Source organism: Pontibacter chitinilyticus (assembly GCF_039748935.1).
In the GTDB taxonomy this organism is placed as follows: Bacteria; Bacteroidota; Bacteroidia; order Cytophagales; family Hymenobacteraceae; genus Pontibacter; species Pontibacter chitinilyticus.
The window spans coordinates 57,672-115,342 of record NZ_JBDIZJ010000015.1; the positions used below are offsets into that span (position 1 = coordinate 57,672).

The 57,671-nt window shown below is 51.7% G+C and carries 44 protein-coding genes (2 of these 44 cut by a window edge); 28 read left to right on the forward strand and 16 right to left on the reverse strand.

Translation table 11 applies throughout. From position 1 onward, the window contains the following. The 16 genes from ABDW72_RS18260 to ABDW72_RS18335 form a co-directional block, all read left to right on the forward strand. On the forward strand, positions 1–37 hold the 3' end of the coding sequence (locus tag ABDW72_RS18260; RefSeq protein WP_347160045.1) for a (2Fe-2S)-binding protein. The gene continues 491 nt to the left of window position 1, outside the view; only the last 37 of its 528 coding nucleotides appear in the window; its start codon lies beyond the left edge, outside the window; it ends in the stop codon at positions 35–37. Continuing rightward, positions 30–1,028 carry an FAD binding domain-containing protein gene (locus ABDW72_RS18265; RefSeq protein ID WP_347160046.1) on the forward strand — a complete coding sequence of 333 codons (999 nt, stop codon included), beginning with the start codon at positions 30–32 and terminating at the stop codon, positions 1,026–1,028. The genes ABDW72_RS18260 and ABDW72_RS18265 overlap by 8 nt, the downstream gene beginning before the upstream one ends. 74 nt (positions 1,029–1,102) lie before the next feature. Then, positions 1,103–3,322 carry a xanthine dehydrogenase family protein molybdopterin-binding subunit gene (locus ABDW72_RS18270; protein WP_347160047.1) on the forward strand — a complete coding sequence of 740 codons (2,220 nt, stop codon included), beginning with the start codon at positions 1,103–1,105 and terminating at the stop codon, positions 3,320–3,322. Positions 3,323–3,429: 107 nt separating this feature from the next. Further along, positions 3,430–4,593 (forward strand): NTP transferase domain-containing protein, encoded by a 1,164-nt coding sequence (locus tag ABDW72_RS18275; protein ID WP_347160048.1) that lies wholly within the window; start codon positions 3,430–3,432, stop codon positions 4,591–4,593. A gap of 91 nt (positions 4,594–4,684) precedes the next feature. After that, the gene (locus ABDW72_RS18280; RefSeq protein ID WP_347160049.1) at positions 4,685–5,329 is read left to right on the forward strand and encodes a (2Fe-2S)-binding protein; all 645 of its coding nucleotides are present in this window, start codon (positions 4,685–4,687) and stop codon (positions 5,327–5,329) included. After that, positions 5,326–6,309, forward strand: a complete 984-nt coding sequence (locus ABDW72_RS18285) for an FAD binding domain-containing protein (RefSeq protein ID WP_347160050.1) — start codon at positions 5,326–5,328, stop codon at positions 6,307–6,309. The genes ABDW72_RS18280 and ABDW72_RS18285 overlap by 4 nt, the downstream gene beginning before the upstream one ends. Before the next feature lie 166 nt (positions 6,310–6,475). Next, on the forward strand, positions 6,476–8,737 hold the full coding sequence (locus tag ABDW72_RS18290; RefSeq protein WP_347160051.1) for a xanthine dehydrogenase family protein molybdopterin-binding subunit: 2,262 nt from the start codon (positions 6,476–6,478) through the stop codon (positions 8,735–8,737). Positions 8,738–8,844: 107 nt separating this feature from the next. After that, entirely contained in the window at positions 8,845–9,084 is a 240-nt protein-coding gene (moaD, locus tag ABDW72_RS18295; protein WP_347160052.1) for a molybdopterin converting factor subunit 1, read from the forward strand. A 3-nt stretch (positions 9,085–9,087) separates the two neighbouring features. Next, positions 9,088–9,507, forward strand: coding sequence for a molybdenum cofactor biosynthesis protein MoaE (locus ABDW72_RS18300; protein ID WP_347160053.1), 420 nt, complete (start codon positions 9,088–9,090; stop codon positions 9,505–9,507). 7 nt (positions 9,508–9,514) lie between these two features. Beyond that, positions 9,515–10,501 carry a GTP 3',8-cyclase MoaA gene (moaA, locus tag ABDW72_RS18305; protein WP_347160054.1) on the forward strand — a complete coding sequence of 329 codons (987 nt, stop codon included), beginning with the start codon at positions 9,515–9,517 and terminating at the stop codon, positions 10,499–10,501. Beyond that, positions 10,502–10,981: a cyclic pyranopterin monophosphate synthase MoaC gene (gene moaC / locus ABDW72_RS18310; RefSeq protein ID WP_347160055.1), complete on the forward strand. Its 480-nt coding sequence runs from the start codon at positions 10,502–10,504 to the stop codon at positions 10,979–10,981. Between the two features lie 160 nt (positions 10,982–11,141). Further along, on the forward strand, positions 11,142–11,918 hold the full coding sequence (locus ABDW72_RS18315) for a sulfite exporter TauE/SafE family protein (RefSeq protein WP_347160056.1): 777 nt from the start codon (positions 11,142–11,144) through the stop codon (positions 11,916–11,918). 43 nt (positions 11,919–11,961) lie between these two features. Further along, positions 11,962–13,149: a molybdopterin molybdotransferase MoeA gene (locus ABDW72_RS18320; protein ID WP_347160057.1), complete on the forward strand. Its 1,188-nt coding sequence runs from the start codon at positions 11,962–11,964 to the stop codon at positions 13,147–13,149. A gap of 209 nt (positions 13,150–13,358) precedes the next feature. Continuing rightward, the gene (locus ABDW72_RS18325; protein ID WP_347160058.1) at positions 13,359–14,555 is read left to right on the forward strand and encodes an XdhC family protein; all 1,197 of its coding nucleotides are present in this window, start codon (positions 13,359–13,361) and stop codon (positions 14,553–14,555) included. A gap of 195 nt (positions 14,556–14,750) precedes the next feature. Further along, positions 14,751–15,350, forward strand: a complete 600-nt coding sequence (locus tag ABDW72_RS18330; protein ID WP_347160059.1) for a nucleotidyltransferase family protein — start codon at positions 14,751–14,753, stop codon at positions 15,348–15,350. A gap of 519 nt (positions 15,351–15,869) precedes the next feature. Then, the gene (locus ABDW72_RS18335) at positions 15,870–16,025 is read left to right on the forward strand and encodes a hypothetical protein (RefSeq protein WP_347160060.1); all 156 of its coding nucleotides are present in this window, start codon (positions 15,870–15,872) and stop codon (positions 16,023–16,025) included. A 24-nt stretch (positions 16,026–16,049) separates the two neighbouring features. Here the strand turns inward: ABDW72_RS18335 and ABDW72_RS18340 are convergent, their stop codons facing one another. Further along, positions 16,050–18,668, reverse strand: coding sequence for a M1 family metallopeptidase (locus ABDW72_RS18340; protein WP_347160061.1), 2,619 nt, complete (start codon positions 18,666–18,668; stop codon positions 16,050–16,052). A gap of 210 nt (positions 18,669–18,878) precedes the next feature. Between ABDW72_RS18340 and yjjX the strand changes: the two genes are divergently transcribed. From yjjX to ABDW72_RS18365, 5 genes are read left to right on the forward strand one after another with little or no spacing between them, the layout of a single operon-like run. Then, positions 18,879–19,427: an inosine/xanthosine triphosphatase gene (gene yjjX / locus ABDW72_RS18345; RefSeq protein ID WP_347160062.1), complete on the forward strand. Its 549-nt coding sequence runs from the start codon at positions 18,879–18,881 to the stop codon at positions 19,425–19,427. A gap of 44 nt (positions 19,428–19,471) precedes the next feature. Beyond that, a complete protein-coding gene (gene pxpB, locus ABDW72_RS18350; RefSeq protein ID WP_347160063.1) occupies positions 19,472–20,206 on the forward strand; it encodes a 5-oxoprolinase subunit PxpB in 735 nt (244 codons plus the stop codon). Then, positions 20,196–21,203, forward strand: coding sequence for a 5-oxoprolinase subunit C family protein (locus ABDW72_RS18355; RefSeq protein WP_347160064.1), 1,008 nt, complete (start codon positions 20,196–20,198; stop codon positions 21,201–21,203). The genes pxpB and ABDW72_RS18355 overlap by 11 nt, the downstream gene beginning before the upstream one ends. Positions 21,204–21,205: 2 nt before the next feature. Further along, the gene (locus tag ABDW72_RS18360) at positions 21,206–21,979 is read left to right on the forward strand and encodes a LamB/YcsF family protein (RefSeq protein WP_347160065.1); all 774 of its coding nucleotides are present in this window, start codon (positions 21,206–21,208) and stop codon (positions 21,977–21,979) included. Next, entirely contained in the window at positions 21,976–23,166 is a 1,191-nt protein-coding gene (locus ABDW72_RS18365) for an NRAMP family divalent metal transporter (RefSeq protein ID WP_347160066.1), read from the forward strand. Before ABDW72_RS18360 ends, ABDW72_RS18365 begins: the two co-directional genes overlap by 4 nt. Positions 23,167–23,217: 51 nt before the next feature. Here the strand turns inward: ABDW72_RS18365 and ABDW72_RS18370 are convergent, their stop codons facing one another. From ABDW72_RS18370 to ABDW72_RS18420, 11 genes are all read right to left on the reverse strand, one after another. Further along, positions 23,218–24,003 carry a PhzF family phenazine biosynthesis protein gene (locus ABDW72_RS18370; RefSeq protein WP_347160067.1) on the reverse strand — a complete coding sequence of 262 codons (786 nt, stop codon included), beginning with the start codon at positions 24,001–24,003 and terminating at the stop codon, positions 23,218–23,220. Positions 24,004–24,071: 68 nt separating this feature from the next. Beyond that, the gene (locus ABDW72_RS18375; protein ID WP_347160068.1) at positions 24,072–24,692 is read right to left on the reverse strand and encodes a TlpA family protein disulfide reductase; all 621 of its coding nucleotides are present in this window, start codon (positions 24,690–24,692) and stop codon (positions 24,072–24,074) included. Between the two features lie 40 nt (positions 24,693–24,732). Next, positions 24,733–26,145, reverse strand: coding sequence for an MBL fold metallo-hydrolase (locus ABDW72_RS18380; protein ID WP_347160094.1), 1,413 nt, complete (start codon positions 26,143–26,145; stop codon positions 24,733–24,735). Between the two features lie 309 nt (positions 26,146–26,454). After that, positions 26,455–28,761 (reverse strand): glycoside hydrolase family 3 N-terminal domain-containing protein, encoded by a 2,307-nt coding sequence (locus ABDW72_RS18385; protein WP_347160069.1) that lies wholly within the window; start codon positions 28,759–28,761, stop codon positions 26,455–26,457. A 149-nt stretch (positions 28,762–28,910) separates the two neighbouring features. Further along, entirely contained in the window at positions 28,911–30,308 is a 1,398-nt protein-coding gene (locus tag ABDW72_RS18390; protein WP_347160070.1) for a sialate O-acetylesterase, read from the reverse strand. Positions 30,309–30,397: 89 nt separating this feature from the next. Further along, on the reverse strand, positions 30,398–31,633 hold the full coding sequence (locus ABDW72_RS18395) for a glycoside hydrolase family 27 protein (RefSeq protein ID WP_347160071.1): 1,236 nt from the start codon (positions 31,631–31,633) through the stop codon (positions 30,398–30,400). Between the two features lie 223 nt (positions 31,634–31,856). Further along, positions 31,857–33,032: a glycoside hydrolase family 26 protein gene (locus tag ABDW72_RS18400; protein ID WP_347160072.1), complete on the reverse strand. Its 1,176-nt coding sequence runs from the start codon at positions 33,030–33,032 to the stop codon at positions 31,857–31,859. Positions 33,033–33,113: 81 nt separating this feature from the next. Continuing rightward, a complete protein-coding gene (locus tag ABDW72_RS18405; protein WP_347160073.1) occupies positions 33,114–34,349 on the reverse strand; it encodes an AGE family epimerase/isomerase in 1,236 nt (411 codons plus the stop codon). Continuing rightward, on the reverse strand, positions 34,346–35,566 hold the full coding sequence (locus ABDW72_RS18410) for a glycoside hydrolase family 130 protein (RefSeq protein ID WP_347160074.1): 1,221 nt from the start codon (positions 35,564–35,566) through the stop codon (positions 34,346–34,348). The genes ABDW72_RS18405 and ABDW72_RS18410 overlap by 4 nt, the downstream gene beginning before the upstream one ends. A 41-nt stretch (positions 35,567–35,607) precedes the next feature. Beyond that, positions 35,608–37,485 (reverse strand): sodium:solute symporter family protein, encoded by a 1,878-nt coding sequence (locus ABDW72_RS18415; RefSeq protein WP_347160075.1) that lies wholly within the window; start codon positions 37,483–37,485, stop codon positions 35,608–35,610. 33 nt (positions 37,486–37,518) lie between these two features. Next, positions 37,519–38,667: a glycoside hydrolase family 26 protein gene (locus ABDW72_RS18420; RefSeq protein ID WP_347160076.1), complete on the reverse strand. Its 1,149-nt coding sequence runs from the start codon at positions 38,665–38,667 to the stop codon at positions 37,519–37,521. A 529-nt stretch (positions 38,668–39,196) separates the two neighbouring features. On the opposite strand from ABDW72_RS18420, the gene ABDW72_RS18425 reads away from it, so the two are divergent. Next, complete coding sequence (locus ABDW72_RS18425; protein WP_347160077.1) at positions 39,197–40,069, forward strand: AraC family transcriptional regulator; 873 nt, start codon at positions 39,197–39,199, stop codon at positions 40,067–40,069. A gap of 407 nt (positions 40,070–40,476) precedes the next feature. Then, complete coding sequence (gene glgX / locus ABDW72_RS18430) at positions 40,477–42,666, forward strand: glycogen debranching protein GlgX (protein WP_347160078.1); 2,190 nt, start codon at positions 40,477–40,479, stop codon at positions 42,664–42,666. A 107-nt stretch (positions 42,667–42,773) separates the two neighbouring features. Here the strand turns inward: glgX and ABDW72_RS18435 are convergent, their stop codons facing one another. Then, a complete protein-coding gene (locus ABDW72_RS18435; RefSeq protein ID WP_347160079.1) occupies positions 42,774–43,073 on the reverse strand; it encodes an antibiotic biosynthesis monooxygenase family protein in 300 nt (99 codons plus the stop codon). Positions 43,074–43,624: 551 nt separating this feature from the next. Here ABDW72_RS18435 and ABDW72_RS18440 point away from each other — a divergent pair. The 3 genes from ABDW72_RS18440 to ABDW72_RS18450 all read left to right on the forward strand — a co-directional run bounded on the left by ABDW72_RS18440 (position 43,625) and on the right by ABDW72_RS18450 (position 47,816). Next, entirely contained in the window at positions 43,625–43,960 is a 336-nt protein-coding gene (locus ABDW72_RS18440; RefSeq protein WP_347160080.1) for a type II toxin-antitoxin system RelE/ParE family toxin, read from the forward strand. A 2-nt stretch (positions 43,961–43,962) separates the two neighbouring features. Continuing rightward, the gene (locus ABDW72_RS18445; protein WP_347160081.1) at positions 43,963–44,274 is read left to right on the forward strand and encodes a helix-turn-helix domain-containing protein; all 312 of its coding nucleotides are present in this window, start codon (positions 43,963–43,965) and stop codon (positions 44,272–44,274) included. Positions 44,275–44,390: 116 nt separating this feature from the next. After that, entirely contained in the window at positions 44,391–47,816 is a 3,426-nt protein-coding gene (locus ABDW72_RS18450) for an HD domain-containing protein (RefSeq protein WP_347160082.1), read from the forward strand. Positions 47,817–47,961: 145 nt separating this feature from the next. On the opposite strand, the gene ABDW72_RS18455 is transcribed toward ABDW72_RS18450, so the two are convergent. From ABDW72_RS18455 to ABDW72_RS18465, 3 genes are all read right to left on the reverse strand, one after another. Beyond that, positions 47,962–49,893, reverse strand: coding sequence for a M13 family metallopeptidase (locus ABDW72_RS18455; RefSeq protein WP_347160095.1), 1,932 nt, complete (start codon positions 49,891–49,893; stop codon positions 47,962–47,964). A gap of 424 nt (positions 49,894–50,317) precedes the next feature. After that, positions 50,318–50,671, reverse strand: coding sequence for an STAS domain-containing protein (locus ABDW72_RS18460; RefSeq protein ID WP_347160083.1), 354 nt, complete (start codon positions 50,669–50,671; stop codon positions 50,318–50,320). Between the two features lie 25 nt (positions 50,672–50,696). Next, positions 50,697–51,041, reverse strand: coding sequence for an STAS domain-containing protein (locus ABDW72_RS18465; RefSeq protein WP_347160084.1), 345 nt, complete (start codon positions 51,039–51,041; stop codon positions 50,697–50,699). Positions 51,042–52,114: 1,073 nt separating this feature from the next. Here ABDW72_RS18465 and ABDW72_RS18470 point away from each other — a divergent pair. Together ABDW72_RS18470 and ABDW72_RS18475 are read left to right on the forward strand one after the other, a co-directional pair. Beyond that, positions 52,115–53,680 carry a GAF domain-containing protein gene (locus tag ABDW72_RS18470; RefSeq protein WP_347160085.1) on the forward strand — a complete coding sequence of 522 codons (1,566 nt, stop codon included), beginning with the start codon at positions 52,115–52,117 and terminating at the stop codon, positions 53,678–53,680. A gap of 36 nt (positions 53,681–53,716) precedes the next feature. Beyond that, a protein-coding gene (locus ABDW72_RS18475; protein WP_347160086.1) for a chemotaxis protein CheB crosses the window boundary here: on the forward strand, positions 53,717–57,671 show its 5' portion. Its footprint extends 173 nt past the window's final position; 3,955 of the gene's 4,128 nt are visible here — the first part of the coding sequence; it begins with the start codon at positions 53,717–53,719; its stop codon lies beyond the right edge, outside the window.

Below are 57,671 nucleotides of genomic sequence, written 5' to 3' on the forward strand. Positions count from 1 at the left end.
TATTCAGCAAGTGAAAGGAGGCCAGAAGGATGCTTAGTTTTACGTATACCAAAGCCGGCAATGTAACGGAGGCAGTAAAGGAGGTAAGCACGAACGATGAGGCAAAGTTTATTGCTGGCGGTACCAACCTGCTCGACCTGATGAAGATCGATGTGATGACACCGCGGCACCTGGTCGACATCACCCAGCTTGCCCTGAACACGATAGAAGCAAATGATGACGGCGGGCTGCGGCTTGGTGCTCTGGCGACAAATGCCGCAACAGCTTACCATCCGGAGGTGGAGAAGCGCTATCCTCTGCTGACTCATGCGATACTGGCTGGGGCTTCGGCACAGCTGCGCAACATGGCTACCGATGGCGGCAACCTGATGCAGCGCACCCGCTGCTATTATTTCTACGACCTCTCAACGCCCTGCAACAAGCGCGAGCCGGGCACCGGCTGTTCGGCCATCCATGGCTTCAACCGCATCCATGCCATACTTGGTCAAAGCGAAGCCTGCATTGCCGTGCATCCCTCCGATATGTGTGTGGCCCTGGCGGCGCTGGATGCAACCGTTAATGTGACCGGCAAGAACGGCAACCGTACTATTCCGATCCTGGATTTCCATCGCTTGCCTGGCGACACGCCTGAGCTTGACAATAACTTACAACCCGACGAGATCATCACCTCCATCGACTTGCCCGCCAAAGGCTTTGCCGATCATTATACGTACATCAAGGTGCGCGACCGCGCTTCGTACGCTTTTGCGCTGGTAGCCGTAGCAGCTGCGCTGGACATGGAAGGCGATACCATTAAGGAGATCCGGCTGGCTTTGGGAGGCGTGGCGCATAAGCCCTGGCGTAAGCCCGAGGCCGAAGCCATACTTAAAGGCCAAAAGGCCACCAAAGAAAATTTCCGGAAAATAGCTGATGCGTACCTGGAAGGAGCAAAGGGGTATGCCCACAACACCTTTAAGATTGAACTGGCGAAACGGGCAATTGTGCGGGCGTTGTCCGAGGCAGCACACCTGGAAGAAAAGCAAAGCTGAGCAAGGCGACTTAGGCAGCTAACCTGCTGCCGCAAGTATAAAACGAAGTATAGATCGCAGAACAGAAATAAACTATGAATACAAACTATATCGGGAAAGGCACCAGCCGCGTAGATGGGCGCGATAAAGTAACAGGCAAAGCCAAATATGCTGCTGAGTTCAATGCGCCGGGCCTGGTGCATGGGGTGGTGGTGTCGAGCCGGATAGCCCGGGGCAGGATCAAAAGCATTGATACCAGCGTGGCGCTGCAGGTGCCTGGAATACTGGAGGTGTTCACGCACGAGCATCGTCCCGATATGCCGTGGTTCGACAAAAAGTACCAGGACAAAGACTCGCCGCCGGGCTCGCCTTTCCGCCCGCTATTCGATGCTGAGATTCAGTTTAACATGCAGCCTATTGCGCTGGTAGTAGCCGACACTTTTGAACTGGCGCGGTATGGCGCTTCGCTGGTAAAGGTATCGTACGAAGATGCCCCGCATGATACCAACCTGCTGGCCGACCGCGACGAGGCGTACAAACCGGAGAAGTATAAATCGGAGAAGCCACCCAAATCACGCGGAAACATTGATAAAGCCTTTGCCGAAGCAGATGCCAAAGTAGACCAGGAGTATTTCCACACCAGTGAGCACCACAACCCGATGGAAATGCACGCGTCTACAGCGATCTGGGAGCAAGACGGCATGCTGACGATCTACGACAAAACGCAAAGTGTGCTGAACAGCCAGAAGTACATCAAGCAGATCTTTGATCTTTCGGTGAAAGAGGCCCGCGTTATTTCGCCGTTTGTAGGCGGTGCCTTTGGCTCCGGGTTGCGGCCGCAGTACCAACTGTTTATGGCCGTCATGGCCGCACTGGCCCTCAAACGCTCGGTAAAAGTAATGCTCACGCGCCCGCAAATGTTTTCTTTCGGTCACCGGCCAGCTACCTTGCAACACCTACAGTTGGGCGCCTCTAAAGACGGTAAACTGCAAGCGGCACGGCATGAGGCTTTTGCCGAAACATCTAAATTTGAAGACTATTCCGAAAATGTCGTGATCTGGCAGAATGTGCTGTACCAGTGCGACAACGTTGCTTTTGAGCATAAACTGATCGCCCTGGATGTATACACCACACTCGATATGCGTGCACCCGGCGGTGTAACGGGCGCTTATGCGCTGGAATGTGCGATGGATGAACTCGCTGTAGCCGCAGGAGTAGACCCGGTGGAACTGCGCCTGCAGAACTATACGGAAAAAGACCAGAACAAAGATGTGCCGTTTTCGAGCAAAGAGCTCAAGGAGTGTTACCGGAAGGGAGCCGAGCGGTTTGGTTGGGAAAAACGAAACCCGGAACCACGGTCTATGCGCGAGGGGCACCTGCTGGTGGGCTGGGGCATGGCATCAGCGGCCTGGGAGGCCAAGCAGCAGGAGGCTAGCGCCAAAGGCCGCCTGACGGCAGATGGCAAACTGACCGTAAGCAGCGCGACTGCCGATATCGGCACCGGCACCTACACGGTCATGTGCCAGCTGGCGGCCGAAACAATGGGCCTCCCGATCGAAGATGTTACCTTCAAACTGGGCGACTCCACCTTGCCGAAGGCTCCGCTGGAAGGCGGCTCCTGGACGGTTTCGTCTGTTGGTACGGCCGTAAAACAGGTATGCGATGCGCTGGGCGAAAAGTTGCTGAAGTGGTCGCGCAAGCTGCCGAACTCACCGTTTGGCACTGCCACTCTGGAGGAAGTGAAGTTTGAAAACGGCCTGATGAAACTCAAGAGTGATCCGTCGAAAGGGTTTTACATCAAAGATATTATGCTGCAGCGGGACCTGGATGTTCTGGAAGCAGAAATAACATCGAAGCCTGCCAAAGATCAGAAAAATTATGCGCCCTATACCCATGCTGCCGTGTTTGTGGAAGTAAAAGTGGACGAGGACTTTGGCACGATCACCGTATCGCGGGTAGTCAGTGCAGTGGCTGCGGGCCGTGTGATCAACACTAAAACCGGCCGCAACCAGGTGCTGGGGGGTATAGTTTGGGGGATTGGGATGGCGCTGGAGGAGGAAAGCTTTATGGACAATAACTTCGGCCGATTCATAAACCACAACCTGGCCGAGTACCATGTGCCTGTTAATGCCGATATCCACGACCTGGACGTTATCTTTGTAGAGGAGCACGACGATATTGTAAATCCGATCGGTGCCAAAGGATTGGGTGAGATTGGCATTGTGGGTGTAGCTCCGGCCATCGCCAATGCTGTGTACCACGCTACCGGCAAGCGTATCCGTACCTTGCCAATTACGCTGGATAAAGTGATGTAAGCCGTATCGCCATACTTGCATAACACCGTAAGTATGGCGATATTGATTTTTAAATGCCATCGTATGGCCGCAGAGGCAGCCCCGATCGATGATCTTGTACCCTATACATGCACCACAAACACGCGAAACTAAACAAGCCTGCATTGGGAGAATTTGCCCGCAATGAACTGGCTATACTTGGTACGCCCTGCGGTAACATTCAGCAGCTGGCCCACCGGATCATACAGAAGGTAGCGGCAGCTTGGAAAATTGCGTATGTGGATGCCGACCATGCAGCAGCACCGGAGAACGAGGCAGCCCTTCAAACGGCACTTGCCAGTGGAGCTGCTATTGAGTTTACCGATAAGATCACGCACCGGCGCCTGAACTATAAGCAGGCGTTTACGCCGTTTCAGCACCGCATGCTGTTTAATGAGCAGGACCTGGTGCTGGTGAACGGCAACCATTTTAAAGCCAAAAGTCAAATTGTGGTAATCGATCCGGCCAAGTCGCTGGAGCAGAAACTGGACAAACTCACCGATGTGCGCCTGCTTATACTTCGCGACAAAGCCACAGCTATACCCGATTACCTGCGGCAGCACCTGCCGCATCTGGAGCAACTGCCGGTCTTTATACTTGAAGAGGAAGATCTGATCGCTGATTTTGTGCTGAATTACCTGAACCAGCAGGTGCCGAAGCTAAACGGCCTGGTGCTGGCGGGGGGGCAAAGTACCCGCATGCACCAGGACAAAGGCAGCCTTGCTTACCATGGCCAAAGCCAGCGGCAACATGTGCTGCAGCTGCTTTCCGGCCTCTGCGACAACGTATACATTTCCAGTAATCCGCAGCAAATGGCCGAAGCGTCGGAAGGTCAGTTACCAGCGATAGCGGATACTTTTATAGGTTTAGGGCCGATGGGGGGCATTTTGTCAGCACTGCAGCAGCAGCCGGACAGTGCCTGGCTTACGGTTGCCTGCGACCTGCCTTACCTGTCGGCGCATACGCTGCAGTACCTGGTGCAGCAGCGGAATCCCTCCAAAATGGCGACTGCTTTTCTGGATCCTGAAGGCCAATTTCCGGAGCCGCTGATTACGATTTGGGAGCCCCGTAGCTATCCGGTGCTGCTGCAGTTCCTGGCGCAGGGCTATAGTTGCCCCCGAAAAGTGCTGATCAATTCGGACGTGCAGTTGCTGCAGGCACCGGATGTGCAGGAACTACGTAATGTGAACTATCCCGAAGAATACCAGGCGGCCTTACAGGAACTGGGAGCACGCAATCTGAAGCACCCGTAAGGTTAAAAGCGCATTTTACTTGAAATTATGAACACAGGTTGTAAGTGTCATGCTGCAGCTTTATCTTAAAGAAATCAACTGAATACATGCCATGGAAAAGAAAGAATCCTGTGCGAGGCCGGAGAAAGGCAGCCAAAACCATGATGAGGCCCGGCGGAATTTCCTGAAGCAGTCCTCGCTGTTGACGGCGCTTGCCCTAACGCCATCGGCGGTTGTGCAGGCGGCGGATGCGCGGCTGGAGGAGAAGATAGCTGAAAAGTTTGAGAAGGTACCGGTAACACTCGAAATAAACGGTGTAAAACAAAAGTTGCAGGTGGAGCCGCGCGTGACGCTGCTGGACCTGCTGCGCGAGCAACAAGGCCTGACAGGTACTAAAAAAGGCTGCGATTATGGCCAGTGCGGCGCCTGTACCGTACATGTTGACGGCACCCGCATCAACTCCTGCCTTACGTTTGCCGTGATGCTGGATGGCAAAAAAATCACCACCATCGAAGGCCTAGCTAATGGCGACGAACTGCACCCGATGCAGGCGGCCTTTATCAAGCACGATGGTTTTCAGTGCGGCTATTGCACACCCGGCCAGATCATGTCGGCTGTAGCGTGTATCCGTGAGGGGCACGCCGATTCGGAAGAGGAGATACGCGAGTACATGAGCGGTAATATTTGCCGTTGCGGCGCGTATGCCAACATTGTGAGCGCTATTCAGGAGGTTAAGAACGGGGGACAGAAAGTATGAACCAGTTTCAATATGTCCGGCCCAGTAAGCAGAAAACGGCCATAGAGCTGCTGGCGAAGGATCCGAAAGCCATGTTTATTGCCGGCGGCACCAACCTCATCGACCTGATGAAAAGAGGCGTGGAAGCACCGATGAAGCTGATAGATATCAACCAGCTGCCCCTGGATAAGATTGAGAAGCACAACGGCGGCCTGCGCATCGGGGCGTTGGTGTCGAACAGTGCTGTGGCTGAAGACAAGAAGGTAGTGGAGAAATTCCCGCTGCTGGCGCAGGCCCTGGTTTCAGGGGCTTCGGCGCAGCTGCGCAACATGGCGACGGTGGGGGGCAATATGATGCAGCGCACCCGCTGCTACTACTTTTACGATACGGCGCTGCCCTGCAACAAACGCGAGCCCGGCACCGGCTGCGGCGCACTGGAAGGTATAAACCGGATGCACGCCATCTTCGGCTTCAGCGACAAATGCATTGCCGTGCACCCCAGCGACATGAGTGTGGCCCTGGCAGCGCTGGATGCGACCGTGCTGGTAGCAGGCCCGAAGGGTGAGCGCACCATTCCGTTTCTGGACTTCCACCGCCTACCCGGCGATCATCCCGAAATCGACACTAACCTTGGCAAAAATGAGCTCATCCTGGCTGTTGACATTCCGGAATCGCCTTTTACCAAAAATGTGCATTACCTGAAGGTGCGGGATCGGGCCTCCTATGCTTTTGCGCTGGTATCAGTGGCAGCGGCGCTCCACATCGACAATAACACCATTAAAGATGCGCGGCTGGCGATGGGCGGCGTAGCACATAAACCATGGCGCTTGTCAGAGGCCGAGAAAGCACTGATCGGCAAACCGGCATCGGAGCAGACATTCCAACAAGCGGCGGAGATAGCCATGCGTGGCGCCAAAGCCTTCGAACACAACGCTTACAAGTTGCGGCTTGGACCCAAAGCCATTGTGCAGGCATTACAGACAGCCGCCGGTGTCGCCTGATCAAACAGCATGAAGTAAGTATAAGGCTAAGGGTAAAGCTGCTGTAGCGGCTTACCGGAAAGTGGTTTTGAGGTGCTGTTATGCGCTGAGAAAGCGCAGGGTTGCCGGCCTAAAGTAGAAACAGGGAATTAAGAAGTATAAATCAGTAGTAGCGGGAAGTATACCTATGGAATCGATAATAGAACAGCAGCAGGAACGGAGCGCCGCCGTGGGCAGCCCGAGAGATAGGGTAGATGGCCGCCTGAAAGTAACTGGCGCGGCTACTTACGCTGCTGAGTATAAACTGCCCAATATGGCACATGCCGTGTTGTTGGGTAGCACCATTGCCAAAGGGCGCATTAAAAGTATAGATGCCCGCCAGGCGGAGCGTGCACCGGGTGTGCTGGCCGTTATCAGTCATGTAAACTCGCCCAAAGTGCCGGGATATAACCACCGCGACCATCCTACAGAGCCAGCTAAAATCGGCCAGCCGTTGCGCGTGTTTTATGATGAGACGATCTACTTCAGCGGGCAGCCGTTTGCCATGGTGGTGGCCGATACGCTGGAGCGGGCGCAGTATGCTGCGGGGCTCGTGATTGTTTCGTATGAAGCGCAGGAACACCACACTGATTTTGATGCGAACAGGAGCAAGGCAGAGTTGCCGACACAGGCCAAGCGTAACCCCAAGTCGGGCATGGCCGATTATGTGCGGGGGCAGGAAGATGCCTATAAAACAGCCAACATAAAGCTGGAGGTGGAGTATGTGCAGCCCACAGAAGTGCATAACCCGATGGAACTGCAGGCCATCATCGCCCATTGGGAGGCCCCGGACCGGCTGACATTATACGATAAAACGCAGGGGGTGAAAGATACGCAAAGTACGTTTGCCGAAGAGTGGGATATTCCGGTAGAGAATGTGCGGGTGATCTCCAAATTTGTAGGCGGCGCCTTCGGAAACGCACTGCACACCTGGCCGCACCATACGGCCGCCATTATCGCCGCAAAAAAAGTAGGCCGCCCGGTAAAGCTGATGCTCAACCGCGAGCAGATGTTTACGATGGTCGGTTACCGGCCGCACGCCTGGCAGAAAATAGGTATGAGCGCCACCCCGGATGGTAAATTGACAGCCATTACGCACGAGGCAACCGGGCAGACATCTACTTACGAGGAGTTTACCGAATCCACGTTGCAACAGACACGGATGCTGTATACCTGCCCTAACGTAACGACCCGCTACCGCCTTCTGCCGCTCAACGTCAGCACGCCCATCTGGATGCGCGGTCCTGGTGAGGCGACAGGAGCTATTGCCCTGGAATCGGCTATGGACGAGATGGCGTACAAGCTAAACCTGGACCCTTTGGATTTCCGGCTGCGCAACTACGCGGAAAAAGATGCTGATAACGGCAAACCCTGGTCAACCAATTACCTGCGGGAGTGCTACAACATGGGGGCAGAACGAATTGGCTGGCACGAACGGCAAATGCAACCGGGAGCGCTGCGGGCTGGCGAATGGCTGGTAGGGTATGGCATGGCCGCCGGCGTGTTCGGGGCGCACCGCGGAGCTGCCAAAGCAAGTGCCCGGCTGTTAGCAGACGGTACCGTACTCATCCGCAGTGCGACCACTAACATTGGCCCCGGTACAGCCACAGCCATGGTACTCATCGCCTCCGATGTTCTTGGTATAGATCCCGCCAAAGTTGATTTCCAGCTCGGCGATTCCACTTTCCCGGATGCACCGAAGCAGGGAGGTTCTTCTACCGTGAACAGCGTGGGCTCAGCAGTACGCGACGTTTGCCTGGCTTTGCAGCAGCGGCTGCAGGAGTTGGCGGCGGCACAGGATAATGCCGCTTTCAGCTCAGCCAAGCCAACCAGCATTGTTTTGGATGGAGGCAAGGTACGACTGGTGGGCAACACCACGGCCAGCGTTGCTTATGCCGACCTGCTGAAGCAGAACCAGGGGCAGGAGGTGGATGTTACGGCCGAATCTAAACCTGATGACGACCGCTACAAGTACTCGATGTATTCCTTTGCTGCCCATTTTGCCAAAGTGCATGTGCATCCGGCCACAGGGCAAGTGCGGGTTCAAAAGATCGTTTGCTGTGCTGACGGAGGCACCATTATCAACACCAAAACGGCCGCTAACCAGATGAAAGGCGGTGCTGTAGGCGGCATTGGCATGGCCCTTACAGAAGAGGCCATTATGGACGATCGCTTTGGCCGCTATGTGACGAAAGATCTTGCCAGCTACCACGTGCCTGTGCATGCCGATGCCCCGCCTGTTGAGGTTGCTTTCGTCAACAAACCAGACCTGATCGTAGATCCGAATGGCACCAAAGGCTTGGGAGAGATCGCCATTATCGGTGTAGCCCCGGCCATTGCCAATGCCGTATTCAATGCCACCGGCAAGCGCATTAGGCAGCTGCCCATTACACCCGACAAGCTGGTATAACCGTAGAGGCGGTGTGCATTCTGGCAGTAATTGCGCTTAAATTTCAAAACATAAAGCACTTTAGTCAAGTAAGTCTGTTCAGGTAAGCAGGAGATAAATTACGTAGCATGGAAATCTTATTGTTCGGTATCACCCGCGACATTATAGGCGAAACAAAGCTCATGCTTTCAGAAGCGGAGCAGATCAGCACGGTGAAGCAGCTGAAGGACTGGCTGGTGGCGACGTATGCCGGCATGGGCCGGCTCAGTTCTATGGCCGTGGCCGTAAACAGCGAATACGCCGGAGATGATGCGCCGCTGCAACCGGGCGATGAGATCGCGCTGATACCCCCCGTTAGCGGAGGATAACGTATGGAGAATACCCTGATCGAACTTGTTTCGGCCATAGACCTGAACCAGCCTTATACCTTTTTGCAGGCTCCGGAAGCGGGCGCGGTTAACCTTTTTGTAGGCACCGTGCGTAATCATGCCAAAGGCAAAGCCGTCGTGAAACTGGTGTTTGAGGCCTATGAGCCGATGGCGCTGAGGGAGATGCAGAAGCTGGCAGCACAGGCGCTGAACCAGTGGCCGCTGGAGCGGGTGGCGATGGTGCATGCCATCGGCGAAAAAGCCATTGGCGAGCCGGTGGTGGTGATCGGAGTTTCCTCTGCCCACCGCGATGCGTCCTTCGAGGCCTGCCGCTTTCTGATCGACGAACTGAAAAAGACTGTGCCGATCTGGAAAAAAGAATATTACCACGACAATAGCGTGTGGGTGAACGCACATCCCTGATAAAAGTATGAGCTTATTGATAGACAAGTATGGCAGGCAGCTGAACTACCTGAGATTGTCGGTGACAGACCGTTGCAATTTCAGGTGCTACTACTGCATGCCGGAAGAAGGGGTAGAATATGCCAAACGGACAGAACTGCTGTCGTTGCAGGAGCTTTATACCTTGTCAGAAGTATTTTGCAGCCTCGGAGTTTCCAAGATCAGGATCACGGGTGGAGAACCTTTTATGCGCAAAGATCTTGTGCCGTTCCTGCAAAAAATCAGCCGGCTGCCGGAGCTCACCGAGATCTCTATCACCACCAACGGCACACGCTTCAGCCAGCACTTACCCGCTTTGCAGCAGATGGGCATCCGCAAAATCAACCTCAGCCTCGACTCTCTGGACAGGGAACGTTTCCGGGAAATTACCCGCCGCGACAGCTTTGAGGAAGTATACGGCAGCATCTTTCAACTACTGGAACGTGGGTTTGAGGTAAAGCTGAACTGCGTGGTAGCAGCCAGCCGCAACACTGATGACATCCTTCCTTTTATCGAACTCACCCGCGAGCATCCGCTGTCTGTACGGTTTCTGGAGGAGATGCCCTTTAACGGCACCAGCACATTCGACCTGCTCAACTGGAACCACAAGGATATTTACCAGTACATCAGCCAGCACTACCCGGACCTGCAGAAGCTCCAAAGCGAGGCAACTTCCACGTCGGTGAACTACAAAGTACCGGGCTATGTGGGCACGTTCGGGATTATACCTTCGTTTAGCCGTACGTTCTGTGGCACCTGCAACCGCATCCGGCTATCGGCCACCGGCGAGCTGCGCACCTGCTTGTACGGGGTACCGGCCGCTAACCTGCGCGACCTGCTGCGCCAGGGAGCTTCTGCTGCAAGTATAGCGGAGGAAATTGTAGCGGCGGTTGGTAGGCGCGAGAAAGATGGCTATGCGGCCGAAGCTCATAACCAGGAAACTTCCAAAGAATCAATGTCAGTTTTAGGGGGATAGATGAAAGAACTTTCGCATGTGGATGCGCAGGGGCAGCCTGCCATGGTAGATGTATCGGAAAAAGCGGTCACCACGCGGGTAGCCGTTGCCGTGGGTATGGTCCGTTTTCCGGAGGAAGTATACACGCAACTGCAAGGGCAGGATTTTCTGACTAAAAAAGGAGCCGTGCTGCAGACAGCCATTATTGCCGGTGTGATGGCGGTTAAAAAAACAGCAGAGCTCATTCCGTTGTGCCACCCGCTGGCCCTTACCGGTTGCAAGATTGACATTGTGCCCGCCGACAAGTTTAGCCTGAAGATTACTTGCCGCGTACGTTGCGAGGGCAAAACCGGCGTGGAGATGGAGGCGCTTACAGGCGTATCGGGTGCGGCGCTCTGCATTTACGACATGTGCAAAGCGCTTTCGCATGATATTCAAATTACTGATATCCAGCTAGAGACAAAAACAGGCGGCAAAAGTGACTTCGACAGAACAGCTTAAGCAAGTATAAAGCAGTGCTGGCAAGCAAAACAGCAGCAACAATGCCGCAAATACGTATAGGCAACAGCCTGCAGGCAAACCAACGTCACTTCACTGCTCCACCTTTATACCTGGCGCAAAGCAGTGGCTTTGCCGCTACAAACAGATAAGATGTATGCCTATGAACGGCCATTCTGATATGCTGGTACTGGCTGCCGGCTTTTTTATCATCGCCACTTTATACTCGTCTATCGGTTTTGGCGGCGGCTCCAGCTACCTGGCCATCCTGGCGCTTTTTATACCTGATTTTTTCGAGATAAAGACCGTGGCCCTGCTGTGTAATATAACTGTGGTAGCAGGCAGTACGCTACTGTATATCCGGGAAAATTATTTCAGGCCGAAGAAGTTTCTGCCGCTGGTGGTCTGCAGTATTCCGGCTGCTTTTTTAGGCGCTACCGTTAACCTGAAGCAGAGCGTGTTCTTTATTTTCCTGGGCGCGGCGTTGGTCGTATCAGGCTTGCTACTGATCCTGCAGTACTTCCTGCAGCCCACCGCCACACAGAAGGAGTTCAGTCAGTCGTTAACTTTTAATGGCGCTATAGGGGCAGGGATCGGGTTTTTATCAGGTATGGTAGGTATCGGGGGCGGTATTTTCCTTTCGCCGGTGCTTAACCTGCTCCGCTGGGATAATGCCAAAATCATTGCGGCGCTAGCCAGCTTTTTTATACTTGTAAATTCTGCATCCGGACTGCTGGGGCAGGTATACAGCGGTACGTTCCGAGCTGATCTGCCGCTGCTGGGGGGCTTGGTGCTGGCTGTGTTTGCCGGTGGCCAGTTGGGTGCCCGCTGGACGCTGAATAAGGTAAAACCCGAAGTGATCAAAACGCTTACCGGCTGCCTGGTGTGTTATGTGGGCCTTCGCCTGGTGCTGACCTATAGCTTCGGCATCAGTATTTAAGCTGTTCTCTTTCGGAGAGAGCTTGTCATCAAAAACAACAGACATGATTTCGGTAGAAGAAGCCTTAGCGTTCGTTCTGGCGCAGAAGCAGGATTTTGGTACGGAGCAGGTGCCGCTGTTGCAGGCAACCGGGCGGGTGCTGGCGCAGCAGGTAAAAGCCGACCGCGACCTACCTCCTTTCGACCGCGTGATGATGGACGGCATCGCCTTTCTTTTCAGCGCGTTTGAAGCAGGGCAAAGAACGTTCCGGATAGCGGGCATACAGCCGGCCGGCGCCCCACAGCTGCAGCTGCAGGACCAGCAGGCGTGCCTGGAAGTGATGACAGGCGCAATGCTGCCGCAGGGCGCGGATGTGGTCGCGCCGTATGAGGCCTGCACCCTGACCGAAGGCGAAGCAACAGTAAACCTGGCAACATTACAGCGCTACCAGCATGTGCACCGGCAGGCAATCGACAGTAGCGCCGGCGATGTGCTGCTGCAGCCGGGAGAGCGGATAACACCGGCCCATGTAAGTATACTGGCCTCTGTTGGTTTAGCGCAAGTACAGGTACGGCGCCTGCCCAAGGTAGCGGTGTTCTCTACAGGCGATGAACTGGTGGAGGTAACGCAGCAGCCGGAGCCGCACCAGATCCGCAAATCCAATGTATACATGCTGGCCGCCGCACTTCTGGCTGACGGCCTATCCGCTGACCTGTTTCACCTGCCCGACGAGCCTGATGCTATGGCAGAACAGGTAACGGCAGCGCTGGCTACCTATGATGTGCTGCTGTTTTCGGGCGCTGTTTCCAAGGGCAAGTATGATTTTCTGCCGGAGGTGCTGGCGCAGGCAGGCATGCGGCAGGTATTTCACAAAGTAGCGCAGAAACCGGGCAAGCCTTTTCTGTTCGGCACTTTTCCGGCGGGAGCGCTGGCCTTTGGCTTCCCTGGCAATCCGGTTTCCTCTTTTGTGTGCTTCCATATTTTCTTCCGTCCGTGGCTTTACGCATCGTTGGGCCTCCGCCCCGATACACGGCTGGTCAGGTTGAAGCAGGATGTGGCTTTTGCGCCGGATTTAACCTATCATGTGCCCGTGCAGCTACAGTATGAAGCAAGTTGTGCGGAGGCAACGCCCATTACCGGCTCCGGCTCCGGCGACCTGACCAGCATACTGCATGCCACTGCCATCATGACCTTACCGCCTGACAGAAAGCAATATACGGCTGGGGAGTGCTTTCCGGCTACCCTGCTGTAAAGGCCATGATCATAAGCATCCATCCGTTTGCCGGTCACGTATAGAAATGCCGAACTAACGGGAGCGGTACCCGCCTGCTTTATACTTGTATAACAGGCGGAAGCGTAGGATGTGGTGCCTGCAAGTATAAATAGCAGTTGCTTTGCTAAGACGGGCTCATCAGAAAAGCTCCTGACGAACCAGGCATTTGTGGCAAGTATAAAGTTGATATGAAAGAGATACAGGATATTGTCAGGGCGTATGAAGTGGTGCGGCAGGAGGGAGGGAAAGCGGCCCTGGCAACGGTGGTGCACGTGCAGGGCTCGTCGTACCGGCGGCCGGGTGCGCGCATGCTGGTGACAGAAGACGGGCAGCTGACCGGTGCCATCAGCGGCGGCTGCCTGGAGGGCGATGCCCTGCGCAAAGCACGCTTGGTGATACTGAAGCAGCAGCCTATGCTGGTGACCTATGATACTACAGATGAAGACGATACAACACTGGGCGTGGGGCTGGGCTGCAACGGCATCATCCGCATTCTGATAGAACCGCTTGACCCGGAGAACGAAACGAACCCAGTGCGGCTGTTGGAGCACTTCTTAAGCAAGCGGCAAACAGCAGTACTCGTTACCCACTTCTCTTTTGATGATCGGAAATTACCCGAAGCGGGCACCCGCCTGCTGCTCACAGCTGAAGGACTATCCGGCAGTATGCCGCCAGCAAGTGACAGAATGCTACAGGAAAAGCTCAAAACAGCTGCACAGAAGGTGCTGCAAGATGGCGCTTCTGCCATGCAGACGTATGCGGAGGCAGGGGCGGCAACACTGACAGGCTTTTTACAATTTCTGCAGCCTGCTGTGTCGCTGGTGCTGGTGGGCGCGGGCAACGATGCGCTGCCACTGGTGCAGCTGGCGCATGTGCTGGGCTGGCAAGTAACCGTAGTCGATGGCCGGGCAAACTATGCCACAACAGCACGCTTTCCGCTGGCACACCGGGTACTGGTAGCTAAACCCGAGCAAGCACTGCCACAGTTGCAGGTAGACGGACAGACCGTATTCGTGCTGATGACGCACAACTACACCTATGATCTGGCCATGCTGCGCCAGTTGCTGCCTCTTGGGCTGCCCTATATCGGCTCTTTAGGTCCTGAGAAAAAGCTGCAGCGCATGCTGGAAGAACTGCAGGACGCAGAAGGCCCGATCCCGGTGCAGCAACTGCAGAGCGTATACGGCCCAGTCGGGCTGGACATCGGCGCTGAAACAGCCGAGGAGATCGCCTTGTCTATTATCGCCGAAATAAAGGCTGTTCTTGCCGGAAAGGACGGTATTTCTTTACGCCGGAAGTCGGGCGAGATTCACCCGCGGGAAGAAGCGCTGCTTCAGCAGCAGGAAAGCCCGGCCTTGTACAAACTGCGGGGTTGCTCCTTGTAAGGGAGCAGGAGATGGCAGAAGTTCAGGCTGCAGCTTTTTTATACTTTCAACTAGTATAGCCTCCTACTCGTAGCATTATCCTGAAAAAGAATGTACCTTAAAGTATAAAAGCTGATAATTATACTCGCTGCGCAGGTTGGATCATCAGCTTAAAACACAAAAGCAGGTAAACACCAAACATACAGGGATACGCGTATGAAGACAACCGGACTTATACTACTCGCAGCTGGCGCCTCCACCAGGTTAGGAGAACCAAAGCAACTCCTGATGTACGAGGGCGAAAGCCTGTTGCAGCGCGCTATCCGAACGGCCCGGGCGTCTGCCTGCCAGCCGGTGGTGGTAGTGCTGGGCGCCAATGCGGAAGCACTGCTGCCGGATGTTTCCGACTTGCACGTGGTGCAGAATCCGGAATGGGAGGAAGGCATGGCCTCGTCTATCCGTAGTGGTGTGGCTGCGCTGCTGGCCCTTTCGCCCGCAGTCTCAGGTGTGGTGCTGATGGTCTGTGACCAGCCTTTTGCAGACAGTGACCTGCTGGAGAAACTGGTGGCCGAAAAGAATCTGACAGGAAAAGGCATCATTGCCAGCGCGTACAGCAACACCCTTGGTACCCCGGTGCTCTTTACCAGACCCTACTTCCAGACGCTGTTGGCGCTGCGCGGCAAGGAAGGGGCGAAAAAGCTCATACTCACGCACGCCCACGATGTCGCCACAGTGCCTTTCCCGCAGGGCATCATCGATGTGGATACGTCTGAAGATTACGAGTTATTACAGCAACAACAGGAAGACGAAAGATAGCAGCAACCCTGCAAATCGCTGTGTGGTTTCCAACATCTCCCTGCTATTCTTTAGTTGGCTTAAATTGAAGTAATGAATAGAGTCTCATTTTTATTGATAATGATTCTGTTTGCTTCTTGTGGAGATCAAACACAAGAATTGAATAAGGTATACTATGTAGTAAAGGATGGAGAGAATTTTATCAAGAGTAAAAAATATAAAGATGATCCACCCCCACCAACAGACTTAACTTACGGCGAGTATAACATCATATTTGTTGGCAAGAATCAAGTATATCTTCATACAGTTTCCCATAGACATCAATGCGGGTTTGGCATGAGTGAAGCAGACTATATAAAAGTACCTTTCATTGGACTAACACCTGAACAAGTGCAGAAGGTTAATTCAGCAAAAGCTGTTTCCTTTCTTGACTCTAGTTTAAGAGCTAACTGGATGTTATACCAGCCTTACTGGGTAGTGACTCTTTCAAGTTCTACAGACACGATAACGAACCCAACTTTTGACCAGATTAGTAACTACTTGACGAAAGATTTTCAGATCAGGTACAACATCCGAAAGTGGACAAAGGAAGAAAGCTATGCCATCAACTCTAAAAAGAAAGGCAAAACGTACACGCCCTCAGAGTCATTCAAAGAGTTAGGCTTCGATTCAAGCTCAGTGTGCAAGTATGATTAAAACAACATTAGCCACAGCTCTATACTACTGCGCTTCGCTTGCCAACAGCTTTTCTGCCCGGAACAGCTCATCGGCAGCTTGCAGTATTTTAGCTTTCAGCTTGGGGTTGTAGTCCGGGTGCTCCTGCAAAAAGGTGCGTACGGTGCTGGCAGCGGAAGTACTTTGGTAGGCGCCAAGCGTGGTCTGCAGCCAGGAGTAAGGGAAGAAAATATCCCCTGTCAACTGAATATCTTCCAGCAGGTCCAAGCTCTGGCGCAGGTATTTTTCTGAAGTTGCAGTGCGCAGCGGGTGGTGCAAATAGCCCAGCGCACCCAGCACCCACGACTCCTTCTCCCTGTTTTCTTCGTCAGCCAGAGAGGCAAAAAAGGCATCGCGCACCTGCTCATCGCCCGACAAGGCCGGTAGCATAAACTGGAGGCGCTTCTTGCGGTCCGGGTTCTGGATGCGGTTCAGCTGCTTGTTCAGTAGGGCATCGCTTTCCGGGTAATCGCGCACAGCCAGTGCCAGTGCCAGCGAGGTATAATCATCTTCCGAGAGTTTAACCCCATCCGGTGCCACCTGGCTTTGCCATACTTTATACAGGCGCTCTTGTGCCGCCTTGCTCAAAGCGATGCTCTGATACGTTTTGAAAAGCAGCTTTTTGGCATTGGCAGCGGTATTTTGCTGCATGGCGCTCCACAACTCCTGCTCCAGTGCAGGCGCCAGTTGTTCCCGCTGGGCAGTTGTCAGCAGTTTCCAGTATATGTCGCTTAGCTGGCCCGATAGCAGGCGCAGGTTCAGTTCTTCGGGCTCCCGGCTGAGGCCGGTGCGGTACAAGCCCAACAGTTGGCGAGGCTTTACAGCGCGGCCGTTCAGCATGTTCTCATACAGCGTAATGTAAGCCGAAGCCCTTGCTACCGGGTCTTCTAAAGTATAAAGTTTGTCCCTGAGCCGGGCATCTACAGGAAATACGCCATAGCCCTGACCGGTGGAATTGAAAAGTATAAAGTCCGGAACAGGTGCGCCGGTTGCTTCCGCCAGCGCTACTTCCGGTTTGTTCATGTTCACGGTCAGCTCTTTTACATGATCGGGGTACACCAGGGCTACTTCGAACAACTGCGGCCACAAGCGGTCTGATCCATCTTCGCCGTGCTGCGAAAGCGTGAGGGTTCCGATCTTGTTTTGAACGGTCGTCATTTTATAGTCAAATACCGGGCGGCCGGGCTCATTCACCCACACTTGATTCCAGGCCTGCAGATCGGCGGGCGTGTGCGTGTCCAGTATCTGGATCAGATCAGGCCAGGTGGCATTGCCATAGGCATACTTGGCCAGGTACTCGCGCAGCCCCTGCCGGAAAGCGTCTTCGCCCATCAGCCGCTCCAGTTGGCGCATCATTACGGGCGCTTTGTGGTAGATGATGTTGCCATACATGGAGCCGGCGTCCTGCAGGTTATCCAGCTGCTGGCGGATGGGGTTGGCGCCTGATGTGCGGTCTACGGCATAAGCAGCCGGAAAGTGATCGGTCAGAAACTTGAGGTCATAGTTGGAGTCAGGGAGTGACACCTGCGTGATCTTATCAGCCATAAAGTTGGCGAACACCTCCTTCATCCATACATCGTTGAACCACTGCATCGTCACCAGGTCACCGAACCACATGTGGGCTGTTTCGTGCGAGATGAGGTTGGAGCGGCCGATCTTCTGGTCCTGCGTGGCGCCTTCGTCGAGGAACAGCGATGCGGCCCGGTACTGGATCGCACCGACATGTTCCATGCCGCCATACTGGAAATCGGGAATGGCCACAAAATCAAACTTACGGAACGGGTAGGGCAGCTGCGTGTAATCGGCCATAAAAGCCAGCGCATCCGCATGTATCTTAAAGATCGGGTCTATACTTAGCCGGATCTTGGACGTGTCGGTTTCGCGGTGATAAAAGTGCATGGGCCTTCCTTTTACCTGCCGCGCCACCTGCTTAAACTTGCCGGCGGCAAAAGAAAAGAGGTAAGAGCTGATGGTGTCGGAGGTGGCAAAGTGATAAGTTTTGCTCGCTCCGTTTACTACCGAATCCTGCAGCGGCGCATTGGCCAGCGCTTCCCAGTCTTTAGGCAGCGTGAGCGAGAGCCGGAAGGTAGCCTTTAGGTTCGGCTGATCGAACACCGGGAAAACCGTGCGAGCGCGGTCCGGCACCAGCAGCGTATACAGAAAGTCCTCGTTCCGGTTCAGCGACAGATTGCCTGCTATAAATTGTATGGACACCTCATTGCGCCCTTTTTTTAGGTTTTGAGCGGGGATGATAAGGTGCTCCTGCTGGTGCTGAATTGCCACAAGCTTTCCGTTAACGGTTACCTGCTGCAGGTGTGCGGCTTGCTCTTTGAAGTCCAGCTGCAACGGTGCTTGGTTTCGGAGCAGCTCAAAAGTAATGGTTTCAGAAGCCGGAATAGGCGCTTCTTTCTGCGCCGGTATATCGAAGGCTAAAGTATACGCAATGTGCCGCAGCACGTCCTTCCGGTGTTGGGCCAGCGCTTTGGAAACACCTGCCGTAACCGGAACAGCCATCTCGGGAACAGTACTGGCGGTGGGAGTCATTTTTTTAGTACAGGAGACCAGGGATGCTACCGAAAGAGCAAAGATCCCTGTTATAATATAGCGGAAAGATCGTTTTTTCATACAAGCTAAAAGTACGAAGTTATAGGCATACTTTACAACCCTATCTGTATGCTTGCCGCTGCAAAGGCTTGGCTACTTGCCAGATTTTGCTTTTCTTTAGAGAGAGCGAATGCTTCCTGCTGAAACCGATAGGTAGGAGAGCCGCTTAACCAGCTCCAGCAGGTTAGTAAACAGTTCGTCTATGCTGCAGGTTGAGCACTTTAAGAGAATATGAGTAAAAAGATAACAAAGGTCGTGGTGGCCTCCACCAACCCGGTAAAGGTAAAGGCCGCCTTGGGAGGCCTGGCGCAGCTGTTTCCGGAGCAGGATTTCGTGGCAGAGCCGGTTTCAGTGCCCTCCGGCGTGGCCGATCAGCCGATGACGGACGAAGAAACGCTCACAGGCGCTCTGAACCGGGTGAATAATGCCAGGAAGGCATACCCTGAAGCGGATTTCTGGATAGGGATAGAAGGCGGCGTGGCACCGGTAGAAGGGGAGCTGACGGCTTTTGCCTGGATAGTGGTATGCAGCGGCAACAGGTGGGGCAAAGCCCGGTCCGGCACCTTCTTTCTGCCGCCTGCCGTAACCAAGTTGGTGCAGGAGGGCGTAGAACTAGGGCTGGCCAACGACAGGATCTTCAGCCGCCATAACTCGAAGCAGCAGGGAGGCGCCATTGGGATCTTGACACATAATGCCCTGGACCGGAGCCAGCTATACGAGCAGGCGGTGATACTGGCGCTGGTGCCTTTCCGGAACCAGGAACTGTACGCCGCTACGTAGCACAGGCCGGAGAGGCATGCCACTAAAACAGAAAGGATCCGCTTATGAAGCAAAAGGACTTACATGCCATGCAGTTATACCCCATGGGCGATGCGGCCGTGGTTGTTCAGTTTGGCGACAGCATTTCGGAGGCTACCCATGCGCTAATTCAGAATTTTGCAGCTTACCTGCAGCAGCATCCGTTCCGGGGCCTGGTAGAGTTTGTCCCGGCTTATACTACGGTTACGATTTATTATGATCCCTGGCTGCTCAGCGAACAGGGCAAGTATAACCCCTATACCAAGGTGGTGGATGTGATTGAGCAGACCTTGCCGCAGGTGAACCAGCGCAAAGCAGCACCTAATGCCCGCGTGGTGGAGATACCCGTTTGCTACGGCGGCACTTGCGGTCCTGATCTGGCTTTTGTAGCCCGGTTGCACAAACTGTCGCAGCAGGAAGTAATTCAGTTGCATACCAGTGCAGCTTATAAAGTGTACATGCTGGGGTTTTCACCCGGATTTCCCTACTTAGGCGGCATGCAGGAGAAACTGGCTACCCCGCGCAAAGAAACTCCCAGCCCCCGCATACCCGCCGGCACAGTGGGTATAGCCGGTAACCAAACCGGCATTTATCCTTCCGAAACTCCCGGTGGCTGGCAACTGATCGGCCGCACGCCGCTCCTGCTGTTTGACGCATACCGCGAAGCACCCAGCCTGCTGCAGGCGGGCGACGAAGTGCGGTTTTACGCCATCACCAAAAAAGAATTTGAGAAGCGAAAGGAGTTGGTACATGCCGCTTAAGATCGAGAGTGCCGGACTGCTGACGACTATTCAGGATACAGGCCGCTATGGCTTTCAGAAAGAAGGGATGGTGGTGAGTGGAGCGATGGACCGGTATGCCCTGCGGATAGCCAATCTGCTGGTTGGCAACCCAGAATCTGCTGCCGTGCTGGAAGCAACCCTGGTGGGCCCAAAGATCAGGTTTGAGGAGGCGATGCTCATTGCCATTACCGGGGCCGATCTCTCTGCAACGGTAGATGGCAAACCGGTTGCCCCTTGGCGCCCTGCCTATGTAGCAGCGGGCAGCCTGCTGGCATTCGGAGCGCCCGTACAGGGGAGCCGGGCCTATGTGGCGGTGTCAGGCAGCTTTGCTGTTCCGCCGGTGATGGGCAGCCGTGCTACTTACCTACTTGGCAGCATTGGCGGCTTGCAGGGCAGAGCGCTGCAAACAGGTGATCAGCTTTTGTGCGGCCCAACGCAGCCCCAGGTAGTGCCGCTGCTGCAAGCGCTGGCAGCGGCAGCAGGGCAGCAACCGCTGCTACAGGTAAACTGGACCCTTGCGCCGCAGCCTTACCTGCCGTCAGCTGAGCGCACGACTATCCGGGTGGTAAAAGGGCCGGAATACGACTTGTTTCCGGACCAAATTCAAAGTAGTTTCTGGCAGGAGCGGTACAGTGTTTCGGCACAATCCGACCGCATGGGTTATCGGCTGCAAGGCACCCTGCTGCTGCTGCGCGAACCCATGGAACTGCTCTCCACGGCTGTCACATTCGGTACTATCCAGGTGCCGCCGGATGGCCGGCCGATCGTACTGATGGCCGATCACCAGACCACGGGCGGCTACCCACGTATTGCCCAGGTAATCACTGCCGACCTGCCGCGGCTGGCGCAAGTGGGCCCGGAAAAAGAGATTCGCTTTGAAAATATCTCTTTGGAGGGAGCCCAACTCCTATACATTAAGCAGGAAAAAGACATTCAGCACTTCAAAACTGCCATACAATTTAAATTCTCCAGCTAAGCATGCACTATACCCTTGACCTGAACTGTGATTTAGGCGAAAGCTTTGGCTCCTACCAACTGGGCAACGACGACGCAATACTTCCATTTGTTACATCGGCCAACATAGCCTGCGGCTTTCATGCAGGCGATCCGGCCGTAATGCGCAGGACCGTTGCCCTAGCCCTGGCACATCAGGTAGCCATCGGCGCCCATCCCGGCTTGCCCGATCTGGCAGGCTTTGGCCGCCGCAATATGGCCGTATCGCCACAGGAGGTGCATGACATGGTTGTCTACCAGATCGGTGCCTTATCAGGTTTTATAAAAGCAGCCGGAGGAACGCTGCACCACGTAAAGCCCCACGGCGCCCTGTATAATATGGCCGCTGTAGATGCGGCCTTAGCGAAAGCGATTGCCGAAGCCACGTATAAAGTATGCCCGGAGGCGGTATTGTATGGCCTGGCGGGCAGCGAGCTGGTGAAGGCAGGCCAACAGGTAGGGCTGCGCGTAGCCAGTGAAGTATTCGCCGACCGTACTTACCAGCAGGATGGCACGTTGACGCCCCGCAACCAGCCCAATGCCCTGATCATAGAACAGCAGGAGGCCGTGCAGCAGGTGGTGCGCATGGTAAAGGAAGGAACGGTATTGTCGCAGCAGGGAACGGAAGTGCCACTGGCCGCCGACACGGTATGCCTGCATGGTGACGGGCCGCATGCCTTGGAATTTGCCCGCCATATCCGGCAGGTGCTGCAGCAGGAAGGTATTGATGTGCAGCCTACCAATGGCCGCCACGCATGAAGCCGCTCCGCAACAGGCGTGTTTTGCTGGGAGCCGCTTTCCTAATGGCTACCTCCGCCGTGGGGCCCGGCTTCCTGACACAAACAACGGTGTTTACCCAAACGCTGGGAGCAAGCTTCGGCTTTGTTATTCTGCTTTCTGTTATACTGGATATAGGTGTGCAGCTCAATGTATGGCGCGTGATTGCCGTATCGGGCAAGCGGGCGCAGGATATTGCCAACGCCGTGCTGCCGGGGCTGGGGCTGTTCATTGCCGTGCTGATCGTGCTGGGAGGGCTGGCCTTCAACATCGGCAACATTGGCGGCGCGGGTTTAGGGTGTAATGTGCTCTTTGGCATCAGCCCGGAGCTTGGGGCTATACTTGCTGCCCTGGTTGCCATTGCAATTTTTCTGGTAAAAGAAGCCGGTAAAATGATGGACCGGTTCACACAATTGATGGGCTTACTGATGCTCCTGCTGATCGTGTATGTGGCGGTTACCTCGTCGCCTCCGGTGGGCGAGGCTCTGGCAAAAACAGTTGCACCTGATAAGCTGGACCTGATGGCTATTATTACGCTGGTAGGAGGCACAGTGGGCGGCTATATTACTTTTGCCGGAGGCCACCGGCTGCTGGACGCAGGAGTAAAGGGCCAGGAGGCGCTACCACAGGTAACCACCAGCGCGCTGTCGGGGGTAACGGTTGCCTCGGCTATTCGCATTTTCCTGTTTTTGGCTGCGCTGGGCGTTATAAGTCAGGGGCTCACGCTGGACAAAGCCAACCCGCCGGCTTCTGTCTTTCAACTGGCTGCGGGCACGGTCGGCTACAAGATCTTTGGTGTTGTGATGCTGTCTGCTGCCATCACCTCTGTGGTTGGGGCAGCTTATACTTCTGTGTCCTTTATTAAATCTTTTCATCCGACCATAGCCAGGCAGGAGAACTGGGTGATTATCGGTTTTATACTTGTATCGACGGTACTCTTTATAACCATTGGCAAGCCGGTGCGGCTCCTGATCCTGGCGGGAGCACTCAACGGCCTGATCCTGCCGGTGACACTCGGTACCATTCTTTTGGCTGCTTACAACAGCAAAGTAGTGGGCAATTACCGGCACCCGCTGTGGCTCACCTTATTTGGCGTACTGGTGGTGCTCATCATGGCCTGGCTCGGCGGGTATACCCTCCTGCAGCAGGTACCTCAGTTGTTTGCCTGAGCCATGTAAATAGCTTTTTAGAGGCGGATAGCGAGGACGTTATACTTGCTGCTACAGGTAAATGTGCCCTTCCAGGTATGTTACGGCCCGGCCGCTGATGTATACCCTGTCACTTGCCAGTTCGCACTGCAGCTCGCCGCCCCGCTGCGAAACTTGCTGTGCCAGAAGTGTATTTTTATTTAGCCGTTCGGCCCAGTAAGGTATAAGCGAGCAGTGGGCGGAGCCAGTCACAGGATCTTCGAAAATGCCGGCCTGCGGTGTAAAAAACCGCGAGACAAAATCGACTTCTTTGCCCGGTGCCGTCACCACAATACCACCCGGATCAAGGTTGATGGTGTTGAGCAGGTTTACGTCGGGGGAGAGCTGTAGGATATCTTCTTCTGTTTCATACACCAGCACGTAGTCCCTTGCTTTGAGCACCTGTGTCGGAGCTTTACCCATACTTTGGCGGATCACTTCCGGCAATTCAGCCGCAACGGGTTTGCGGGCCGGGAAATCCAGCGTCAGCAGTTCACCTGTTTTCGTAACTGTAAGCGGACCGCTCTGGCTGTGGAATAAAACCTGACGCTGTGTATAGCTCAGGTGGTTGAACAGCACATGGGCTGTTGCCAGTGTGGCGTGGCCGCAAAGGTCAATCTCATATTCAGGCGTAAACCAGCGTAACCGGAAATGATCATCCTCCGGCACAAAGAAAGCTGTTTCAGAAAGGTTGTTCTCGATGGCGATCTGTTGCATTTCCTCCTTCCGCAGCCATTTCTGCAGCGGACAAACAGCTGCCGGGTTGCCGCCGAATACATGGCTGGTAAAAGCGTCAATCTGGTAGATGGGTATTTTCATAACTACTGGATGAATTTGCGAAGAATCAAGTATGTAACAGCAGGCTTATTGAAAAGCTTTTCTTTTACCTACTGCTTAACCATACCTTGCAGGAATGCCCGTACTTCTTCGGTGTCGTATTCGGCCATTCCTTCCTGGTAATGCACAATTTTGCCTTCCGGCGAAATAATGAACGTGGCGGGAATGGAGGACGTATGAAGCTCTTCCGGCATTGCGCTGGCCGGCAGGTATACCGGAAATGTAAAGCCTTTCCGCTCGATAAACTTCGGCACCCGGTCAGCCGTTCCTTCCGCCGCATCCATCGATAGCATCACAAAGGCAATCTTGTCAGAGCCTACCTTGTCGTAAAGGCTTTGGATATTCGGCATCTCAGCCACGCAAGGTGGGCACCAGGTCGCCCACATGTTCAGGAAGATCACCTTGCCACGGAGACTCTTAAAGTCTACGATCTTGCCGGAGGAGAGGCTTTTGAGTTTCAGCCCTTTGCCAGCCATAGTGGTCGTGCCGGATGCTTCAGCTGTTGCGGCAGACACCGGCATCTCTGCATTCCGCAGGCCGCTGGCCAGTAGCAGCCGCTGTACCTGCCCAATGGCCTCGGTGTGCAAGCCGGTTAAGTATAAAAAGCCAAAAACAACAAGTATAACAGCCCATCCGGGAATCTGCCGAAAATAGAAGTTAAGTTTGTTCATGCTGATGCTTTGAGGTGAAACGGTGCTGTTCCGGGTTTAGCTACAAGGAGGAAGGACAAGTATAAGTAGTTTTCGGGAGCGACGTGGCAGCGATGGCCTGAAAGCCGCCTGCAATATTTACAAGCTTGTCGTAGCCGCGCGCCTTCAGGATTGAGGCCGCGATCATAGAGCGGTAGCCGCCGGCACAGTGTAGGTATAGTGTTTCGTTCTGAGGTAGCGCATGCAGGTGCTCGTTCAGGTAATCCAATGGTGCGTTTTGCGCACCTACCAGGTGTTCTGCCTCGTATTCACCGGGCTTGCGCACATCCACAATATGCAGGTTGCTGTTGGGTGTAAAGCGGCGGGCAAGCTCTTCCGCAGTGATAGACGAGATAGTGTCCGTTTCTTTTCCTGCGGCCTGCCAGCTGGCAAAGCCACCTTCCAGGTAGCCAAAGGTATGATCGTAGCCTACGCGGGCCAGCCGTGTCACTACTTCCTCTTCGCGTCCTTCTTCGGCTATAAACAGGATCGGCTGCTGAATATCCGGGATCAGAGCACCCACCCAGGGCGCAAAGCTGCCGTCAATACCGATGTTGATGGAATTTGGTATAAAGCCTTTGGCAAATGCCTCTGGCCGCCGGGTATCCAATACCAGGGCTCCTGTTTTATTAGCCGCTGCTTCAAATGCAGCGGGTTTCAGCGCCTGAAGCCCCTGCTGCAGCACAGTGTCGATGCTGGTGGTAGCGCCCTGCTTATTCAGCTGCACATTCAGCGGAAAGTAGCCGGGCGGAGGCAGCAGTCCCGTCGTAACTTCTTTCACAAATTCCGCTTTCGGCATCCCGGCACGAAGCGCATAGTTGGTTTGCTTCTGGTTACCCAGGGTATCGGTTGTTTCCTTGCTCATGTTTTTGCCACAGGCAGAACCGGCGCCATGGGCGGGGTATACCACCACCTCATCGGCCAGCGGCATGATCTTGTTTCGGAGCGAGTCGTAGAGGAAGCCAGCCAGCTGCGCCTCTGTCAGATCGGATTTGGCGGCCAGGTCAGGGCGGCCCACATCGCCAATAAAAAGGGTGTCGCCAGTAAAAATGGCGCAATCTTTTCCTTCTTCATCACGCAGCAGGTAAGTGACGGATTCTAAAGTATGGCCGGGCGTGTGCAGCACTTTCAGAGTCACTTTTCCCAGCTTCAGCACTTCTCCGTCGGCCGCTATGTGTGCAGGAAAGGAGGGCTGCGCATTGGGGCCGAACACGATCTCAGCACCCGTTGCTTGGGCCAGGTCCACGTGCCCCGACACAAAATCAGCATGAAAGTGCGTTTCCAGCACATACTTTATGCGCGCACCGCTCCGTTCCGCTTTGTCGAGGTAAGGCTTTATTTCACGTAAAGGGTCAATGATCGCCGCCTCGCCCTGGCTCTCAATATAGTATGCCCCCTGCGCCAGGCAGCCGGTATAAATCTGTTCTATTTTCATCATAATATCCTTTCAAGTGCGTTTCGGCAAGTGCAGCACGGCCGCTTTTTCTGCTACACAGCACAAATATCAGCATTGTGCCGCTACTTTACTGTGACTTTAGTCACTAAAAGCAGATAGGCAATTTTTAAGTTTCGAAAGCTCCGAGTTATTTATCAGCAATATCGGTATGAGCATAGCTGTTGCTATGCGAAACTTCCCTTTAAGGAAACAGTCCGCTTGCAAAGGTATAGATTTGCCTGAAGCCGGCAATAAACAGGAAGAGCCGGTAATTTACCGGCTCTTCCTGTTATACTTTACACGTGCAGTTTACTCTTTGTAGTTGATCACCACTTTCTGGTCGCCGATCAGCAGGTCGAAAGCACCCGGTTCGGTTACCCATTTGCCTTGCTGGTTTACAAAAGCAAGGTCTTTGGCGTTGATGGAGAATGATACTTCCTTTTCCTCACCTGGGGCCAGCTCCACTTTCGTGAAGGCTCGCAGCCTTTTGGCGCTTGGCGTAATGGAAGCATACTGGTCGTGGCTGTAAAGTTCTACTGCCTTCTTGCCTGCCCGGTTGCCGGTGTTTTTTACCCGTACCGTTACTTTCACAGCATCGTTCGGACCGAAATCAGCTTGGCTTACCTGCAGGTTGGAGAAGGCAAAAGTTGTATAGCTCAGGCCTTCACCGAACGACCATTGCGGGTTATAGCCGGTGTTGCCGTAGGTGTTGGGCACATCTTCGCGGATCTCTTCGCTGAATTTATGGTCGTACAGCACGATGTCGCCGGAGTGGCGCGGATAGGTGAAGGGCAGCACACCATTCGGGTTATACTTGCCGGTCAGCACGTCGGAAATGGCCGGCCCGCCGAAAGTAGCAGGACGGTAAGCCAGCAGCACCGCGTCTACCAGCGGCTCGATGGAAGAGATAACACGCGGACGGCCTTCGAGCAGCACCAGAACCACCGGCTTGCCAGTGGCTTTGGCTGCCCTGGCCAGTGCCAGTTGGTTCTCGTCCAGGTCCAGGTCGTCGATCACGCCGGGGCTTTCGGCATACGATTTCTCGCCCAGGCAAAGAATAATAGCCTGTGCCTGGCTCGCGTCTTTTTTCAGCTGTGCCACATCATAGTTGGCTGGTGCAGCGAAATCAGTCACGGCATGGCTGATCACGTTGTCTTTACCTAATTCGTTCTGCAGGGCTTCCACTACGGTTTTAGCACGCTGCGGGAACAGACTGGCGTCGGTGCCCTGCCAGGTATACGACCAGCTGCCATGCAGCGCCGGCAGGCTATTGGCAGTCGGACCGGCCACTACCACTTTGATGTTCTTCTTCAGTGGCAGTCGTTGGTTGTTGTTCTTCAGCAAGGTAAGGCTTTCCAGCGCTGCCTGGTACGAGATGCTGTCGTAGGCAGGTGTTTGCGCCTGGTTCTTCAGCGAGGCGTCCGGGAAAGGATGCTCCAGCAGGCCAAGTTTCTTTTTCAGCGTCAGGATGCGGCGCACAGATTCGTTGATTCGCTCCTCGGAGATTATGCCTTCTTTTACCAGCTCTACCAGGTAATCATAGAACGAGTAATTGGTGGGAACCATACTCATGTCCAGGCCAGCTTCTACGGCCATACGTACGGCTTCTTTCGGGCTGGAGGCCACGCGCTGCTTGGTATACAGGCGAATCACATCTTCCCAGTCCGACACGGCTACACCTTTAAAGCCCAGCTCACCGCGCAGAATGTCCGTCAGGTAATAGTGGCTGCCGTGTATCGGCACGCCGTTGATTTCGCTTGAGTTGATCATCACCGTCGAAACGCCTGCATCTACCGCCGCCTGGAAAGGAGGCAGGAAATACTCGCGCAACATAGTTTCGGGGATGTAGGCCGGTGTGCGGTCTTTGCCTGTGGCCGGGTAAGAGTAGCCCAGGAAGTGCTTCATGCACGAAGCCACTGTGTGGTCGGTGTTCAGGTTGCCCTGCTCATAGCCTTTTATCACCGAAGTGCCCATGGCCTTCACCAGGTACACATCCTCCCCAAAAGTTTCTTCAAAACGTGGCCACAGCGGCTGCCGGCCAACATCCAATACCGGGTCGAAGTTCCAGGGAATACCGGTGGCCCGGGTGGCAGCAGCTGTCGCCTTTGCCATCTGGTTGGCAAGCTCCGGGTTGCGGGTAGCAGCCATGCCGATGTTGTGAGGATATAAAGTAGCGTTCGCCAGGTAGTTGGCGCCATGAATAGCATCAATGCCGTAGATCACCGGAATACCCAGGCGGGTTTGTTTGGTTGCCACGTTCTGGATGGCGGTCTGGATCTGCTGCCATTGGTCCAGGGTATAGGCGTGGCCTTTTACGTTCAGGATGGAGCCAACGTGCTTGTCCACAATTGCCTCGCGCAGTTTGGTCGGGTCGATAGCAGTTGAAGAGGTGTCCTGCAGGATCAGGTCAATGGTGACCTGCGTCATCTGTCCTACTTTTTCTTCTACCGACATTTTGGCCAGCAGATCTTCTATACTTTGATCGCGGTCGGTTGCGCTGGCTGCCGGCTGTGTGGCCGCAGTAGGTGGGGCGCTGGTTGCCTGCTGCGCCTGTTGCATTACGCCGCAGGAGCCCAGGGCGAGTGCCAGAAACAGCAGGGGAAATTTTTGGTTCATATAATGTATTCAGGTTAGATTAGAGTGAATGAAATTGGTGTTAAATGTAAGTTTTTTTCAGTTATAGTACTTGTAAATTAGCTTATTGAGGGACTCTACCGGTAGATGCTTAATTAGAGTAGTGCGTTTGCAGAGGAGCTTTTAGCTGCTTACTTCACCGGCCAATCGTCTGTGCGGAAGCTGGAGGCAGGAAGTCCTGCTTTGTTCACCAGGTTCGGATTAGCCGTGTTGCTCCAGCCAAAGCGCACCGCAACCGGGTGCTTCACTTGCTTCGATTTTAGCACCACTGTTTCCCCGTCAATTTTGGCCACAGCAGGGTAGAAGGTACGGTCCGGACCTGCTACCTCGAACATTGTCGGTTTACCGCCTTTGCTTGTCAGGCCTTCCGCATAATCAAAGTATACCCGTACTTTGTTGCCTTCTCCTTTGATGTGGTTGTATAACGGCCCCGAGAATGGAATGTCTTTCATTCCATACGTCTTGTTGAGCGCCCAGTAGGCCAGCCGCAGCCCCACATCTTTTTTATTGGTCGGGTGCAGATTCGTCGCATCGCCTACCAGGTCGCTGATAACCGCCATCCCGGTATTCGGCACGCGCAGACTCTGGCGCTGCGCATCGCGGAGCAATACACCCGAATAGCCGGGCTGGTTGTAGGTCCAGGGGCCGATCTGCACAAAATAGAACGGAAAATCGGAGCCCCACTCGCTGCGCCAGTCGCGGATGAGGGCGGGTAGCAACTGGGCATACTCCTGCGAGTTGTCCGTGTTCGACTCGCCTTGGTACCAGAGAACCCCAGCCAGTTTATACGGGATGAGCGGTGCGATCATGGCATTGTAGGCCTTGCCGGGTTTCACAGGACCCCATTCCACTTCGGAGAGTTTGGCAGCGGCCTCAGCAAGCACCGGATCGGCGGCAATGGTATCGGCATTCACCCATACTTCGCCGGGCGTGCCACCCCAACTGCTGTGGATGAGGCCCACCGGCACGTTGAGCTGCTGATGCAGTTTTTTTCCGAAAAAGAAGCCAACGGCGCTAAACTCTATGGCTGTTTCCGGTGTGCACACCACCCATTTTCCTACCACGTCTAACTGCGGATGATCAGCTGTTCTGTTGGCTACGGTAAACAAGCGGATGAAAGGGAAGTTGGCCTGCTCCACCTCTGCCTTGTTATCAATACCAGAGCCAGGCGTTTTCTCCATGTTTGACTGCCCGGAACACAGCCATACTTCTCCGATCAGCACATCTTCGACGGTAAGGGCATTATACCCTTTTACTTTCATGGTATAAGGGCCTCCGGCTGCCGGCGTTTTTAGTTTTACCTGCCACTTAGCCAGGTTGCCGGTTTTTACTTTCACAGGTTGGTTGTTCCAGCTGCCGGTTACCGTTACTTCTTCATTAGGCTTGGCCCAGCCCCATACCGTTACTTCGGCGTTCTGCTGCAGCACCATGTGGTTGCTGAAAACAGCAGGCAATACTACATTGGCTTTTGCCGGTTGCATGGCCAGCAGGAAAAGCATGATCAATGGTAAATATCGGTTCATGTTCATCTGTCTTTTTCTAAATTAACGCAGGAGCGACATGCCCAGCAAATCTCTCCTGAACATCTGCTCCCTTTAAAGGTAGGCATTAACATATTTTACTTTGATTTTGTGAGCAGCAGCATGACTACATCATGCCGGGGCACGGTGGTCTCAAAGGCTTTTTTGGTCGTGCCGATCTCTTTCTTTGTCCAGAGGTTTCGCACTTTGTAAGTATGTTGCGAAGCGTTCAACTCTGCTTTGGACAGTTCGTCAGTTACCGGCGTCTTCTTCCAGTCAAAGCTCACGTTTTGTGGGGTGTTGCTGCGGTTGAGGAAGCACACGGCCCAGTTGCCACCATCCAGCGGCTTCAGCCAGGTTTCTACGCTGTCTTTCTTAGCATACTGAAAGCCCTGCACGCCCAGCTTGTCTTGGTTGATGGCGATCACTTCTTTATTGGTGAGGATGTCTTTCGTTTCCTGGCTCATGTTGCGCAGGTCGTTGCCGGCGATGAGCGGCGCGGCGATCATGCACCACATGCTGAAGTGCGCGCGGTCTTCGTTGGCAGGCATGCCGTTGCCTACTTCCAGCATATCGGGGTCGTTCCAGTGGCCGGGACCGGCATACTGGCGCAGGCCTTCTTGTTTGTCCAATATCTGCATCACACCCCATGATTTCCAGGAGCCGTGGTCTTCAATACAGTCGAAGCAGTTGTAGATGTCGCCGGTGGTGCGCCACAGTTGGCCTACACGCGGGCCCCAAGTCCAAGGTTTGTCGTTGCCCCACTCGCAAATGCTCAGCACAATGGGCCGTCCGGCCTTCTGCAGGGCTGCGCTCATCGTCATGTAAGCGCCTTCAGCTTTCAGGCCTTCGGTGTTGCACCAGTCATACTTCAGGTAGTCGATGCCCCAACTGGCGTACGTCTGGGCATCCTGCATTTCATAGCCGCGGCTGCCCGGCTTGCCGCCGCAGGTCTGCGAGCCGGCATCCGAATAAATGCCGAGCTTCAGGCCTTTGGCGTGTACATAATCGGCCAGCGCCTTCATGCCGTGCGGGAAGCGTTTCGGATCCGGATGAATAAAGCCGAGGCTGTCGCGGTCGCCGTGCCAGCAGTCATCGATGTTAATGTATTCGTAGCCGGCATCCTTCATACCTGTGGCAACCATCGCATCGGCAATTTGGCGGATCATCTGCTCGTCTACGTTGCAGGCAAATTTGTTCCAACTGTTCCAGCCCATGGGCGGTGTTAGGGCCAGGCCTTTATACTTCTCATGGTGCTGCTCATAGTTGTTCCCCTGGCTAAAGGCAGCGCAAGAGCAGGCGAAAGCCATCAACAGAAAGATTACTTTTTTCATATTTGATTTTTGAGGTTGTTTGAGTTCTTAACTTATATTTTTCTCTTATAAGCAGCAGCCTCATTCATAGGCCCTTTGCTGGCGCGAGTTTGCAACTCGTGCCTGGTTGGGCTTAATGAGAAGTATAAATACTTCATCACGTATAAAATCATTGGTATTAATGCACCTGCCGGTGCATGCCACCTATCTCCATCAAGTATAAGCTGAAGCTGATTATACTTTGCTACTTTTTCAGCTTCGTTTTATCTAAGGTATAGATGTTTTGCACGTCGTTTTCCATCAGGATGTAAGGATTCTCGGTGAATTGGATAAAGTCTTGCTCGGCGGGATGGCCTTTGTAGGGTGTCCAGTATTCGTCTTTTCGGTTGGCCCACAGCAGCACGTAGGCCAGTTCTATTTTTTGCTGTTGTAATGCTTTCAGCAGCATCTGCGTGAACCAGTCTGCCTGAGCCACGTTCTTCAGCCCCGTCTCGGTGAGCGCCCCCACCTTGTGGTGCGCCTTGGCAAAATCCGACACAATCTTGAACTTGCTGGCAGCCACAGCGGGATCTTTGCCTTCGTACAAATCGAAGTAATCGTCGGTGCCCACCAGGTCCACGTAGGCGTCGCCGGGATAGCGCTCCAGGTACTCGGTTTCCGTTTTAAAGCGGCAATCGGGCGACCAGGCATAAAGAAAGTTGCGCACGTTCAGGCTGTCGCGGAGGTAAGTGACGGTGAAGCGGTATAGGTCTTTATACTCCTGCGCTGTGCTATGCGGCTTTCCCCACCAGAACCACTCGCCGTCAAACTCATGGAACGGGCGAAAGATGATGGGGATGGCCATGCCGTTACTCACCAGCGTTTTGTTGAAAGCGGCAATTTCCTTTAATGAATTTTTATACTTCTCGTGTGCGCTGCCGCCCGGCAAAATGGCACTTACCGCCTGTGTCGGAGATTTCTCCCAATAAAAACTGCCTTCTGTTACCGGGTTGCTGTAATGCCACGAGAACGTGTTGATGCCGCCGCGCTCGTAGGCGGCGATAGCGTTCTCCCGCGTGGTCCGCTCCGCCTTTTCCACCACGTCAGCGGGCTTAAAACTGGCAATGTCGATAAAGTCCCAGCCGTATACTTCGGGGTAGCGCCCGGTCACCTCTTTGATGTCGCTGCGGTTAGGCTCGTACCACCAGCCATAACCCTGTGTGGTGCTCGCCTGGTGCCCGAAAAGAATATGGTCCTGCGCAATCTTTTTAAGCGAGTAGAACAGCGCGGCCGTTTCTGGTGTCGCCTGCCGGTCTACAAGCAGCGGCAGGATGTTGCCCAGCTTAGGCTGTTTGGCCAGGTTCAGGTCGGCCTGTGTCGTCGGGCGTGTGCCGCAGGCAGCTAGCAGGGGCAGCAGCAGAAATGGGAGCAGTTTTGTCAAGCGTAGCGTCATAATCAGTGGTTCTATAGTATAAAATTAAGCAACAAGTTAGGTGATACAACTTATTTTCTATCCTGCTGGTTACTCTGGATGAAATAGCAGTTCCCCGCATCGCCGCACTACTTCCATACAGGCGCGGGCATTGTGGTAAGGGCATTTCCAGAAGCCAATCTTATCTTCTGCCAGCATCGGGCTATAGTCGTCGTACACGCCCCAGCGCCATTCGCCATTTTCCTGATCCAGCAAATGATCCTGTGCAAAGTGCCAGGCATTCAGCGATGTGCGGAGGTCCTCTTCATCACCTGAAAGCTGGTAGGCGTTCAGGAAACCGACCATCGCTTCGGCGCTCACCCACCACTCGCGGTGTTTGTCGTAGTGGTTTTCATCTTTGTTCAGTTCATGGTATAAGCTGCCATCAGGTTGCAGCCCTTCGCGCGTTGCGTTAGCCATGGCTACGGCCAATGCTTTTGCTTTTTCAAGTATAACTTCGTTGCCCAGCACCTCGGCCGCTTCTAACAACAACCAGGCAGCCTCAATGTCATGGCCATACGATACGAGGTTGGCTGAGGGCTTCCAATCATGGGAGAAGAACAGGTGCAGGTGGCCTGTTCCGGCATCCACAATATGGTTGAAGAACACGACGAGCAACTTTTCGAGTTGCGTAGCCAGGAAAGTATCCGGCCATACACGGTACAGGTTGGCATAGGCTTCGAGCACGTGCAGGTGCGTGTTCATGGTTTTCGGATCGTTGCGGTCCTTTTCGCTCAGGCGCAGGTCCTCCAGCAGTTTTCCCGCCCGGCTAAAGGCCTCCAGGTAGCCGCCCAGTTCCGGGTCGTAGCCGTGCTTTTCAATCCAGCGGAAAAGTGCCTGGCTGGTAACCAGTGCTTCGGTATTACCGGTAGCCCGGTGGTACTCACTCAGTCCGTAAATAGCAAAGGACAAGGCGTAGATCTGTTTTCGCGTATCAAGCGGCTCTCCGGCGGCGGTTACCGACCAGTACACACCGCCATAGGTTTTATCCACGAAATGCGCCAACAGGTAGTCGTAGGCTCTGTCAGCCAGTTGCCGGTATTCCTCCTCCCCGGTGTGCCGGTAAGCGGCAGAAAAAGTCCACAGGATGCGGGCGTTCAGAATGCAGCCTTTTGGCGCCTCCTGCTGCACGGCTCCCTGGTTGTCCAGCTGGCCTATAAAGCCGCCATACGTGTCATCCGGCGCATGCTTTTCCCAAAATGCAAGGATGTTCTGCAACTCTGTGCCGGCTTCCTGCTGGTATTTCCGGAGCTTTTCTATGATTTCTGTTGAGGTAGATAAGATCATTTGGTGCTCACGTTCTCCCGCTCCAGTACATTTTCCTGCGACTTCAAATAGGCCAGGTTCAGGTTGATAATGTCGTTGATTTTATCGACAGAAGCTGCGGAATAGAATTCATCTTCCGGTGTGTGCAGCACGTAATCCAGCAGCCGGTCAACAGAGGAAGTGGCCACATGCATGCGGGTGTCCGACGAGCCGTAGTAAATGAACACCGTGCCATCTTCATCCAAAATCCAGCCATTGCCGAATACCACGTTCGATACGTCGCCAATACGCTCATCGCCTTCCGGCGCCAGGAAATAGCCACCCGGTTTGTGGATCACTTTAAACGGATCCTGCAGATCGGTTAGGAACATGTATAACACGTAGCGCAAACCTGCCGCTGTGTTGCGCACGCCGTGCGCCAGGTGCAGCCAGCCTTTGGCAGTCTTCAGCGGTGTTGGGCCTTGTCCGTTTTTTACTTCGTACACCGTGTGGTACTGCTTGGCATCCAGGATGTACTCTTTCTCGATCACCGCGTTTTCCATACTATCAGCAAAGCCAAAGCCAATGCCACCGCCAGTACCCGCCTCAATAAAACCATCCTGCGGACGGGTATAAAAGGCATACCTGCCATGTATGAACTCGGGGTGCAGCACTACGTTGCGCTGCTGCGGCGAGGGGGTCTGCAGGTCGGGGAGGCGCTCCCAGGTGAGCAGGTCTTTGGTGCGGGCCATGCCGCACTGCGCCACCGCCGAGGATTCATCGCCAATAGCGGCGGCAGGATCTTTGCGCTCGGTGCAGAACAGGCCATAAATCCAGCCATCTTCGTGCTGCGTTAAGCGCATGTCGTACACATTCACATCGGGCTCCGCTGTTTGCGGCATAGTTATCGGGCGCTCCCAGAAAGTGAAATTGTCGATGCCGTTCGGGCTCTCGGCCACTGCAAAAAAAGATTTCCTGTCTGCGCCTTCCACGCGCACCACCAGCAGGTACCTGCCATTTAGCTTGATTGCGCCTGAGTTAAAAGCGGCGTTAATGCCGAAGCGCTCCAGCATGTAAGGGTTGGTGGCCGGGTTCAGGTCATAGCGCCAGAAAAGCGGTGCATGCGCGGCTGTCAGAACAGGGTATGCATAACGCGCTATGACACCATTGCCCAGCGGCTGCTTTTCGTTTTTGCGTGTAATCAGGGCGATGTGTGCTTTCTCCAGCTCGTCCAATCTTTTTATAGCTGCGGTTTCCATTTATAGAAATTGTTTTGATTCGGTTATAACCAGGTATGATGTTAGTGTTGTGAGACCAGCTCTTTTTTGGAAGGAGGCGCGGTAAGCCGGGGTTTGTCTTTCGGCAGTTTATCCCACCAGGTATACTTAAGGATGACGCAGCAGACCAGCAGAATGCCCAGGGTTATGTATAGCTCGGTATGCATGCGGATAACCAGGTAAATGGGCAGGAGCGTTAGGCACATTTGGCCCACCACGCCAATCACGACATTAAACATATCCAACCAGAAATCTTTGTTAACATTGAAAGTCGGATCCTCTGCTTTCACCTGCTCGGCCACTGGTCCCCAGAAGCCCCACGGGCGCACGTTGCGGTAGAAGTGCTTCAGCGTTTCTATGTCGGTAGGCGGCGCAACAAAGGTGCCGATCAGGCTACCTGCCAGTGAGATAGCCAGCAGCAGCGGGAAATAGTATAAATCGAGCCCATCGAAGAAAGCGGGGAAGATCAGCGCAGGTATAATGCCTGCCAGCATGCCCCAGAAAAAGCCGCTGCTGTTAAAGCGCCACCAGTACCATTTCAGCACGTTGGCCGAGATGTAACCGCCATACAGGCCGGCCACGATCCATTGCAGGATGCTGTTTACGTCTTTGGCCATCAGGCTCAGCACCACACTGACCAGCACCACCACCACGCCCGTGAGGTAGTTCATGCGGCTTACCGTCTGGTTCGGAGCATTTGGGTTGATATACTTCAGGTAGATGTCGTTTACGATATAGGCCTGCGCGGCATTCAGCGTACCGGCGAAGGTGCCGATAAAAGCAGCCAGCAAACCAGCCAGTATCAGGCCCATAATGCCCGTGGGGGCAAAGTTGAGGATAGCAGATGGCAGGATCTTCTCAAAATCGATGATGCCATCCGGCGCAGTCAGGTTGAGTTGTTTATAATTGAGCAGGGCCAACACTGCAAAGCCGATGATCATCAGGTAGCGCGTCGGGATAAGCACCAGCGAGACAAAGCCGCTCATCTTGGCTGCATCCTGCGGTGAACGGGCCGACAGGATCTTCTGCATATCATAGTTAGGTGTGGGGCCTGCCACGCTGGCCAGCACGCCTTTAAAGAGCATCAGCGAGAAGAAAATGCCAAACATGGAGTAGCCGTCCTGGTTGATTTTGGCGTTCACCTCATCGATGATGCCGGTCCAGTCCAGGTCGAGGGTAGCGCCGAAAAATGGATTGGTCCAGCCTTGCGGCACGTGCAGGTTGGCAGCCTCCAGGTTGTTCATGGCCAGCACCCCGATGGTGACCGCAGCCACTGTCATAATGGCAAACTGCAGCACATCGGCCCACACAATGCTGGACATGCCACCAAGTATAGAATAGAAAACTGCAAAAGAGGTAAAGATCAGGCCATAGAAGTGCGGCACATATTCTGCCGGGATGGTAAAGGGGATATAGGGCTGCACGTATTGCCACGGAATGAAGATCTCCACGAACTTGCCCAGCCCAATAAAACCGTAAGCCAGGAAACCGAGGCAGCTCAGCAGCGCGAACACCACCACAATGCTGTGGGATTTGTTGGCAGCCCGGCCACGGCCAAAGCGCGTCAGCATCCATTCGGCTCCTGTGGTAACATTGGAGCGGCGCAGCCAGGCGGCCATGAACATCATCAGGAAGATCTGGTTGAAGGACGGCCACAGCCACGGAATCCAGATGCTTTTAAGGCCATACACAAAGGCCAGCATCACCATCCACATGGTGCCCGAAATATCGAACATACCAGAGGCGTTCGACAGGCCCAGTGCATACCAGGGCAGGGTGTTACCGCCGAGCATGTACGCTTCCTTGTTGGCTTTTGCTCGTTTCTGCATCACCAGTCCGATGGCTGCTACAGCCACCAGGTACAGCAGGATAATGCCAATGTCGATGGCGGATAGTTTCATGGAGAGTAGGTTAGCTGTTGAATTAGGGGATACTTACTTTTTCTTTTTAAAGGGTACAGACTGATACAGGTGTTCGTCCTTCACCTCGTTCAGTAGGAGGATCTGCGGGCTGTTGGCAAAGGCTTTGAAATCCTGTGCGCTGTGTTGGCCGGGATAAGGTGCATAATAATGGGCGGAATCGCCGTTGCGCCATACCAGCACATACGACAGGCCGCTGTCTTTTATAGTAGGCAACAAGGTCTTGGTCCACCAGTTTGCCATTGGTATGTTCTCCAGGCCGGTTTCTGTCACGGCATAAAGCTTGTGTTTTTCCTGGGCTACCTGGCGCAGCGTTTCCACCATTTGGCGGGCTTCCTGCACAAAGGCGGCATTGGATGTGGCTGTCTGGCTGCTATCCTGCGGTAGGCGGTGGTAGATGTCGAAGCCCAGCAGGTCCACATACCTATCGCCGGGGTAAAAGTCCAGGTAATCTTCGCGCGACGTAAAGCGATCCGTCGAGTAGGCGTAAAGCAGGTTGTTGACGTTCTGCAGGCGCAGGTAATCCACGGTGTAGCGCCACAGCTTTACATAGTCCTCGCGCGATGTATGTGGGCGCCCCCACCAGAACCAGCCGCCAGTGTGCTCATGAAACGGCCGGAAAATCACCGGAATTAACTCGCCCTTCGACCCTTTCAGGCTTTTCATAAAAGTAGCCACACCATCCAGCCACTGCTGGTAACGCTGCATAGCTGCCGGGTCGTTGAACAGGCGGTAAATGGTTGAATCCATCGGATCCCAGCTGGTCTTGGCCGGATCGAGCGGGTTGTTGAGGTGCCAGCTGATGGTGTTCACGCCTCCAGCGGCGTATGTCTGCTGCACAAAATTGCGGATCTGATCAAACGGCACGCTGTCCAGGTTCACGGCGCTGCCCAGTTCAAGGTGGCCCAGTTCTGAGCCCAGCACAGCCGGGTAGGAGCCGGCCGCTTCTTTCACATCAGAGCGGCCCTTTTTATACTTCCAGCCAACGCCGTAGGCCAGGTCGTCCTGGTGGCCAAACATCACGCCTTTAGCTGAGAGCCGTTGCAGGTTCTGGTAAAGGTTTTTTGTTTCGGCAGTAGCTTTAGAAGATGTTGGCACGGTCTGGGCGCAGGCCACCTGCATAAAGCAGAGCGACAGCAGGCAAAGAAGTGATATCCTGTTCATAAGTATCCGTTAAGAAAATGGTATTCGCCAGTAGCGCAGCATGTAGATGGCCCGCATGCAGGTATAAAGGTGTTTTACTTACATGACTTGCACTTATAGTATCCGCCGCAAACGCGCAACAGTTAAATACTAGCAGCTTACCTTCAGTCAGTTTCGTGCTTATACAAAACTAAGTAGTTTTTATGCCCGCTTATAATACTATTTTATCGATTATTTGCTCTAAACTCTTTTGTACTTTCCTTTTATACTGTATCTTCATTCCTTTAATATTCTCTGCAAGCAAGTATGAGGGGGAAGAACGGGCCGAAAGCCAGGCTTGGAAGCATTCTCGTTTATAGCTTCTTGAGGGTGTGATTTTCGCTTCAAAGGTGATTGGAAGTTTAAATTGGCCGGGCATTGATCCGAATAACTGCATGTAGCTCTTGCAGTAGCATGGGCCTTATGTGCTAAAATAGGCTGTACTTATTTAGCATGTAGTTTATAGTATAATAAGATCATTCCTATAGGCACCAAAACATACATCAGGTTTATGACAACGGTTTACAGAGAGATCACGCCGCTCACGCAAAATGATTGTTTTACGCTTTTCTCCCGCGTAAAGAAAGAGTTTAAGTTTCCGTTGCATTACCACGAGGAGTATGAGTTGAACTTTATTGCCAATGCTGCCGGAGCCAAGCGCGTGGTAGGCGACCACATGGAGGAAATAGATGACCTGGAACTGGTGCTGGTGGGCAGCAACCTGCCACATGGCTGGTTTACGCACAACTGCAAAAGCGAAAACATTGTCGAGATCACCATTCAGTTTCACCGCGACCTGTTTGATGAGAAGCTGCTGCGCCGCAACCAGCTAAGCTTTATCCGCACGCTGCTGGAGCGTTCGGCCAAGGGAATCTCTTTTTCGAGGGAAACAAAGGAAGCTTTCCGGTCGCGGCTGGAGCAGCTATCGCAGAAAAGTGGCTTTGACTCCGTTATAGAGCTGATCTCCATTTTGCACGACCTGTCGAACTCCCGCAACATGCGGACGCTGTCGAACAGCTCCTTTACCACAGATAAGTTCAGCTACTATAGCCGGCGTATAGAGAAGGCGTTTGAGTACATGCAAACGTACTATGACAAAGATATTGCCCTTGCGGATCTGGCCAAGGTAGTGAACATGCCGGAAGTGTCATTCAGCCGGTTTATTAAAAAGCGTACCGGCAAAACCTTTATCGAAAGCCTGAACGAAATCAGGCTGGGCCATGCTGCCCGCATGCTGATTGATACCACTGAAACAATCTCGGAGATCTCTTACAAGTGTGGCTTTAACAACCTTTCATATTTTAACCGCATCTTTAAACGCGAAAAAGGCTGCACGCCCAAAGAGTTCCGGCAAAACTATTCCAGCTCCTGCGTGATTATCTAAAGCCTGTGTTTATGCTTGCTTTCTAAGCTGCACAGGCCTCCTGCAAGTATAGCCGGGATTGCCACTTCTGGCAAATGACGTACGTAGGTTTTTCGATGCTACTGCGCTTTCTCACTAATCAGTTTGTAGTCGCTGCCCGGCATCTGTACGCCTTTTTCAAGAAAAACCTGCTATTTATACTTGCCTCACGTCGTGCTATTGCCAAGTATAAAACAGGAGTGAGAGCTGCTTTCCGTATATGGGTCTGGCATTCATTCGACGGGAATAGTTTTCTAATCCAACCATTTGCCTGTTTCAAAGTATAAGAGTTCAATTTGCTGCTGGTAGGATGGGGAAGAGTGCGCGTGGCAAACACATGTCTCATCAACTTTGCGCCGGTAGCTGTCAACCTCAAGTTAACTATACATATGAATATGACGGCATATCCTGGCAGTCCATACCCTTTGGGCGCCTCCTGGGACGGGAAGGGAGTCAATTTTGCACTTTACGCTGATAATGCTACCGCAGTGGAGCTCTGCCTGTTTAATTCGTCAGAAGAAACCAAAGAAGCTGCCCGTATAAAAATGGCGGAGCGTACCCACCAGGTGTGGCACATTTACCTACCTGATGTAAAGCCCGGCCAGTTATACGGCTACCGGGTACACGGACCTTATGATCCGCATAACGGCGAGCGCTTTAACCCGCATAAGCTGTTGATAGATCCGTACGCCAAAGCCATCTCCGGAACCATCGAATGGCACGATTCGCTGTTTGGCTATAAGGTAGGGGACAAGCACGGCGACCTGAGCTTTAGTAAAACGGACAGTGCGCCTTTTATTCCGAAGTCTGTTGTGGTGGATGCCGCTTTTGACTGGGGGAAAGATGCGCCTCCTAAAGTGCCTTACCACAAATCAATTATCTACGAAACGCACGTGAAAGGCTTTACCCAACAGCATCCGGACATACCCGAGGAGATTCGGGGCACGTATTCGGCGCTGGGGCATCCGGTTACGCTTAAATACCTGCAAGAACTGGGGATTACAGCTGTAGAACTGATGCCGGTGCATCACTTTATAACCGACCGTTACCTGCTGGACAAGAACCTGACAAACTACTGGGGCTATAACACGATCGGCTTTTTTGCGCCAGATGTGCGCTACGCCAGCAATGGCACCTGCGGCGAGCAGGTTACGGAGTTCAAACAAATGGTGAAAGCCCTCCATGGGGCTGGCATCGAAGTGATCCTGGATGTGGTGTACAACCATACCGGCGAAGGCAACCAAATGGGGCCAACGCTATCTTTCCGCGGCGTGGACAATGCCTCCTATTACCGGTTGGTGGAAGATAACAAGCGCTACTACATGGATTACACGGGTACGGGCAATACGCTGAATGCCAATTTGCCCAGTGTGCTGCGCCTGATCATGGACAGCCTCCGCTACTGGATCGTGGACATGCACGTGGATGGTTTCCGCTTTGACCTGGCTTCAACGCTGGCGCGGGAATTGCACGAAGTAAACCGCCTCAGTTCCTTCTTCGATATCATCCACCAAGACCCGGTGATCTCGCAGGTAAAGCTGATCGCAGAACCTTGGGATGTGGGCGAGGGCGGCTACCAGGTCGGCAACTTTCCGGCCGGCTGGACGGAGTGGAATGGCAAATACCGCGACTGCATGCGCGATTACTGGCGCGGCGAAAACAGTGTGCTGGCAGAATTTGCCGAGCGCTTTACCGGCAGCTCCGACCTCTACCAGGACGACTACCGCCGGCCAACAGCCAGCATCAACTTTATTACTGCGCACGATGGCTTTACGCTAAACGACCTGGTGAGCTATAATGAGAAGCACAACGAGGCAAATGGCGAGGATAACAACGATGGGGAGAGCCACAACCGCTCCTGGAACTGCGGGGAAGAAGGGCCAACCAACGACCCGGAAATACTGGCTTTGCGGGAGCAGCAGAAGCGTAATTTCCTCACCACGCTTTTCCTGAGCCAGGGCGTACCGATGCTGGTGGCTGGCGATGAGATCAGCCGGACGCAAGGTGGCAACAACAACGCCTATTGCCAGGATAATGAGATATCGTGGTTAGACTGGGCTAATGCCGATGAAGAGCTGCTACACTTCACGCAGAAACTGATCAAGCTGCGAAAAGATCACCCTGTATTCTGCCGCCGCCGCTGGTTTCAGGGGCAACCCATTAAAGGCAGTGGGGTAGAAGATATTGCCTGGTTCCTGCCCGAAGGTACTGAGATGACAGAAGAGAACTGGAGCCATGACTTCGCTAAATCGCTGGCCGTATTTCTGAACGGGCAAGGCTTGCGCACCCAGGGGCCCAAAGGAGAGAAGATCGTGGATGATAGCTTTTATGTGATCTTTAACGCGTACCACGGGCCGATCGACTACAAGCTACCACCAGCCAAGTATGGCAAGCAGTGGACGAAAATACTGGATACAAGGGAGAACAGGGTGGAAGAAGAAGGCAAAGCGTACAAAGCTGCCGAAACACTGCAGATAGCGGGGCGCTCCATCGTACTCCTGCATCGCCCGCTGGCGGCAAATGCCCTGGCTAAAGAAGTAGCTGCTAAAAAACCTGAAGCCAAGTCCCCCAAAACCTAACAAGGGATTCATTGTTTGTGAAGTACAAAGTTTGTGAAGTACAAAAGCGAAGGCCGCTGAGATCTTATAACTCAGCGGCCTTCGCTTTATACTTGGTAATGGGGTGGCTATTCCACCACCTCGTAGTGCCGCACCTCTGTATCATACCGCACCATCAGTTGCCGGGCTTCTTCCGGTATCACAGCTATCAAAGGAGTGTCGCCGGCAAACTGCCTGATCGCCTCCAGCGATTCCCAATTGGTAACCACCAGGAATTCCACCGCATCGGCTAGCGGCCGTTGGTATACAACAGCGCCCTGGTAGCCCTGCAGTTCCACGAGTTCGGGGAACAGGTGTTGCTGCAGGTGCTGCATGTACGCTTCTTTTGCCTCCGGCTTTACCCAGCCGGTCCAGTGCCTTGCTATCATACTACGTAAATTCTTTGTTGCCTCAAAGTAAGGAATAGCCAGGAAAAGTTAACTATGAAATTCATGATTAAAACGACCAAAGGCTCCGGGTCGTCAAGCAGCAGGAAGCCGCCACGGGACTGACAACCCTAACGCAGAACTTCTGAAAGTATAACAGGCAAGTATAAGTATGAAGTAAAAATTGCCGAAGTTATTTCCGGCAACCTCTTCTATTTTAGCTGAGCTATGGTAACTATCTATGAACGTTTAAACTATATTTGCTTTGTTGTTCACCTTCAGAATTCAGCTGGATTTGATGGTATCTTCTACACTAGAACCGCGCCTTATATAGATACTGAGAAAACCGAAATAATTGTATATATTAGCTAAGCCCTATTCGATGTGTAGGGACGAAGTAAAATGTACAAGGAGATAAAATAGCTCCATACATAGTGCAGCTAACAGGAGTAGTACTCCTGTTAGCAAGTAGTTACCCACAATAGGAATTATTAAAAGTTTACATATAAGGAAACTTTTCTTTATCTTTGGAGGTATCTAAAGATAAGCACTACATGCAACAAAAATTTGAAGTTGACTTGCTAGAGGAGGCTTTCAAGTATTTGGAATCGCTTGAACTGAAGCACCGGGAGAAAATACTTCAGAATATCCGGCGAGCGCAGTTCCACACCGACCCAAAGCTGTTCAAAAAGCTAACGAGCGAGATCTGGGAGTTCAGGACTCTTTATTCCGGGCTTCAGTACAGGCTCCTTGCCTTCTGGGACAAAACAGACAAGAAAGAAACACTTGTACTAGCCACCCATGGTTTCGTCAAGAAAACCAGCAAAGTTGACAAAAAGGAAATTGAGAAGGCCGAGCGTATTCGGGAAATATATTTTAAAGAGAAGTAACCATGAAAAGATATTCATTGAGCGAAGCCGAAGACAGGCTTATAGGAGTGAAAGGAACACCCGCGCGCGACAATTACGAGTTCGAGCTTAAGCTGGAATTGATTGGAGACATGATCCAGGCAGCAAGAAAAGAAAGAAACCTTACACAAGAGCAACTTGGGCAGCTTGTGGGCGTGAAAAAAGCCCAAATCTCCCGGCTAGAGAATAACGCGACGAACGTGACAATAGACACCATTCTGAAAGTATTCAATGCGCTTGAGGCAAAGGTTAACTTTAAGGTAGAACTGCTCAACAGACAGGTAAGAGTTGCCTAAAAGAACTACAGTGGGTAACCCAGTGCAGCTTTAACCCTTGCTACGCTTCGGGCTTCGGCTGCACAAGCCGTTAGCTGTGATTAAAGAATAACACGCATCAAATTACCAAAATGTAGATGACAATAATAGAAGAATTAGAAAAGAGAAGTCAAAATCCAAGTGATTCAGTAAAAATTGAATTGAAGCTTTATAATCTTGCTGACGAACTTGAAAAAAAAGCTCGGAATCACTTAAAAAGAATTACTAATGTGTTACCTGAATTTGATATTCATGATGAGAAACACAGTGAAAAAGTGGTATACAACATTGAGAAACTATTGGCTACTAATGTTCAAAAGCTTTCTACTTATGAACTCTTTTTAATTCAACTCTCTTCTTTTTTCCATGATTGCGCTATGGCACCATCAGACTGGGAACTTAATGTGTTAAAATTTACGGAGGGCACAGTTAAATTTAGAGTCTGTAACAAGTCTATTTGCCATGACTTAAAAGAACCATTTAAAATTTCCCATGCTAAAAGAGTTATTGAGGAAAACAAAAAAACTTTCTACGACGCATTTGATAGCGATGTGAAAAATTGGTTGTTTTCACCAAACAGTGAAAATGAATTGGTAGACTATCTTGCTGCAATGCTAATTGAGTATCAAAACTATAGAAATGGCTTTGCAGAAAAGCTTCGCAATGTTAGTAGTAAAGAAGACTTTGAAAGCTTGAATACTTTTATCCGAACCGATTATATAAGAGCTACTCATCACGTAAGAATTCAAACTTATGTAAATAATTTAGAATCTAAATTTGGAAGATCATTTGAACAACCAGCTTGGGGAAAAAGGTTAGCAAAAGACTTAGCTTTAGTCTGTAGGTCCCATGGTGAAGACATTAATTTTTTAGAAAAATTCAGCATGTCAGCACAATATTATGGGAACGAATCTGCCAACCTACAATTAGTAGGAATGTTGTTACGTTTGGGCGATATCATTCATTTTAGTTTCGACAGAGCCCCTATTGAGTTAAGAACATCAAGAATATTTCAATCTGAATTCAGTTTTCTACAATGGGCATTAAAAAATAATGGTGCAAATTATTCTATTGAAAATGGAAAAATTTCATTCCGAGCATATTGTGAAACGCCTGAAATATACTTCAAACTACACAACTATTTAGATTGGATAGAAATTGAAATCCAAAATTACTTCAAACTAGATAGGTTGTGGAATGACTCATATAAATCATTCATCCCAAACTTGCAGGATAAAATTGAACGAACAAACATCACCAATGACGAAAATGTTTTCCTACCCAAACGTGGATTAAGTTTCACGTTAAATCAAAAGAAAATCATTGAGTTGTTGATGGGAGTTGGTTTATATAAAGATAAATATGCGTGTTTAAGAGAACTATATCAGAATGCTCTTGATGCTTGTCGATGCATGATTTCAGAAGCAAATTCTATCCATCATAAAGCCACAGGGATAATTCAATTTAGTTTAGAACACATTGGTGATAAATTGTATTTATGTTGCAAGGACAATGGGATTGGAATGACCAAAGAGATTATAGAAAATCATCTTTTGAAAATAGGTAATTCGTATTACAAGTCATCAGATTTCTATAAAAAACAAGCTCAATGGGGCGGGTCTTTTACACCAACTTCACAATTTGGAATCGGGATACTATCTTGTTTTATGCTTGGAAGCAAAATAGAGATTATCACAAAAACGAAAGAAGGAAGTTTTGTTTCTTGCGCTATAGATGGGCCTCATGAAAACTTTTACTATAAAACCACAACTGATTCAGAAAAGGAACTGATATTGGAATCGGGAACAGTGATCAAAGTCCTCCTTTCCGATGAAAACAAAAACATTTCTAATAAGGTGCTTGAAAAACTCTATCTCTTACTAGAAGGGAAACCTAATTATTTCCCAGAACAGTTTGAGCACTACAAAAATTTGTATGAAAATTGGGACAATCATCTATATCGTTTAGTTAATTCGTTTGTTACATTAATTCCTGATGAAATCGAGGTAAAAGTTGTTCTCGTAAATGATAAGAATTTACCAATCTTAAACAAACCAATTCTTCCAACAAATAGAGAGTTTACATTTACTCAAGAAGATCTTGAGTTTCTTGACTTCTTAAATAGCCAAGGAAGAATTTTAAAGCTAAACGTTAGCTATAGTGAGGTTAAAAATTCATTAGAAACATACGAAATTGATATTAAGTCAGATTCTATTCATTATAGAACAACTCTTACTTTGCCAAAACCAGGAGCAATAGACCCTGAACTGCATGCTTTTTACTCCCTTCCAAAAATTGGTTCATCTGCTGTATGCGTTGACGGTGTATCTGTCAACGATCGTCATATAATAAGTATTACTCACTTCTACTCAGATGCTTTACAAAGAAATGGTGTGTTAAATTTTATTGGTGAAAACAAACCTCAATTAACTGTTGATAGAACTTCTTTAGTAAGTTATCCTTCAGAATATGAAAAAAATGCTGAAGAAATTTCGAAAAAACTTATCCAAGAAGTAATTTCCAAAACAAGAAGTCACATATTTAAGCACGAATTAAAGAAGGAAGAGTTAGAGTTGTTGTGGAAGTTTGTTTTTGATAAAATAGGGTTTGCAGATTCTATTTTCATTAACGAATTATCATATACTGATTATGGTGATATTCAGTGGCCTGGTATTGAAAGAGCTACAAAGGAAAAATTGTCAATAAGAGATTTCATAATAAGAGAAGAACTTGAATTTGAAAACTTTAACCTTTCTAGTTTGGACCGTTTAACCGAAAAGTTGATTTTATTTAAATTAATTTCCGCTAACAAAATTGTTGTCACAAGTGATAGCGTAAAATGCGAGACAAAGGAATTATTTAAAGCACCGTTTATTGGTAAAAGAAATGATTTAGATCACAATAAAATTCTTATTAAGGCAGATTGCTGGGACAATAAATATTCTGAATTTGACATTGTATCATCATTATTTCCATTAATACCTGAACATTTATTCAATGCTATTGGTGATTTCGAAAGGGTTAAAGTAAATGATAGAACTAAAGTCGTTCATGCTTACGGAAATGGCATTACAGCATTTTTTGACCAGGACCCCTTACTTGTAAATGAAACACTTGGATTATATACAGCAGATTCAAATTATTTTGAAAAAAACGTAAACAGTGTCTATCAGTTTGATAAGAAGAGAGCAAACTTTGGGTTAATGGAAATAAGAGATCGAATTGGAGATAGAAATTCCAAGGAACAAATTGTTTTAACAGCTTTTGTTGCACCTAGAGAATTAAACAAAGTTGAAAAGGAGAAATTGGATGAGATAAAAACAAAAGACTCATCCTATTATAATGGTGTGACTAATGGGTGGAGTATTCTTGTTACTGGTAGACGTAATAATAATATGGTTATTTTACCTGGAAAGAAATCACGCAGAGAACTTTTATCAGCTTTACCTAAAGACTTTTGGGAGGAAAACAAAGACATAGAATTCAAATACCTTGACGGAAAAGAAATGAAAAACCACAGCTAACAAAGTGTATAGTGCATACCCTTCGGGATACGCACCATACACAAAACGTTAGCAAGCAAAAAAGCGCCTCAACTTTCGCTGAGGCGCTTTTAAAGTATAAAGCAGGCTTTTAACTTATAAGCTAGCAGTATAAATCATACTTGTATTACCAGAGTCTGATGCGGTATTCCGGCGCTTTGTAAAGCTTGTCGCCAGGCTTCACATTGAAGGCTTCGTACCAGGCGTCCATGTTAACCGGTGCGCCAATGGTGCGATACTCGCCCGGAGAGTGCGGATCGGTGATGATCTGCTGGGCAGCACTTTCTGGCAGAATGTTGGTGCGCCATACTTGCGCCCAGGCCAGGAAGAAACGCTGATCCGGCGTAAAGCCATCGATCTTTTCATTCGACTGTCCCTGCTTCGTCATCTTAAAAGCAGTGTAAGCTGCGTTCAGACCACCCAGGTCGCCGATGTTCTCACCCATGGTTAACTTACCATTTACATGGATGGTGTCGAGCACAGTATAAGCATTGTACTGCTCCTCCAGCGCTTTTGCTTTTTCTTTAAAGCGGGAACGGTCCTCTTCGGTCCACCAGTTGCGCAGGGTACCGTCCTTGTCATACTGGCTGCCAGAGTCGTCGAAACCGTGGGAGATCTCGTGGCCGATCACGGCACCAATACCGCCATAGTTCACCGCATCATCTGCATTCGGATCGAAGAACGGGAACTGCAGGATACCAGCCGGGAACACGATCTCGTTCATCACCGGGTTATAGTAGGCATTCACTGTTGGCGTGGTCATGCCCCAGCGTGTTCTGTCCACCGGCTTACCCAGCTGGCTTACCATGTCGTTGTAGGCCCAGGTATCGGAGTTTTTCACGTTCTGGAAGAAGGTATTGCGGTTGATCTCCAGCCCGTCGTAAGTTTTCCACTTATCGGGGTAGGCCACTTTCGGCTTAAAGGCGTGCAGCTTGTCCAGTGCTTTCTGCTTGGTCTCAGCACTCATCCAATCCAGGTTGTTGATCCGGATCTCGTAGGCCTTCACAATGTTGCCGATCATATCCTGCATGCGGGCTTTCGCCTCCGGCTTAAAGTATTGCTGCACATACAGCTGGCCCAGCAGTTCGCCAATGCTGCCGTCAGTCAGCGACGACATTTTCTGCCAGCGTGGTGTCTGCACCTTCTGGCCACTTAGGGCCTGGGTATAGGCAAAGTTAGCATCTACAAACGGCGTGCTCAGGTATGGGGCAGCAGACTTCAGTACATTCCACTGCAGGTAAGTTTTCCAGTCGGTTACCGGGGTGTTCTTTACCAGGCTGTTCAGTTCCGTAAAGAATTTAGGATTGTTTACCAGCACTGTATCCTCGCCAGTCACCTTCATCTTCGCCATCAGCGGCTTCCAGTCGATGTTAGGAGTGGTTTTGCTGAAATCAGCTACAGCAAACTTGTTGTAGGTTTTATAAGGGTCGCGCATCTCTACACGGCTCATCTGTGCTTCGGCCATCTTTTTCTCCAGGTTGAAGATGGTCTCGGCGTTTTTCTGTGCCACGGCTGGCTTGGTGCCTGTCAGTGTAAAGAGGGTGGTGATATACTTTTTATAGGCTTCCTGAATTTTGGTGCTGCGGGCATCATCTTTCAGGTAGTAGTCGCGGTCGGGCAGGGTAGTACCGCCCTGGCTGAACTGCGGGATCATGTTGTTCACGTCCTTGCGGTCCTGGCCGATGTAGAAGCCGAACATTGGAGAGCTGAAACCAATGGTGCGCAGGTAAGCAGCCTCATTCAGCACGCCTTGCACATCTTTTACAGCGGCTGCTCTTTTCAGGTCTGCTTTGATAGGAGTATAGCCCAGCTTGTCAATGGCAGCGCTGTCCATGGCAGCTGCATAAAAATCCCCTACACGTTTCTCAAGCGAGCCTGCGGCGGCAGATTTGTTGCTGGCGGCATTGTTCAGGATCGTTTTAACGGCGTTGATGTTAAAATCGCGGAGCTCGTTAAAGCTGCCCCAGCGGGTTTCTTTGGCCGGAACAGGGTTGTTCTTTATCCAGGTGCCATTGGCATACTCATAAAAGTCGTCGCCCGGTTTAACCGACAGATCCATGTTGGCTTTGTTGAGGAAAGGTGTTTTGCCGGCCGATCCGTTGGAGGATTGCGCCGTTGCCTGCAGGGTGTACAGGGAAGCAGCTCCGAACAGGATGAGTTTCAGGTGGTTTTTCCAGTTCGATACCGGTTTCCTGGGGTTCTTATTTGTCATAGGTGTGTTAAATGGTTGTAAAATAGTATTAGGTCTTAAAAGTGAACTTAAGTTCCATTTAATCAATGGTGGAACACTCAATAAAAGTAATGCATTCTGCCGAATACACAAACACAAAGTATTCTAATAAGTTTATGGAAGACAAACAGGCGGGCAACCGTTACATGTAGCTGGTGTTATAGTATAGGTAAATCTACAGTGCTGGTGTGAGCGATCGTTAGATTTTCAGCAGCAGTTGTTTGGTATAAGGAAGTAGGAAGAAGGAGAGGTGCTATTCTGCTACCCCGGTGAAGGCTTCTGGTTCGGAATCCGTGATGGTGAGCACCACGTCCAGGCCCAATGCCTCGAAAATGCTTCTGATTCTCGGCTGCATAGCAATCAGTATAAGTGGGATCTGGCGCGCCGCACAGGCCTGCTGCGTGGCAAGTATAGCACCCAAGCCAGCCGATGAAATATAGTTTAAGCGGCTGAAATTCAGAAACAGGGCTTTCGGGGCCTGCGCCACCGCATCTTCCAGCACATTATCAACGGTAATAGAGGAGTTTGCATCCAGTTCGCCTATCAGGTGAATCACCATGCCTCCTTCCATATACTGCACTTCCGTCTTCACCTGCACCTTTTTCATCTGTTTCTTAGCTAAGCCAGTGGCTTCACCGGCGATTTTTGCAGAACTGGTACGCGTCGGTGATGGTGGGTACAATATGGAGCACCTTGTCCAGGCCCGACTCTTTGATCTTTTTTAGAAGGGAGGCTGGTACCTGGTAAAGAACCAGGTTGACCCCGGTGGCTTCGGCCTTGCTGGTTTGAGAGAGAACCATGCGCAAGGCCTGTGTCGTGATGGAGGTGAGGTGCTCACAATCTACCCATACATTTTTAAACTGCATGTGGGCAGTTTCCCGTACGGCTTTTTCCACTTCTACGCAGTCACTCCCTTCCAGCTCTCCTTTAGCCAGCACAAAGCAGCACTCTTTTATGTGTTGTACAATTACTGTCATACTTGCTCATTTAAAATTGTGCTAAAGACAGGTGACTACAGCCGGACAAATCAAAAATACAAAATTTAAGTGTAAAAGTAAACAGGGTAAATACGTAAGTTTCAAGGGGGTAAACACTTACTAAAAGCTATAGAAAGATATAGCCTTTGTGCTACAATTTTGCTGCCTGGCGCTGCCCGAAAGTATGACTTGAACTAATACGCAGCACTGACGGGATAAAGTCTGAATTTGTGTGAATTAGTACCCGTTTAGAGCGTAACGCAGCATCACGGGGTAGCTTCTGGCGTATGGATGTGAAAGGGCGAGCCGCTACAAAACGGATCCCCCAAAGGCTAAAGGTCGCTAAACCTATTTTGGGTGCTGAGGTTGGCTTCCTTTAGCCTTTAAATTTAGCAATTGCCGGTGCTGCTATAATTCCGGATAGGGCAGCTGTTTGCCAAAACTAAGCTATACCCTGCTAGTAAGCAGGTATAAAAATCGCAGAGAAGCAGTAATAATGCAAGGGTGCTGCAGAAAAGAAGGGAAGGATATTACCCATAAAAGTAATTTATTATTGATCTGTCTCTGCGAAAAGGACGTTTGTCATCTGACGAGCGGCCTTTGCGCATTTTGTACGCTGCCGGAGCTGCTCTCTTGTCCTTCCACTGCCGCTCCTGCAACCCGGAAAGTGGGAGTTGAAAAATCATACTTGGTTTCACAAACCGCAACAAAACACCTTCTTTACGGTTACAACAGCTAATTATGTAGTGTCCTCCGCTTAACCAAGGCGCTGGAATGTGCGAATGCAACATCTTACTTAAAAGTTGGCAAGGTGATGATAATGCCTTAAATTTGAATAATAATATATGGTGGCAAGTATAAGCTGGCTAAGAGGAGGCTAACTGCCCTACCCCTACGGTCAGCATGCTAATACAGTACTTCTGCTTCCCTTCACCTCCGTGCAGCACATGCGTAGCACCGGTAAATAGGGCAGCTTTCTTCAGTGGCTAAGCTGGAGATGACTTATAATAAGTTACATTAAATGTGATACTAAACTTTCGCGTTATTGGTAGCACACACTCACAATTTTCTAGATGGACAATAAGACGGCACCGATAAACGTAACTATCGATAAAAATTATGATTCGGAGTTTTGCGGCAGTATACCGCTGCATTTTGTAAACCTGATACAGCCGCATGGCATGTTGCTGGTACTCGATAACGACCAATTGCGCATCCGGCAGGCCAGCGAAAATGTGCTGGAGTATTTGGGAATACCGGCAGACCAGCTGCTTGAACAACCTCTTTCCAACTACCTGTCTCCGCAGCAATACGACGATATACTTGCCAAGATTAATAGCCAGAACAATCAGGATAAGATTCCTTTTAACCTGTTGTTTGCCCTACCGGATGAGCAGAAACAGGTAGAACTTACTGCCTTAATGCACCCCAAAGAAGGTTATGTGCTGGTAGAACTGGAACTACATACGCCGGCAACGGCGGCAGAATCTTTTATCGGAATTTACCAGCAGATAAAGTATATCACCTCATTGTTCAAGCAGGCCGCTTCTACGGAAGAGGTAGCGCAACTGACAGCTGCAGAAATCAAGAAGCTGACAGGTTTTGACCGGGTGCTGGTATACCAGTTCGACCCGCAGTGGAATGGCATTGTGATCGCCCAGGCCAAAGAAGCCGACATGGACGATTACCTGGACCTGCGTTTCCCAGCGTCGGATGTGCCCAAGCAGGCGCGCGACCTATACTTTAGCAACCCTTACCGCCTGATCCCTACGCGTGATTATACTCCTGTGCGGCTGCTACCCGTTATAAACCCGATCACGCAGCGCTTCACAGATTTGTCGGACAGCAACTTGCGCAGTGTGGCAGCGGTGCACCTGGAGTACCTGGCCAACCTGCAGATCATGGCCTCTATGTCGCTGCCCCTTATCATCAATGACAAGCTGTGGGGACTGATCTCCTGCCATCACAAGCAAGCTATCAATCCTAGTTATGAACTCCGGTCAGCCCTGGAGTTACTCTCAGGGATCATATCGGCACAGGTGGCCTCCAAAGAGCGGGAAAAAGCCATTTTGCGGCGCGCGCACCTGCGCGAAATGCACGCCCAACTGTTGGAGCAGCTGTACACAAATGCCAACCTGGCAGAAGGCTTGCTGAGCGGCCCGACGAATATTGAAGAGCTGTTATCGCTTTCCGGAGCTGCCATTCTGTATGATGGCGGCGTGTGGAAGAGCGGAGCCACGCCCACCACGCAGGAACTGAAAGAGCTGGTTAGTTGGCTGCGGCGCAACAAAAAGGAGAAGCTGTACACCACCGATACGCTGCCCAAAAACTTTGCCCAGAGTAAAGCTTACCGGGAGCTGGCCAGTGGCCTTATCGCCTTACCTATAAACGCGGAGCAGGGAGAGTATATCTTGGGCTTCCGGCCGGAGGTGCTGCAGACTGTGAAGTGGGGTGGCAACCCTAACCAGGCCATCCAGATGGAGCCAGACGGCAAGACGTACCACCCACGCAACTCCTTTGCTACCTACCAGGAAACGGTGCAGTACACCGCGTTGCCCTGGTATCCAGAAGAGGCTGAGGCTGCCGAGGCGCTGCGCAGTGCGGTACTGGAAAAGATCGTTAAAGAAAAGAATTACTAGCCTGTACGGCCGCATTGCCCGCCACTAATAGAAATTATGAAAGCATCCGCACCCAAAAAAAGCCGCTTACCCCAGCCCACCACGGATCATTACCTGGTCGGTATTGGTGCATCTGCCGGTGGCTTAGAGGCGATCCATAAACTGTTCGACCATTTTCCGGGCAACTCAAGCTTTTCTTTTGTGATCATCCAGCATTTGTCGCCAGACCATAAGAGCCTGATGGCAGAGCTGCTCTCCAAGCACACCAGCATGCAGGTGCGGGAGGCAGAAGATAAAATGCGCACAAAGCCTAACTGCGTGTATGTGCTGCCCAGCGGCAAGCAGCTGACCCTGCAGCATGGCCGCCTGCGGCTAACCGAAAAAGAACGAAACCGGGAGCCAAACTTTGCCATCGACCTGTTTTTTGCTTCTATGGCCAAAGACCTGGGGCAGTATGCCATCGGCGTGGTACTATCCGGCACCGGCACCGACGGTACCAAAGGAGCCAAAGCGATCAAATCGGCAGGAGGCATGGTAGTGGTGCAGGAGCCAGAGTCGGCCAAGTTTGATGGGATGCCGCGCAGCGCCATTGAAACCGGCTTTGTCGATTACGTTTTGCCACCGGAGCAGATGCCTGGTGAGATCATTGAATATACCCGCAAAATTCCACTGGTGCAATCAATAATAGCGCAGAATAACCACAGTAACGACGAAGCTGTACTGCAGGAGATATTGGATATGGTTTGCAAGCACACGCAAACCGATTTTACCAATTACAAGCAGGCGACCATCAACCGGAGGATTCGCAAGCGCATGGAGCACCTGAAGCTCGAAAGCCTCAAAGACTACCTGCATTACCTGCAGGAGAACCCCACGGAGGTGAAGCAGCTTTGTATGGAATTTTTTATTGGCGTTACCCGCTTTTTCCGTGACGCGGAAGCTTTTAAGGTGCTGGAGGAGGAGGTAATCCCAAAAATCATAGCTGGCAAAGCCGAAGGCGAGGCTGTGAAAGTATGGGTGGCAGCCTGCAGCACCGGCGAGGAAGTATACTCATTGGCGATCCTGTTCCGGGAAGCCTATGAGCGGCTGGGAATGGAACCTCAGGTAAAGCTCTTCGCCACTGACATTGACCAGCGGGCGATCACGAAGGCTTCCAGCGCCATATACCCGGCCTCCATCGCCAGCGATGTGTCAGAAGACAGGCTGAAACGCTTTTTTCATCAGCGTGGCAACCGTTACATCGTGAATGAGGAGGTGCGCAAACTCGTGATCTTTGCCCAGCATGACCTGCAGAAAGATCCGCCTTTCAGCCGCATGGACCTGATCAGCTGCCGCAACATGCTCATCTACCTCAATGCAACATTGCAGAACAAGGTACTGGCGCTGTTCCCCTATGCCTTAAATATGGGGGGGTATCTGCTGCTGGGCCCTAGTGAGCACATTGGCGAAATGAAGCCTTATTTTTCAGAGGAGCACCGGAAATGGAAGCTGTTTAAAAAGATAAAGGAGACCCGGGGTATCCGGCAGAACTATGGTATAAAAGAATATACCCCAGCTTTGGCGACCAGCAATCCAAGCAGTAACAGCAGCTACAAAGCAGAAATTAACATCCGCTACAGCGATACGTTTATGGATGCTGTAGCGGAAGATTACAAGGTGACGGGCCTGTATGTAGATGCAAGCTACCAACTGCTGCATGGCATTGGCGACATCAACCGTTTCCTCAAGTTCCCGGATAAGCGCCTGCATTTTAACCTGCTCAAGATGGTGCCCGAAGAGCTGGCGGTAACACTCAGCGTTGGCATTCGCAAAGCCCTGAAGCAGGACCGCAAGATTGTGGCCCGCCAGGTACGCGTAAAGTTTGGTAAAACAGAACAGCTGCTGCATGTAACCATTCGGCCTATAAATTTGCAGCAGGACCAGCCAAAAATAATTCTTATCCTGCTGCAGGAAATAGACCAGCTGGCAGTGCAGCCCAAATTATCAGACCTGGCTCTGGTATCAGATACGGACTACTACCAGCAGCTGTCAGCCTTGGAGATGGAGTTGAAAGATGCTCGCGAGAGCCTGCACCTGACCGTGCAGGACCTGAGCACCTCCAACGAAGAGCTGCAGTCCAGCAACGAAGAGCTGATGTCGTCCAATGAAGAGTTGCAGAGCTCGAATGAGGAGATGCAGTCACTGAACGAAGAGCTGCATACTGTTAATACTGAACATCAGCTGAAGATAAAGGAACTCCAGGAACTCAACGAGGACCTGGACAACTACATCCGCAGCTCTAATATCGGGCAGCTTTTTGTCGATCATCACCTGGTGATCCGCAAGTTTACGCCTGCTGTCAATGGCCTCATCAACATCATCAACAGCGATGTCGGACGTCCTATTCACCACCTGTCGCACAACCTCAAGTATACGCACCTGCTGGAGGACATCCAGCAGGTAAATAATACTTCGGCAGACATAGAGCAGGAGGTGGAAACCGTAGATGGCAAGTACTACCTGATGCGCATTATCCCATACCTGAAGCACAATGGAAACCGTGACGGCGTGGTGATTAGCTTTGTGGAGGTAACTACCCTGAAAACGCTCAGCAATGTAGTGCAGGGTGTGCTTAACAGTTCGTTGAACAGCATTTTTGCTTTTGAGTCCGTCCGGAACGAGGAAAAAGTGATTAGGGACTTTACCTGTAGCCTGCTGAACCGGCAGGCGGAGGAACTGCTCGGCAGGCCATACGCGCAACTGATCCATAAGAAAGCAATTGCCCTGATGCCTTTTCTGCAGAAGAGCGGCTTGTTTAAAAAGTATGTGAATGTGGTGGAATCAGGCCAGCCCCTGCACATAGAGCAGCAGCTGGAAATCAACGGGCAAAAGACCTGGTACGAAGTAGCAGCGGTAAAAATGGGGGATGGCCTGACTGTAACGATGGCCGATATCACTGACAAGAAAAACGCCGAAGATAAGGCCCTGCAGGCATACGAGAACCTGAAGAATGCCGAAGAAGACCTCATCAAGCTGAACAGCGAACTGGAGAAGCGGGTGGCGGAGCGTACGAATGCTCTGGCTGCCAGTGAAGAGCGATTCCGGCTCGTGTCGATGGCAACTAATGATGTGGTATGGGACTGGAACATAGTGACCAACAAGCTATGGTGGAGTGAGAGCCTGCCAAGTATACTGGGCTATGACACCAGCCAGATGGGGAATGGTGTGAACAGCTGGTTCGAGAAAATAGCACCTTCAGACCGCGACCGGGTGATCAAGGGGCTTAATGGTGCTATAAATCAAGGGAAAGACCAGTGGACCGATGAGTACCAGGTGCTGAAGGCCGACGGAACGTATGCGTATGTTTCCAACCGAGCTCACATCTTGCACAACGAGTATAAAATTCCGTACCGGGTGATCGGCTCGTTCATCGACTTATCGGACCTGCAGGCCACCCAGGAACAGCTGCAAGATACCAATGAGCACCTGCTGCGGGTGATCGAAGACCTGGATACCTTCGTGTATACCGCCTCCCACGACCTGAAAGCGCCTGTTGCCAACATCGAGGGGTTGCTGTTGTTGCTGGAAGAGCAGATAGAGGCGGTCGGGCCTATTCCGGGCGAGCCTACGCAGCCTCTTTTTGAGATGCTGAAGAATTCCATCAGCCGCTTTAAGAACGTAATCAAAGACCTGACCGATATTGCCAAGATACAGCGTGATGTGGATGGCGATGCGGAACTGGTGGACCTCAAGGAAATTATCGACAATGTCCGGGGGAATATCCAGGAGATGATCTCGGCACATGAGGCCGAACTGCACATCGATTTTGACGAGGCAACGCAGGTTAACTTTTCGCGGAAGAACCTCTACAGCATCCTGTATAACCTGGTGAGCAATGCCATCAAGTATAGTTCGCCGGAGCGCAAACCGAAAGTATACTTAAAAACAGAGCAGGTAGATGGCCATGTGCTGCTGTCGGTGGAGGATAATGGCTTGGGCATCAGCAAAGAAAACCTAGGGAAAATGTTTACCC

Excerpts from the sequence above, each read along its gene's own strand:
- ABDW72_RS18265 (WP_347160046.1), top strand. The coding sequence starts at position 30 with ATGCTTAGTTTTACGTATACCAAAGCCGGCAATGTAACGGAGGCAGTA.
- ABDW72_RS18270 (WP_347160047.1), top strand. The coding sequence starts at position 1,103 with ATGAATACAAACTATATCGGGAAAGGCACCAGCCGCGTAGATGGGCGC.
- ABDW72_RS18275 (WP_347160048.1), top strand. The coding sequence starts at position 3,430 with ATGCACCACAAACACGCGAAACTAAACAAGCCTGCATTGGGAGAATTT.
- ABDW72_RS18280 (WP_347160049.1), top strand. The coding sequence starts at position 4,685 with ATGGAAAAGAAAGAATCCTGTGCGAGGCCGGAGAAAGGCAGCCAAAAC.
- ABDW72_RS18285 (WP_347160050.1), top strand. The coding sequence starts at position 5,326 with ATGAACCAGTTTCAATATGTCCGGCCCAGTAAGCAGAAAACGGCCATA.
- ABDW72_RS18290 (WP_347160051.1), top strand. The coding sequence starts at position 6,476 with ATGGAATCGATAATAGAACAGCAGCAGGAACGGAGCGCCGCCGTGGGC.
- moaD (WP_347160052.1), top strand. The coding sequence starts at position 8,845 with ATGGAAATCTTATTGTTCGGTATCACCCGCGACATTATAGGCGAAACA.
- ABDW72_RS18300 (WP_347160053.1), top strand. The coding sequence starts at position 9,088 with ATGGAGAATACCCTGATCGAACTTGTTTCGGCCATAGACCTGAACCAG.
- moaA (WP_347160054.1), top strand. The coding sequence starts at position 9,515 with ATGAGCTTATTGATAGACAAGTATGGCAGGCAGCTGAACTACCTGAGA.
- moaC (WP_347160055.1), top strand. The coding sequence starts at position 10,502 with ATGAAAGAACTTTCGCATGTGGATGCGCAGGGGCAGCCTGCCATGGTA.
- ABDW72_RS18315 (WP_347160056.1), top strand. The coding sequence starts at position 11,142 with ATGAACGGCCATTCTGATATGCTGGTACTGGCTGCCGGCTTTTTTATC.
- ABDW72_RS18320 (WP_347160057.1), top strand. The coding sequence starts at position 11,962 with ATGATTTCGGTAGAAGAAGCCTTAGCGTTCGTTCTGGCGCAGAAGCAG.
- ABDW72_RS18325 (WP_347160058.1), top strand. The coding sequence starts at position 13,359 with ATGAAAGAGATACAGGATATTGTCAGGGCGTATGAAGTGGTGCGGCAG.
- ABDW72_RS18330 (WP_347160059.1), top strand. The coding sequence starts at position 14,751 with ATGAAGACAACCGGACTTATACTACTCGCAGCTGGCGCCTCCACCAGG.
- ABDW72_RS18340 (WP_347160061.1), bottom strand. The coding sequence starts at position 18,668 with ATGAAAAAACGATCTTTCCGCTATATTATAACAGGGATCTTTGCTCTT.
- yjjX (WP_347160062.1), top strand. The coding sequence starts at position 18,879 with ATGAGTAAAAAGATAACAAAGGTCGTGGTGGCCTCCACCAACCCGGTA.
- pxpB (WP_347160063.1), top strand. The coding sequence starts at position 19,472 with ATGAAGCAAAAGGACTTACATGCCATGCAGTTATACCCCATGGGCGAT.
- ABDW72_RS18355 (WP_347160064.1), top strand. The coding sequence starts at position 20,196 with ATGCCGCTTAAGATCGAGAGTGCCGGACTGCTGACGACTATTCAGGAT.
- ABDW72_RS18360 (WP_347160065.1), top strand. The coding sequence starts at position 21,206 with ATGCACTATACCCTTGACCTGAACTGTGATTTAGGCGAAAGCTTTGGC.
- ABDW72_RS18365 (WP_347160066.1), top strand. The coding sequence starts at position 21,976 with ATGAAGCCGCTCCGCAACAGGCGTGTTTTGCTGGGAGCCGCTTTCCTA.
- ABDW72_RS18370 (WP_347160067.1), bottom strand. The coding sequence starts at position 24,003 with ATGAAAATACCCATCTACCAGATTGACGCTTTTACCAGCCATGTATTC.
- ABDW72_RS18375 (WP_347160068.1), bottom strand. The coding sequence starts at position 24,692 with ATGAACAAACTTAACTTCTATTTTCGGCAGATTCCCGGATGGGCTGTT.
- ABDW72_RS18380 (WP_347160094.1), bottom strand. The coding sequence starts at position 26,145 with ATGAAAATAGAACAGATTTATACCGGCTGCCTGGCGCAGGGGGCATAC.
- ABDW72_RS18385 (WP_347160069.1), bottom strand. The coding sequence starts at position 28,761 with ATGAACCAAAAATTTCCCCTGCTGTTTCTGGCACTCGCCCTGGGCTCC.
- ABDW72_RS18390 (WP_347160070.1), bottom strand. The coding sequence starts at position 30,308 with ATGAACATGAACCGATATTTACCATTGATCATGCTTTTCCTGCTGGCC.
- ABDW72_RS18395 (WP_347160071.1), bottom strand. The coding sequence starts at position 31,633 with ATGAAAAAAGTAATCTTTCTGTTGATGGCTTTCGCCTGCTCTTGCGCT.
- ABDW72_RS18405 (WP_347160073.1), bottom strand. The coding sequence starts at position 34,349 with ATGATCTTATCTACCTCAACAGAAATCATAGAAAAGCTCCGGAAATAC.
- ABDW72_RS18410 (WP_347160074.1), bottom strand. The coding sequence starts at position 35,566 with ATGGAAACCGCAGCTATAAAAAGATTGGACGAGCTGGAGAAAGCACAC.
- ABDW72_RS18415 (WP_347160075.1), bottom strand. The coding sequence starts at position 37,485 with ATGAAACTATCCGCCATCGACATTGGCATTATCCTGCTGTACCTGGTG.
- ABDW72_RS18420 (WP_347160076.1), bottom strand. The coding sequence starts at position 38,667 with ATGAACAGGATATCACTTCTTTGCCTGCTGTCGCTCTGCTTTATGCAG.
- ABDW72_RS18425 (WP_347160077.1), top strand. The coding sequence starts at position 39,197 with ATGACAACGGTTTACAGAGAGATCACGCCGCTCACGCAAAATGATTGT.
- glgX (WP_347160078.1), top strand. The coding sequence starts at position 40,477 with ATGAATATGACGGCATATCCTGGCAGTCCATACCCTTTGGGCGCCTCC.
- ABDW72_RS18435 (WP_347160079.1), bottom strand. The coding sequence starts at position 43,073 with ATGATAGCAAGGCACTGGACCGGCTGGGTAAAGCCGGAGGCAAAAGAA.
- ABDW72_RS18440 (WP_347160080.1), top strand. The coding sequence starts at position 43,625 with ATGCAACAAAAATTTGAAGTTGACTTGCTAGAGGAGGCTTTCAAGTAT.
- ABDW72_RS18445 (WP_347160081.1), top strand. The coding sequence starts at position 43,963 with ATGAAAAGATATTCATTGAGCGAAGCCGAAGACAGGCTTATAGGAGTG.
- ABDW72_RS18450 (WP_347160082.1), top strand. The coding sequence starts at position 44,391 with ATGACAATAATAGAAGAATTAGAAAAGAGAAGTCAAAATCCAAGTGAT.
- ABDW72_RS18455 (WP_347160095.1), bottom strand. The coding sequence starts at position 49,893 with ATGGATCTGTCGGTTAAACCGGGCGACGACTTTTATGAGTATGCCAAT.
- ABDW72_RS18460 (WP_347160083.1), bottom strand. The coding sequence starts at position 50,671 with ATGAAAAAGGTGCAGGTGAAGACGGAAGTGCAGTATATGGAAGGAGGC.
- ABDW72_RS18465 (WP_347160084.1), bottom strand. The coding sequence starts at position 51,041 with ATGACAGTAATTGTACAACACATAAAAGAGTGCTGCTTTGTGCTGGCT.
- ABDW72_RS18470 (WP_347160085.1), top strand. The coding sequence starts at position 52,115 with ATGGACAATAAGACGGCACCGATAAACGTAACTATCGATAAAAATTAT.